Here is a 55376-nt window from a genome sequence, read left to right as displayed (position 1 = left end):
GCCGCAGATGGCCGACGGGCTCGATGTGACCGTCCCTCAGATCGGTTACCTGATCACCGTGTTCGCCGTCGCCATGGCGGTCGGCGGGCCGTTCCTCGCGCTGGCCGTGATGCGGCTGCGGCCGAAGCAGGCGCTGTCGATCCTGTTCGCGGTCTTCCTCGTCGGCAACGTCCTGGCCGCCACGGCGCCGACGTACGGCGTGATGGTGGCGGCGCGGGTCGTCACCGGGATCGCCTCGCAGGCGTTCTTCGGCGTCGCCGTGTCCGTGTGCTCGGCGCTCACGCGGGAGGAGGTGCGGGGCCGGGCCATCGCCGTGGCCATGAACGGGCTGATGCTCGGCACGCTGCTCGGCCTGCCGATCGCGACGTTCGTCGGCGGTCACCTGGGCTGGCGTGCGGCGTTCTGGGCGATCACCGGGCTGACCGTCGTCGCAGCGGCCGTCACGCTGCTCGCCGTGCCGCAGATCGAGCGGCCGGCCACCGGGGCGGGCGGCGGGTTCCGCGGTGAGATCGCGGTGTTCCGCAAGCCGCGGCTGTGGCTGGTGCTGTCGACGAGCACGCTCATCATCGGCGCGACGTTCGCCGCGTTCAGCTACTTCAACCCGATCCTCACCCGGGTCAGCGGCTTCGACGCGGGCACCGTTCCCGTCCTGCTCGTCGCGTACGGCGCCGCCACCGTCGTCGGCAACACCGTCGTCGGGCGGCTCGCGGACGGGTGGGCCGTCGGGGTGCAGGTCGCCGGGCTCGCCCTCAACTCCCTTTTCCTGACGGGCTTCGCGCTGCTCGCCGACCTCCCCGCGGCGGCCGTCGTCCTCATGCTCGGCATCGGCCTGGTCGGCGTCACGATGAACCCGGCGATGGCCACACGCGTGCAGCGCACCGGCAACGCGGGGCCGCTGGTGAACACCGTGCACACCTCGTTCATCACCCTCGGCGTGATCGTCGGCTCGTCCGTCGGCGGGCTGCTCATCGGGGCGTACGGGCTGCGCTCCCCGCTGTGGCTCGGCGCCGGGCTCGCCCTGCTCGGCCTGCTCTCCCTCCTCCCCGAGCTGTGGTGGCGCCGCCGCACCCCGCCACCCGCCCGCGCCTCGGTCGTGGCCGCCGGTTCCGCCCCGGCTTCCGGTGCCGGGTCGCCGTACGCTGACTCCGGTACGCGCTGAGCCGCGCGGCCCGCGTACGGACGCGAGAAAGGTCGGCCGGAAGTGGGCGAGGTGTCGGGGCAGGACGGGCAGGAGCTTCAGGGCGTGCTGGCGGAGCTGGCCGCGCTCGACGATCCGAAGGTGCGCGCGGTCAACGAGCGGCACGGCGACGACCACGGCGTGAACCTCGGCAAGCTGCGGGCGCTCGCCAAGCGGCTGAAGACGCGGCAGGACCTGGCGCGCGAGCTGTGGGCCACCGACGACACCGCGGCCAAGCTGCTCGCCCTGCTGATCTGCCGCCCGAAGGCGTTCGGCCGGGACGAGCTGGACGCGATGGTCCGCGCGGCCCGGACGCCCAAGGTGCACGACTGGCTCGTGAGCTACGTCGTCAAGAAGAGCCCGTACGCCGAGGAGCTGCGGGTGGCGTGGACGGCCGACCCGGACCCGGCGGTCGCGAGCGCCGGGTGGGCGCTGACCGCCGAGCGGGTGGTGAAGCGGCCGGAGGGCCTCGACCTTGCGGGGCTCCTCGACGTGGTCGAAGCGGAGATGAAGGACGCGCCGGAACGGCTGCAGTGGGCGATGAACGCGTGCCTCGCGCAGATCGGCATCGAGCACCCGGACCTCCGCGCCCGCGCGCTGGACATCGGTGAGCGGTTGGAGGTCCTCAAGGACTACCCGACGTCGCCGGGCTGCACGTCGCCGTACGCGCCGGAGTGGATCGGCGAGATGGTGCGGCGCAAGAGTCTCGCGTAGGGCTCGGCCGGGATCCCCGCGGGCGGGAGCAGGCGCTCGCGGGGCCGTCCCGTTCTCCGCCGGTGCTTCCGTCGCGTGCTCCGCCGGTACTGTTTCAGGGCACCCCCGAATCGTCCCGCCGTGCCTTCCCGGTACGTACGCCTGCGGAAGGCCGCCCATGGATCAGCACCCCGAAACCCGTACGCCCTCCTCGCCCCGTTCCGGCTTCGCCGGGCTCGGGTTGCCCGGGGCGGTGCTGCGGGTCCTCGGCGAGCGCGGTGTGCGCGAGCCGTTCCCGATCCAGGCGGCCACCATCCCGGACGCGCTCGACGGGCGGGACGTGCTGGGGCGCGGACGCACCGGCTCCGGCAAGACGCTCGCGTACGGGCTGCCGCTGCTGGCCCGCACCGCCGGGCGGCGGGCCGAGCCGAAGCAGCCGCTCGCGCTGGTGCTCGCGCCGACGCGGGAGCTGGCCCAGCAGGTCGGCGAGGCGCTCACGCCGTACGCGGAGGCGCTGGGGCTGCGGCTCGCGACCGTCGTCGGCGGGCTGCCCATCGCCCGCCAGATCGCGGAGCTGCGCGGCGGCGCCGAGGTGGTCGTGGCCACGCCCGGCCGGCTGCACGACCTGGTCGCACGCAAGGCGCTGCGGCTCGGGCGGGTGCGGACCACCGTGCTCGACGAGGCGGACCAGATGTGCGACCTGGGCTTTCTGCCGCAGGTCAGCGAGGCGCTCGACCAGGTGGCGGCGGACGGCCAGCGGCTGCTGTTCTCGGCGACCCTGGACGGGGACGTCGACCGGCTGGTGCGCACGTATCTGCACGAGCCGGTCGTGCACTCCGTCGACCCGGCGGCGGGCGCGGTGGCGACGCTCGACCATCACGTCCTGGTGGTGCAGGGGCCCGAGCGGTACGAGGTCGCGACGGAGATCGCCGCCCGCGACGGCCGGGTGCTGCTGTTCCTGGAGACCCGGCACTCCGTCGACCTGCTCACCCGGCGGCTGCGGGCGGGCGGGGTGCACGCCGCCGCGCTGCACAGCGGGAAGTCCCAGCCGCAGCGCGAGCAGACCCTCGCGCGGTTCCGGAACGGCGAGGTCACGGCGCTCGTCGCGACCGGCGTCGCGGCGCGCGGGCTGCACGTCGACGACCTGGGCCTGGTCGTGAACGTCGACCCGCCCACCGACCCGAAGGACTACCTGCACCGGGCCGGGCGCACCGCACGCGCCGGGGAGTCGGGGCGCGTCGTCACGCTCGTACTGTCGGGCGGGCGGCGGGAGTTGAGCGAGGTGACGGCCGCCGCGGGCGTCCGGCCGGAGGTCGCGAAGGTGCGTCCGGGGGACGCCGAGCTGCGCCGGATCACCGGGGCGCGACGGCCCTCGGGGAAGCCGCTCGACGAGGACGCGGCAGCCGGTTCCGGCCGTGCCAAGAACACCCATCAGCCGTTCCGCGGGCTCGGCAGCAGCAAGAGCGCCGGGCAGGGCGGGCGCGGACAGGGCGGCAGCGGGCAGGGCGGCAGCGGCGGCCGCTCGGCGCGCAAGTCGGCCGAGGCGCGGAAGCTGGCGGAGGCCCGGAAGGCGGCGCGGGTACGGCGGGGGCGCTGAGGCCGCGTACGCCGCAGGGGCCCGGGCCCGGGGTCTCGGGGAAGCGCGTCACCGTGAGCTGATCCGCAGCTGCACCTCCCGCTCCTGGTCGCCCGAGACCGTGCCCTCGTCGTGGAACTCGAAGGCGTCCTCCAGGGCGGTGTGCACGGAGGCCACGTCCAGCGGTGTGCCCTGCAGCGTGACCTCGACCGGGCCGTGCACGCCCACCGGCCTGCGCGGCACGCTCGCCGGGGACGGCGGGGTCGTCACGTCCAGGGTCGCCGACCAGACGGTGGGGTGGTGCTGGTGCGTGTCGGGGGCGACGGGGCCGCAGTCCTCGTACGGGAAGAGGCTGCTCAGGTAGTCGAGGACCGCGTGCGCCTCGTCCTCCTTGCAGTCGCTCAGCGTCACGGTGACGCAGCGGCTGCTCGTGGCGCGGCCGGCCTCCGGTCCCGGGTCCTTGCTCTTGGTGCTCTGGTCGTTCATGGGGCTGCGTCCTTCGGGCGAGGCGTGCTTCGGTGGGGGCGTGCTCGGCCGGGGCGTCCTCGTCGGTTCGTGGGCGTGCTTCGTGCTTCGTGCTTCGTACGCTGCCGACCGCCACTGTCCAGACAACCACCGCCGCCGCACGGGCGCGCGCGGGCGGCGTTCCGGCGGTCCCGCATCCCGGCGTTCCGGCGTTCCGGCGCTCCGCGGGCGGGTCGGGGCCCGCTCACTCCTGGCAGAGGCAGAACGGGTGCCCCGCCGGGTCCGCGTACACGCGCCAGCCGCGCTCCCCGTCCCGGTCGTCCAGGTCGAGCGGCACCGCGCCCAGGGACAGGGCCTGCGTCTCGGCGGCGCCCATGTCCCTGACGTGGAAGTCCAGGTGGAGCTGCTGCGAGTTGGCGTCCGCGCGCGGCCACTCCGGCGGGCGGTGGCCGGGGGCGCGCTGGAAGGCGATGCGGTGGCCGCCGGGGGCGTACAGGTCGTACCAGTCGTCGTCGTACTTCTTCACCTCGCCGCCGAGGAGCCCGTGGTAGAAGCCCGAGAGGGCGACCGGGTCGGGGCAGTCCACGGCCACGAGGCAGTACTCCACTCCAGGCATGTCCGTCCTCCTTCTCCGCGTCTCCGTGCCGACCGGGTGCCCCGCTGGGGCCGGGCCACACCGCACCCGGAGGGCTGAGCGGTCCGGTCCGGGGAACCCGGGCGGTCCGGGACTCGGGCGGCGCGGCGGGCGAATCCCGTTATGCGCGGCGGCGAGCCCGGTAAAGGAGGGTCCATGAAGCGTTTCGCAGGTCTGGCGTCGGCCGCGGCGGGCACGGTCGCGTTCCTCCCGCTCGCCGCCCTGGTCTCCCCGTGGTGGTGGTTCGCGGTCGGGGTGTGCGCCGCGCCGACCCTCGTGGGCGGGTACGACCTGCTGCAGCGCCGCCACACCGTGCTGCGGAACTACCCGGTCATCGGGCACCTGCGGTACGGCCTGGAGTCGGTCCGCCCGCAGCTGCAGCAGTACTTCGTGGAGCGGGACTACGACGGCCGTCCGTACGACCGCGACACCCGCACCATCGTGTACGAGCGGGCCAAGGGCGTGGACGCCGAGGACCCGTTCGGCAGCGAGCGCGACATGTACGCGCGCGGCTACGAGTACCTGGTCCCGTCCATCTCCCCCGTCGACGTGCCCGAGCGGCCCCCGCGCGTGCGGGTCGGCGGGCCCGACTGCACCCGGCCGTACGACATGGCGCTGCTCAACGTGTCCGCGATGAGCTTCGGCTCGCTGTCCTCCAACGCCCTGCTCGCCCTCAACTCCGGCGCGGCGCAAGGGGGTTTCGCGCACGACACGGGCGAGGGCGGGATCTCCGAGCACCATCTGCGGCCCGGCGGCGACCTGGTCTGGGAGATCGGCACCGGCTACTTCGGCTGCCGTACGCGGGACGGGGACTTCGACCCGGAGCAGTTCGCGGACAAGGCGGCGCTGCCCGCGGTGCGGTGCCTGTCCCTGAAGCTGTCGCAGGGGGCCAAGCCGGGCATCGGCGGCGTGCTCCCGGCGGGGAAGGTCAACGCGGAGATCGCGGCCGTACGCGGGGTGCCGGAGGGGCGGACGGTGGTGTCGCCGCCGTACCACCGGGCGTTCGCGACGCCGCGCGAGCTCGTCCGATTCCTGGCCCGCATGCGGGAGTTGGCCGACGGCAAGCCCGTGGGGTTCAAGGTGTGCCCCGGTTCGCGGGCGCAGATCCTCGCGGTGTGCAAGGCGATGCTCGCGGAGGAGGTCACGCCGGACTTCATCGTGGTCGACGGCGCGGAGGGCGGTACGGGGGCGGCGCCGCTGGAGTTCGCGGACCATCTGGGGATGCCGCTCACCGAGGGCCTGATCACCGTGCACCACGCGCTGGTCGGCACGGGCCTTCGGGACCGGGTGCGGATCGGGGCGAGCGGCAAGGTGGCCACCGGCTCGGACATCGTGAAACGCCTGGTCATGGGCGCCGACTACACCAACGCGGCGCGGGCGATGATGTTCGCCGTCGGCTGCATCCAGGCCCAGGCCTGCCACACCAACCGCTGCCCGACCGGCGTCACCACGCAGGACCCGCGCCGGGTCCGGGCGCTGCACGTCGGCGACAAGTCCGAGCGTGTCGCCCGCTACCAGCAGGCCACGGTGGAGAGCGCGCTGCAGATCATGGCCGCGATGGGCGTACGCGAACCGGCCGGGCTGACCCCGCACATGCTGCTCCGGCGCGGCGGCGACGCGGTGTTCCGCTCGTACGCCGAGCTGTACGTGCCGCCGGAGCCGGGCGAACTGTGCGCTCAGCCGCCGGAGGCGTGGGCGGCGGACTGGGAGCGGGCGGACCCGGACCGGTTCACGGTCTGAGTGCGTCCGGGCACGGCGTGGGCGTCCGGAGTGCGATGAACGGGCCGTGACGTTCCGTGGCCGATGGTGTGGATGGGGCTGACACCGGGCCGAGCCCGCCCGAACAGTGGGGAGGGCGACGACGGACGACGGCACGGCGGTCGGCCTCGGGCACGCGAAGCAGCGGTGCGTCGCCGCGGTCCTCATCTGCGCGGCCGGGCGGGCGGTGCCGACGGAACGCCTCATCGACCGCGTCTGGGGCGAGCACCCGCCGCCGTCAGCGCGCAACGTGCTGTACGGGTACATCGCGCGGCTCCGGAGAGTGCTGCGGTCGGCGGCCGCCGGCAGGGACTGCGTCCGGCTCGTGCGCGGCGTGGACGGCTACCGCCTCACCCTCGGCCCCGACCAGGTGGACGTGCACCGCTTCACCCGCCTCACGTCCGCCGCGACGGCAGCGTTCCGCGCGGGCGACGACGTACACGGAGCCCAACTCCTCGGCGAGGCCCTGGAGTTGTGGCGCGGGTCGCCGCTCTCGGGGGTGTCAGGACAGTGGGCGGAGGCCCGGCGCACCCAGCTCGAACGGGACCGCCTCACCGCCCGGACCGACCTCGCGGAGGCCGAGTTGCGCCTCGGCCGGCACCGCACCGCCCTGCCCGCGCTGCGCCGCCTCGCCGCCGCGCACCCCCTCGACGAGCGCGTGGCACGCCAGCTGATGACGGCCCTCTACCGGGACGAGCAACCGGCCGAGGCGCTACGCCAGTTCGAGCAGACCCGCCGCAGCCTCGTCGAGCACCTCGGCACGGACCCCGGCCCCGAACTGGCCGCCGCGCACCGCCGCATCCTCCGCAACGACCCGGCCCTGCTCGGCGACGCCCTGCCCGAACCCCTCAACTCCCCTCCCCCACAGGCACGTTGACGCTCGGCGCGATCGGCGGCGAGGCGGCCATGCCGTACGTCCACGACGTACTCGACGAGCTGCACCTTCGGCATCCCGAGCTCACCGTCGAGGTGCGTTCGCTCGGGTTCGCCGAACAGTTCGCCGAGTTGGCCGACGGGGGCGTGCAGGCGGCGTTCCTTCGGCCGCCGCTCCCCCCGGACCTCGACTCCGTGACGCTCACCGCCGAGCCGCGCGTGGTGTGCCTGGCCGAGGACGACCCGCTGGCCGCCGCCGACCGGCTCGACCTGACCGACCTGGGCGACCGTCCCGTCGTCGACGTACCGCCCGAAGTCCCCCGGTTCTGGTGGGACTTCTGGGCGGCCAACCCGCGCCCCGACGGGCGCCCGGCACGGTTCGGGCCCGTCGTGTCCGGCGTGGAGGGGCTGCTGCTCGCCGTGGCCCGGGGCCAGGCCGTCGCCTTCCTCCCCGCCGCGGCCCGCACCCTCTTCCCCCGCCCCGGCGTCCGCTACGTCGACGTGCCCGGCCTCCCTCCGACGCGCGCCGCACTCGCCTGGCACCGCGCCCACGCGAGCCACCCGTCGACCAGCGCGGCGGCGGAGGCGGCCCGCAGGGTGCGGGCGAACCACCGGACCGCAAGGGGCGGCAACCCGCCACGCCGGTGCGCACGTAACGCGCCATCCTCGTGCGCGCGTTGACCTTGCGCTCCCCCAACTCCCGTCGCTGATCTAGGATTTGACGGGTCAGCACTTCAGGGGGCGGGGCATGCGGCCGAAGCGGCTCAACGTGAAGATCACCATTCCGTTCGTCGGCGAGATCAGCGGCGAGTGGGAGCCCGACGACACGGAGCGGCGGGCGGCCTGGGAGCTGTACGTCGAGCTCGTGACGCGGGTCTCCGTCGTACCGCTCCCGCCCGGTGAGGGCTCGGCGCGCGAGGCGCTGTCGTCGATGTACAGCCTGTTCGGCACGGTCCGCGAACTCCTCAAGCGGTACGGGCCCGACGTGGCGCCGCCCGGCGACCGGGACGAGGTGTCGCTCGGCGCGCTCGCCGTGACGGTCCTCAACAACGCGGTGCGGCCCGTCCTCACCCGGTGGCACCCGCGGCTCACCGTCCGGGAGAGCGCCCGGCCCGCCGGCCGTTCCGCGGTCGAGCACGAGAACAGCTGGGAGGAGATCGACGCGCTGCGCGCCGATCTGGAGTCGCTGCGCCGCGTCCTGGTCGAACTCGCCCAGGTCCTGGGCGCGGTGGCGGGGGCGGCCGACCTGATCCGGGTGTCCGAGAGCGTGCCCCGGCAGCACCCGGCCGACGACGGCGCGCACCGGGCGGCGGGCCGATGATCAAGGCGTTCTTCTCGTACTCGACGCAGGACGCCGCCTTCGTACGGGAGGTGGCCGCCGATGTCGGGCGGGCCTTCGCGACGATCGACTACCGCTCGTTCCAGGCGGGCGGCGACCTCCTGGCGGCGGTCGACTCGGCCGTGAAGGAGTCCGCGGCGTTCGTGCTGTTCCTCAGCAGGGCCGCGCTGGCCTCGCCGTGGGTGCGGCACGAGATCGACGAGGCGAAGTTCCACAGCGCCATGGGGCGGCTGAAGAACGTCCTCGTGGTGCGCATGGACCGGTCGATCACGACCGAGGAACTGCCGGAGTGGCTGAACCGCGCCAAGCACATCACCACCATCTCGGCGAAGCCCGCGGCCCGGAAGATCCGCACGCTCATCGACGATCTCGTACGGCAGGGGCAGAGTCCGCGCTTCGTCGGCAGGTCCACGGAGATCGCCAAGCTGCAGGACGTGTTCGCGGCGCCGGAACCGGGCGCGGAGAGCCAAGTGGCGTGTGTGGCGGGGCTCTCCGGGATCGGCCGGCGGGCCACGCTGACGAAGATGGTCCGCGAGTCCCTCGACCTGGAGGCGCTCCTCGTCGTGGACGTGGAGCCGGGCGACACCGTGCAGGCGCTCGCGGCGAAGCTGTCCGCCCTGGTCGACCCGTCGGAGACACCCGAGGAGTCGCTGCGCCGCACCAAGGAGATCACCGCACTCGGCGACGAGCGGGCGCTCGCCCGGGCGTTGGGCAAACTCCAGGAGATCTGCGACTACCACCAGATGCCCGTGCTCAACGACACGGGCGGGCTGCTCGACAACGACGGCGACATCGCGCCGTTCATCCTCGACCTGATCGAGGCCCTCGGCCAGTACCCGAACGTGGTGACCGCGCTCCTCACCCACCGGCGCCCCGCCCCCGAACGGTTCGTGGCGCGCGGGATGCGCCCGCCGTCGGTGGTGCATCTGCAGCCGCTCGACGACTCCGACATCAGCCGGCTCGTCGGCCTGATGGCGAAGGCCCGGCAGCTCACGCTGGCCCCGGCGACCGTCAAGAAGATCACCGGCGCGGTGCACGGCTACCCGCCGTCGGTGACGTACGCCCTGGAGCTGGTGCAGGCGTACGGGCCCGACCTCGGGATCCGCGGGACGATGCTGTCGGACTTCGGCGCGTCCCCGTTCATGCGCTATCTCAAGGACAACAAGTTCAGCGGCCTGGAGCAGAAGATCCTGCGGGTGATGGCGGCCAACAGCCCGCTGCCGCTGCAGGTCCTGCAGGAGGCGACCGGCACGTCGGACGAGGACGTGCAGCGCGCCCTGGTCCGCCTCATCGACCTGTCCCTGATCGTGCCGACGCCCGGCGGCTGGTACGAGGTGTCGGGCCCGGCGACGGACGCGATCCGCCGCGAGTTCGGCTCCTGCCACAAGGACGAGTACGGGGCGGTCGCGAGCCGGCTCGACGAGTTCCTGGCGATGTCCGACGACGGCACCGACTTCCTCGCCCTGCAGCGGACCCTGTTCCGCGCCATCGACATGGCCGGGCAGCGCTCCACGCCGCGCGCGTACGCCCTGGTCACGGACCGGGTGAAGCTGGCCGAGCAGTACTACCACGAGCAGGAGTACCAGCGGGCCGTCGACATGGCGACGGACGCCCTCGGCTCCGACCCGAACATCCACCAGGCCCGGATGACGCTGATCCGCGCCCATGTGAAGCTCAGCGAGTACGACGAGGCGCGCGAGCACATCGGGCATCTCAAGCAGCGCGGCCAGATCCGGGACGCGTTCTTCCTGCTCGGCTTCCTGGAGCGGCACCGGGGCGAGCACCGGGAGGCGCTGAACAACTATCAGAAGGCTTTGGACAGCGGCCGCGGCGGCATGGCCATCCACCGCGACATGGCGGACTGCTGCGTACGGCTCGGCGATCTCGTGCGCGCGGAGGAGCACATCTCGCGGGCGGAGGAGAAGCAGCCCGACAACCGGTACGTGGTCGACCTGAAGATCCAGATCGCCTGCAAGCTGGGCGACCGGCAGACCGCCCTCAACCTGCTCGTACGCCTCGCGGACATCGACCGGGCGGAGATGGTCAGCCACCGCACGTCCCGCGTCGAGTACCTGTCGGGGAACATGGAGGACGCGTACGAGTTCGCGCTGCGGGCCGTCAACATGTCGGACAAGGTGCGGTTCGAGGTGCTCGCCAACTACATCCAGTGCGCGCTGCGCACCAACCGGGTGAGCGAAGCGAGCGTCGCCCTGGAGCAGTTGGACCGCAAGTTCAGCAGGCAGCGGCGCGACATCCGCACCGGCCTGCGCGCCCGGCTCTGCATCGCGGAGCAGGACTACCTGACGGCGTACGAGCACACGCAGCGGTTCATCAGCCCCGAGCGGCTCGTGCATCTGCAGATCCGCCGGGACGCGCTGCGTGGACTGCTCACCGGCACGGCCCTCGACCCCGCCCAACGGGCCGTGCACAAGGCCGAGTTGAAGCGCTGCGAGGATCGGCTCGCCGGTATCCGCGAGGAGGACTTCGACTTGGACGCCCGGGGCGACACGGAGTAGCCCTCGCGGGGAGCGGGGCCGGGGGCCGTCCGGGCGGACCGTCAGGCGCCCTGCTGCGCCTGACGCCCCACCGCGAGGACCAGCGCCGCGCTCGCCGCGCACCGGATGCGGCCGTCGCGTACCGCCGACAGAGCCTCGTCCAGCGGTACGTGATGCACCTTCAGGTCCGCCTCGACCGGTTCCGGGGACGCCGGGTACGGGTCGGGGGCGTGGGCGGCCCAGAGGTGGACGCGGGCGGGCGTCGCGCCGGGCAGGGGGTGCAGGGCGCCGAGGCTGCTCCAGGCGCCGTCGCGGTAGCCGGTCTCCTCGGCGAGTTCGCGGCGGGCGGCCGCCTCGGGGCTCGCGTCGGCCGGGTCGACGGCGCCGCCGGGGAGTTGCCACATCACGCCGGTCAGGTAGTGGTGCTGTTCGCAGACGAGGATCGCGCCGTCGACGAGGGCGGCGATGCGCACCTGGTCGGGGACCTGCACCCAGTTGTAGGGGCCGGTGCTGCCGTCGGGGAACGTGACCTCGTCCCGGTAGGCGGTCAGGCGCGGGGTGGCGTACAGAGGTGTGCGTCGGTGGCGGGCCCAGGGGCCGAGCTCGGGGTCCTGGGAGCCGGCTTGCTGTTCGTCCATGGGTGAAGTCCTGCCCAGGACGGGGGCGTTCATGAGGGCGGGCGGCCCGGGCGGCTCACGTGACGAGGGCGCGCCCGCGGCGTCTCGCATCCCGCTTCACTCGATTGTGACCGGCATCACAGTTCCATGTCCGGTGTCCGCAGGTCATCATATGACGCGATCGCCGCACGGAATCCGGACCGGGAGCCGCACCCCGGACGCGGCAGAGCGAAACGAGGAAGTTTCATGAACGACCAGGTCAGGCAGGCCCGGCCGCGCGTGGGCGTGGTGGGCCTCGGGGCCATGGGGCTCGGGATGGCCCGCAGCCTCCGCACGGCGGGCTTCGACGTCGGCGTCCACGACCTGCGCCCCGAAGTGGCCGCCGCGTTCGCCGAGCAGGGCGGCACCGCCCACGCCTCCGCCGCCGCCCTGGCCGCCGAGGTCGACGTCCTGGTCGGTGTCGTCGTCAACTCCGCGCAGGTCGAGTCGGTGCTGTTCGGCACCGGGGACGGTACGGGCGGGGCCGCCGACGCCCTCCGGCCCGGTGCCGTCTACGTGATGTGCTCCACCGCCGACCCGGACTGGTCCGCCGGCCTGGAGAAGCGGCTCGCCGAGCGCGGCGTGCTCTACCTGGACGCCCCGATCTCCGGCGGCGCCGCCCGGGCCGCGAGCGGCGAGCTCACCATGATGACCTCGGGCTCCCCGGCCGCGTACGCGCTCGCCGACCCGGTGCTCGACGCGATGAGCAGCACCGTCTACCGCCTGGGCGAGACGGCCGGCACCGGCTCCAAGGTGAAGATCGTCAACCAGCTGCTCGCGGGCGTGCACATCGCCGCGGCCGCCGAGGCGATGGCCCTCGGCATCAAGGCGGGCGTGCCCGCCGAGGCGCTGTACGAGGTGATCACGCACAGCGCGGGCAACTCCTGGATGTTCAAGAACCGGATGGCGCACGTCCTCGCCGGGGACTACACGCCGCTGTCCGCCGTCGACATCTTCGTCAAGGACCTCGGGCTCGTGCTCGACGCGGCCCGGCCGGAGAAGTTCCCGCTGCCTCTCGCCTCAACCGCGCACCAGATGTTCCTGCAGGCGTCCGCGTCCGGCCTCGGCGGCGAGGACGACAGTGCGGTGATCAAGATCTTCCCCGGTGTCGAACTGCCCGGACAGCAGGGTGACTTCGGACAGCAGGGCGAGGCCGGGCCGAACGGCCGGACCGGACAGAAGGGCGAGCGCTGACATGACCATCCGACTCGGCTGCATCGCCGACGACTTCACCGGCGCCACCGACCTCGCCAACAACCTCGTACGCGCAGGCATGCGGGTCGTCCAGCTGATCGACGTCCCCGCGCCCGGCACCCCGCGCCCGGACGACGCGGACGCCGTCGTCATCGCCCTCAAGTCGCGCACCACGCCCGTCGCGGAGGCCGTCGACGAGTCGCTGCGGGCCCTCGCGTGGCTGCGGGGCGCGGGCGCGGAGCAGATCTACTTCAAGTACTGCTCGACCTTCGACTCGACCCCGGCCGGGAACATCGGCCCCGTCACCGAGGCCCTGATGGACGCGCTCGGCACGGACTTCACCGTGGCGACGCCCGCGTTCCCGGACAACGGGCGGACCGTGTTCAAGGGCCACCTCTTCGTCGGCGACGTGCTGTTGAGCGACAGCGGCATGCGCCACCACCCGCTCACGCCGATGACCGACTCCAACCTGGTGTCCGTCCTCCAGGCGCAGACCACCCGCCCGGTCGGCCTCGTCGACCACACCGCGGTCGCCGCCGGAGCGGACGAAGTCCGCGACCGTATCGAGGAGTTGCGCAAGGAGGGCTTCGGCGCCGCGATCGTGGACGCCGTCTCCAACGACGACCTCGTACGGCTCGGCGCCGCCGTGAAGGGCCTGCCGCTCGTCACGGCCGGCTCCGGTCTGGCGATCGGGCTGCCCGCGAACTGGGGCTTCGAGCCGACCGCCACGGCGGCCCGACTCCCGCCGCCCGGCGGCCTGCAGGCGATCGTCTCCGGCTCGGTGTCGACCGCGACCAACGGCCAGGTGCTCGACTTCCTGCGCAGCGGCCGGCCCGCGTTCAGCGTCGACCCGCTGCGGATCGCCGCCGGTGAGGACGTCGCCGGGCAGGCCCTCGCGTTCGCCGAGCGGCACCTCGCCGACGGGCCCGTGCTCGTCTACTCCACCGAGACGCCCGACGCCGTCAAGAACGTGCAGGGCAGGCTCGGCGCCGCCGAGGCCGGCGAGCTCGTCGAGCAGACCCTGGCCCGGGTCGCCAAGGGCCTGATCGGCCTGGGCGTACGGCAGTTGGCGGTCGCGGGCGGCGAGACCTCCGGGGCCGTGGTGCAGGCGCTCGGCCTCACCGGGCTCCGCATCGGACCGCAGATCGACCCGGGCGTGCCGTGGTGCGCGGCCACGCTGCCCGGCGACGGCGGAGGCAGCGGCGAGCCCCTGCACATCACCCTCAAGTCCGGCAACTTCGGCGGCCCCGGCTTCTTCACCGAGGCGTTCACCCGCCTCGCGGCCGAGCAGACCGCCGAGCAACCCGCCGGGCAGACCTCCGGACAGGCCCCCGGGGAGCACGCATGAGCACCCTCGACGAGCACGCCGTCGCCGCCGCCCGCGCCGAGATCGTCCGCGTCGGCACCAGCCTCTTCGACCGCGGATACGTGCACGCCAGCGCCGGCAACATCAGCGCCAGGCTCGACGGCGGGCACCTGATCACGCCGACCGACGCCGCCCTCGGCTTCCTCTCCCCGGAGCGGCTCGCCCTGGTCGACGCGGACGGCACGCAGGTCGGCGGCGACCGGGCCAGCAAGACCCTCACGCTGCACCGGCGGATCTACGCGGCCGACCCCACGGCCCGGTTCGTGATCCACACCCACTCCACGCATCTCGTCGGCCTCACCCTGGCCGGCGTGTGGAGCGCGGACGACGTGCTCCCGCCGATCACGCCGTACTACGTCATGAAGGTCGGGCACGTCCCGCTCGTCCCGTACCACCGGCCCGGCGATCCCGTGGTGGCCGACCTGGTCAGCGGGCACATCGAGCGGCGCGCGGCCGCCGGCACCCCGATCAGGGCCGTGCTGCTCGACCGGCTCGGCCCCGTCGTCTGGGGCCCGGACGCGGCATCCGCGCTCGCCGTCCTGGAGGAGCTGGAGGAGACCGCGCGCCTCTGGCTGCTCACCGACCGCCGCCCCGCGCCCCTGCCCGCCTCCGCGCTCGACGAGCTGAAGGCCACGTTCGGCGCCTCCTGGTGACCCACGGGGCCCACCCGCCCCGCACCCGTCGCACCGCGGCACTGCTCCACCCGTACGACCGCTCATCCCGTACGACAGCTCCCCCGTACGGCCGTTCATCTCCCTGCCCGAGAATCCCCTGAGCCGCAGATAGGATTCCGCATGTCCACGTCCACCGCGACGGCCGAGGCACCCGACCTCGCCCGCGAGAACGCCGTGTTCCGCAAGGTCGTTCTCCGCATCGTCCCCTTCCTGATCCTCTGCTACGTCTTCTCGTACCTGGACCGCGTCAACGTCGGCTTCGCCAAGCTGCAGATGTCGGACGACCTCGGTCTGAGCGAGGCGGCGTACGGCCTGGGCGCGGGGCTGTTCTTCATCGGCTACTTCCTCTTCGAGGTGCCGTCGAACCTGATGCTGCAGCGCATCGGCGCCCGCACCTGGATCGCCCGGATCATGATCACCTGGGGTCTGGTCTCCGGCTCGTTCATGTTCGTCACGAACGAGACGACGTTCTACGTGCTGCGCTTCCTGCTCGGCGCCGCCGAGGCCGGGTTCTACCCGGGCGTGATCCTGTACTGCACGTACTGGTTCCCCTCGCACCGCAGGGCCCGGGTCATCGCGATGTTCATGTTCGCGATCCCCGTCGCCGGCATCTTCGGCAACCCGCTCTCCGGCTGGATCATGGACGCCTTCCACGGGAAGAACGGCTGGCAGGGCTGGCAGTGGATGTTCCTGCTCGAAGCCGTCCCGGCGATCCTCATCGGCGTGGCCTGCCTCTTCTACCTGGACAACGGGGTGCGCGGCGCCAAGTGGCTGTCCGACGACGAGAAGGACATCGTCGAGGCCGCCCTCGCCAAGGACACCGCGCAGAAGCAGCACGGCGGAGTGTGGGACGGCTTCCGCGACCCGAAGGTGTGGCTGATGTGCCTCATCTACTTCTGCTTCGTGATGGGCCAGTACGCGCTCACCTTCTGGATGCCGACCTTCGTCGAGTCGACCGGCATCGAGGACACCCTCACCATCGGTGTGCTCAGCGCCGTGCCGTTCCTCGCCGCGCTCGTCGCGATGAACCTCTTCGGCCGCTCCGCCGACAAGCGCCGTGAGCGCCGCTGGCACCTGGTGATACCGAGCCTCATGGGCGCCGTCGGCTTCTCCCTCGCCGCGAGCTGGAGCGGGTCGACCACGCTGTCCCTGATCGCCCTGTCCTTCGCCGCCGCCGGCGTGCTGACCTGCGCCCCGCTGTTCTGGTCGCTGCCCACCGCCTTCCTCGGCGGCACCGCGGCCGCCGCCGGCCTCGCCGTGATCAACTCGGTGGGCAACCTGGCCGGCTTCGTCAGCCCGTACATGATCGGCGAGCTCAAGGACGCCACGGGTTCCGCCGAGATCCCGATGTACGTACTGGCCCTGAGCCTGGTCATCGGCGCCGCCGCGGTCCTCACCACCAAGAAGCAGGTCGTGAACCGGTGACGCGTTCCCCGGGTTCACCTCCGACCACAGGAGCCACCATGCCGAGGTTCGCCGCGAACCTGTCCATGATGTACACGGAGCACCCCTTCCTCGACCGCTTCGCCGCGGCCGCCGCGGACGGCTTCCAGGGCGTCGAGTACCTCTTCCCGTACGACCACGACCCGGCCGAGCTGCGCCGCCTGCTCGACGAACACGGCCTGCGCCAGGTGCTGTTCAACGCCCCGCCCGGCGACTGGGAGGCGGGCGAGCGGGGCCTCGCCTCGCTGCCGGGCCGCGAGGCCGAGGTGCGGGACGGGATCGACAAGGCCCTGGAGTACGCGGCCGCACTCGGCTGCCGTCAGGTGCACGTGATGGCCGGGCTCGTCCCGCAGCACGCCACCGCCGCCGAGCACGACGCGCACCAAGCCACCTACCTGGGCAACCTGGCCTGGGCCGCCGAACGCGCCGCCGCCGTGGACGTCGACCTGCTCATCGAGCCGATCAACACCCGCGACATGCCGGGCTACTTCCTCAACCGGCAGGCCGAAGCCCACGCAGTCGTACGGGAGTTGGGCGCGCCCAACCTGAAGGTGCAGCTCGACCTGTACCACTGCCAGATCGTCGAGGGCGACCTGACGGCGACGCTGCGCCGGGACCTGCCGACCGGGCGGGTCGGCCACCTGCAGATCGCGGGCGTCCCCGACCGGCACGAGCCGGACGCCGCCAACGAGCTGAACTTCCGTCACCTCCTGGGCGTCGTCGACGTGTTGGGCTTCGACGGCTGGGTCGGCTGCGAGTACCGGCCGCGCGCCGGGACGAGCGAGGGCCTCGGCTGGCTGGAGCAGTACCGAGCAGCAGACGTGAACGTGAACGTGAACCACCGAGGAGCAGAGGCATGAGGATCGTCATCACCGGCGGTTTCGGATTCCTGGGCCGCAAGGTCGCCGAGGAGCTGCTGCGGCGGCGCACCCTGGCCGGGGCCCCGATCGACCGCCTCGTGCTCGCCGACCGGTTCGTGCCCGAGGACTCCCCCGTCCTCGCCGACCCCCTGGTCACGGCCGTCCGCGGCGACCTGGTGGAGCGGCTCGACGAGCTGTTCGCGGAGCCCGTCGACGTGCTGATCCATCTGGCGTCCGCGGTGTCCGCCGAGTGCGAGGCCGACTTCGACCTCGGCATGAGCGCCAACCTGGACACCACGCGGGCCCTCCTGGAGGCCGCCCGCGCCCAGTCGGCGGCCGGCGGCCCGCTGCCGCGGATCGTGTTCTCGTCGAGCGTCGCGGTGTACGGCTCCGACGCCGCGCTGCCGCTTCCCGAGGTGGTCAGCGAGGCGACGCTGCCGACGCCGCGGTCCAGCTACGGCGTGCAGAAGCGGATCTGCGAGCAGCTGGTCGCCGAGTACACCCGCCGGGGCTTCCTCGACGGCCGGGTGGCCCGCCTCATGACCGTGTCCGTTCGGCCGGGCAAGCCGAACGCCGCCGCCTCCGGGTTCCTCTCCGGCATCGTCCGCGAGCCGCTCGCCGGGCTGCCCGCGGTGTGCCCGGTCGGCCCGGAGCTGCGGGTCGCGCTGGCCTCGCCGCGGCGCACCGTCGAGGGCATCCTGCGGATCGCGGAGGCGGAGCGCGGGGAGGGGCCCGGCCGGCTGTCCGGAGAGCTGCCGGTGAACCTTCCGGCGCTCACCGTCACCGTCGCCGAGATGCTCGACACGGTCCGCCGGGTCGCGGGCGACGCCGTCGCCGACCTGGTGACGGTCGAGCCGGACCCCGCGGTCGAGGCGATCGTCGGCTCCTGGCCGGCCGCCTTCGACAACGCCCGCGCCGCCGCCCTCGGCCTCACCCCGGACCCGGACTTCGAGTCGGTCGTACGGGCGTACGTCGAGGACCACCCGGAGGCCGTGGCCGCCTCAGTGCCGACCGGCGCCGGGGCGGCCGGGGCCTGACGGATAGACTGGCACGCATGTTCTCCAAGGTGAGTGGCCCCGTACGGCTCGCGGACCGGGTCGCGGCGATCCTCTCGGAGGAGATCGAGTCCGGCCGGCTGGCCGAGGGCGACAAGCTCCCGACCGAGGTCGAGTTGGTCAAGCAGCTCGGCGTGAGCCGCACCGTGATCCGCGAGGCCGTGTCGCGGCTGCGGAACGCCGGCCTCGTCGAACCCCGGCAGGGCCGCGGCGTGTTCGTCATGCCGCGGCGCACCCGGCCGCTCGACCTGGAGGCGGACGGCGAGGGCTCGGCCACGAAGGCCAAGGTCCTGAAGATCGTGGAGGTCCGCCGCGCCATGGAGGGCGAGGCGGCCTCCCTCGCCGCCGCCCGGGCGACCCCGGCGGACGTCGAGCGGATGCGGCAGGCCCTCACGGCGATCGACGAGGCGGTGGCGTCGGGCGGTGACGGGGTGGACGAGGACCTGGCGTTCCACCAGTCCATCGCCGAGTCCACGGGCAACGAGGTCATGGTCTCGACGGTCCGCTACCTGGGCGAGGTGCTGCGCAGCGGCATCCGCGTCACCCGCGCCAACGAGGCCCGCCGGGACGACTTCTTCGAGGCCGTCCGCGTCGAGCACCACGCGATCCTCACGGCCATCGAGTCCGGCGACCCGGACGCGGCCCGCGACGCGGTCCGCCGCCACATGACGCATGCCGCGTCGCGCCTTCAGGACGCGGACGAGGGGTTCTGGACGCGGACGGACGATGTGGACGTGGACTTGGACCGCGGCGACCGCTGAGCCGACCACCCGCGCACGACCGAGGGGGCCGGGCCTGTCGAGGCTCGGCCCCCTTGCGCGTACGGGCCCAACCGGCCGCATCCGTAGGGCAGTTGCCGTGCTCAGCGGTGGATGTCGTGGACGGGTGCGGCGGCGTCGTGGTTGCTCGCGCAGTTCCCCGCGCCCCTGAGGCATGCGGCTCCGCCGCCGCCTCCCGCGGGGAACTGCGCGACCAGCCCCCACCGGCCCGCGGCCGCCGACTAACCGGCCACCTGCTGGCTGCCCGACCTCGCCGACGTGCACACCACCGAGGCCCTCCTCAACCACCGCCTCGCCCACCTCGACCTGCGGATCACGGAGCGTGCGGTGGTCCTGCGCACCGTCAAGCACGTGGGCCGCATCCTGGACCGCAGCGGCCGCTGCCTGGGTACGGCGCCGCTCAACTACTGTGACTCGTAAGGGCCTTGGGCGGGTCGGCTCCCCGCCGGGTACGCGATCCTGACCGTGATCCGTGCGATCCTGCGCGCCGACTCCCCCGGGTCTCCCGTCGGTTGGACGATGTGGCTGACCGTGAGGCGGACGATGGTTTCGACGGCGAGGCTGCGGGAGGCCGGGTCGACGTCGGGCCAGGCCTCGGACGCGTAGGCGTCGATCATCGCCGTCGCCGTGTCGAAGACCGGCTCGGGGCGGGTGGTGAGGTAGGCGAGGAGTTCGTCGTCGCGGCCGCCGCGGGCCGCCGTGAGCACCGAGCGGATCAGCGGGTTGGCCTCGGCGCGGTGCAGCACGAAGCCGACGCCTGCGGCGGCCGCCTCCTCCAACGAGTCGCGGTGGGCGTCGAGTTGTTCCTGGATGCCGAGCAGGAACCGCTCCGCCTCGCGCTGGACGAGGGCGAGGCCGATGCTGCTCTTCGGGTCGGCGCCGAACTCGTTGTAGACGGTCTGGCGGCTGCATCCGGCGATCCGGGCGACCGGCGCGACCCGCAGCCGCGCCCAGCCCTCGTCGGTGACCAGCTGGTACGCCGCGTCCAGGATCTGTTCCCGGAGCAGGGTGCGAACAGCTTGCCGAAAGCGCGTCATGGTGGCCTCAACTCTAGCTGTCCCAGAGCCTGTTACAGCTGTTGACACTTCCCTGACGAACTGTCTAACTGCTGGACGGGAGAGGCATCGGACGTAACCCATCCACAAGGAGGGCGTCACATGGCTGGCTCGACGGGAATCCCGGAGCCCGACTGGCGGGACCCCAAGCGCTATCTCTGGCTGCTCGGCCTGATCATCCCGGCGTTCCCGTTCATCGCCTGGGGCCTGGTCGCCGCCACCGGCCTGGGCCTCTTCTGGTGGACCGGCATCGTCCTCCTGTACGTGATCTTCCCGGTGATCGACCAGCTGATCGGCAAGGACGCGGACAACCCGCCGGAGAGCGCGCTCGCCTGGCTGGAGGAGGACCGCTACTACCGCTGGTGCACGTATCTGTATCTGCCGCTGCAGTACGCGGGCCTCGTCCTCGGCTGCTGGCTGCTCACCCGCGGCGACCTGAGCCTCGCGGACCGGATCGGCCTGACGATCACGCTGGGCGGGGTGGCGGGCATCGCCATCAACACCGCGCACGAACTGGGCCACAAGAAGGAGCAGTTGGAGCGCTGGCTGTCGAAGGTGGCGCTCGCGCAGACGCTGTACGGGCACTTCTTCATCGAGCACAACCGCGGCCACCACGTCCGCGTCGCCACCCCCGAGGACCCGGCGAGCGCCCGCCTCGGCGAGAGCTTCTGGCGCTTCCTGCCGCGCACGGTGTACGGGAGCCTGCGCTCGGCCTGGGGGTTGGAGAAGCGGCGGATGGAACGCCGCGGCAAGAGCCCGTGGTCGCTGCGGAACGACGTGCTCAACGCGTGGGCGATGTCGCTCGTCCTGTTCGGCGCGCTCGTGGCGGCGTTCGGCGTGGAGGTGTTGCCGTATCTGCTCGCGCAGGCGGTGTTCGGCTTCAGTCTGCTCGAGGTCATCAACTACACCGAGCACTACGGGCTGTTGAGGGCCCGCACGGCCTCCGGGCGGTACGAGCGCTGCGCGCCCCGGCACAGCTGGAACAGCAACAACGTCGCCTCGAACGTGTTCCTCTACCACCTGCAGCGGCACAGCGACCACCACGCCAACCCGGTCCGCCGCTACCAGGCGCTGCGCCACTTCGACGAGGCGCCCGAACTGCCCACCGGCTACGCGGGGATGATCGTGCTGGCCTACTTCCCGCCGCTGTGGCGCCGCGTCATGGACCACCGGGTGCGCGCCCACTACGACGGCGACCTGTCCCGCGCCAACGTCCACCCGGGCAAGCACGCGCGGTACGGGGTGACCGCATGAGCCGGCACCGCTGCCCCGTCTGCGACTTCGTGTACGACGAGTCGGCGGGCGCCCCACGCGAGGGCTTTCCACCCGGCACGCCGTGGGCGGAGGTCCCCGAGGACTGGCCGTGCCCGGACTGCGGGGTGCGGGAGAAGTCGGACTTCGAAGAGGTGGAGGGGGCGGGGTGAGGTTCGCGGGGTGATCGAGTTCCGCGCCGTCGTGGCCGGTCTCGCAGTTCCCCGCACCCCTGGCTCGTACGCGTCTCGTATCCCAGACATTCGCCCACGACAGCCGGGCCGGACGCGCCCACCGTCGTACTCTCCCCCCATGGCCCCCGTCCCCGCCGCCGCGCAAGTGCTCGCCATCCTCCGTTACCTCGCCGGGCAGGCGGGCCCCGTGCCCGCCGCGGCGATCAGCCGGGACGTCGGCGTGCCGCGTTCCACCACGTACCACCTGCTCGACACCCTCGCCCGGGAGGGCTTCGTCGTGCATCTGCCGGAAGAGCGGCGGTACGGGCTCGGCGTCGGGGCGTTCGAGCTGGCCTCGGGGTACAGCCGGCAGGCGCCGTTCCAGCGGCTCGCGCGGGTGCCGCTCGCGAAGCTCGTCGACCGTACGGGCCACAACGCGCACCTCGCCGTGCTGCACGGCCGCGAGGTCATCTACGTCATCGAGGAACGCGCCCCGGGCCGGGCCCCGCTGGTCACCGAGGTCGGCGTGCGGCTCCCCGCGCATCTGACGGCGAGCGGGCGGGCCGTCCTCGCCGGGCTCTCGCAGGCGCAGGTGCGCGCGCTGTTCCCGGACGCGTCGGCGTTCGTGCTGCGCAACGAGGTCGGCCCGGGTTCGCTGACCGCGCTGCGGCAACTCCTCGTGGAGGCCCGGCGGCGCGGGTACGCGACCGAGGACGGCGAGGTCACGCCGGGGTTCGCCTCCGTGGCCGCCGCGGTGCTCGACCACCACGCCCACCCGGTCGCCGGGGTGGCCGTCACGTTCCCGGCCGAGGAGGTCGACGCCGACGAGCAGCGTCGGATCGCGGCCCAAGTGTCCCGTACCGCCGAGCAGTTGAGCCGCAGGATCGGCGGAGCGGGTTCCTGACCCGCCCCGCCGGTCCGCGCCGGGGTGAGCGGCGTCAGCCGAGCTCGCCCGTGACCGACTCGGCGGCGGCGAGGGCGCGGCCCTCGCGTACGTACTGCACCGCGGCCTCGATCTCCGGGGCGAGGTAGCGGTCCGTGCCGGGGCCCTCGACGTGCTCGCGCAGGCCCGCGACGACGGCGGCCGTGGCCGGGGACGGCGCCAGCGGAGCACGCAGGTCGAGCGCGCGGGCGGCGGTGAGGATCTCCACGGCGACGACGCGCGTCAGGCCGTCGATCGCGCGGCGCAGCTTGCGCGCGGCGGCCCAGCCCATGGACACGTGGTCCTCCTGCATGGCGCTGGAGGGGATGGAGTCCACGGAGGCCGGGGCGGCGAGCCGCTTGAGCTCGGAGACGATGCCGGCCTGGGTGTACTGGGCGATCATGTGGCCGGAGTCGACGCCGGGGTCGTCGGCGAGGAACGCGTTCAGCCCGTGGTTGCGGGCCACGTCCAGGAAGCGGTCCGTACGGCGCTCGCTGAGCGAGGCCAGGTCGGCGACCGAGATCGCCAGGAAGTCCAGGACGGCGGCCACGGGCGCGCCGTGGAAGTTGCCGTTGGACTCGACGCGGCCGTCGGGGGTGACGACCGGGTTGTCGATGGCGCTGGCGAGCTCGCGGTCGGCGACGGTCTCGGCGTGCGCGAGGGTGTCGCGGGCGGTGCCGTGGACCTGCGGGGTGCAGCGCAGCGAGTACGCGTCCTGGACGCGGGTGCACTCGGGGCCGCGGTGGCTGGCGACGATCGCCGAGTCGGCGAGGAGGGCCGTCAGGTTGGCGGCGCTGGTGGCCTGGCCGGGGTGCGGGCGCAGGGCCTGCAGGTCGGCGGCGAAGACCCGGTCCGTGCCGAGCTGGCCCTCGACGCTCATCGCGGCGGCGATGTCGGCGGTGCGCAGCAGCAGCCTCAAGTCGGCGGCGGCCATGACGAGTTGGCCGAGCATGCCGTCGGTGCCGTTGATGAGGGCGAGGCCCTCCTTCTCCTGCAGCGTGACCGGGGTGAGCCCGGCAGCGGCCAGCGCGTCGGCGGCGTCCATCAGCTCGCCGTCGGCGTTGCGCACCTTGCCCTCGCCCATGACGGCGAGCGCGCAGTGGGCGAGCGGGGCGAGGTCGCCGGAGCAGCCGAGGGAGCCGTACTCGTGGACGACCGGGGTGATGCCGGCGTTCAGCAGGTCGGCGTAGGCCTGCGCGGTCTCGGGGCGGACGCCGGTGCGGCCGGTGGCGAGGGTGGAGAGGCGGAGCAGCATGAGGGCCCGTACGACCTCGCGCTCGACCTCGGGGCCGGAGCCGGCCGCGTGCGAGCGGACCAGGCTGCGCTGCAGCTGGGCACGGAGTTCGACGGGGATGTGGCGGGTGGCGAGGGCGCCGAAGCCGGTGGAGACGCCGTAGTGCGGGACCACGTCGTCGGCGAGGTTCTCGATGACCTTGCGGCTCTGGGAGATCTCGCCGAGGGCGGCGTGGCTGAGGGTCAAGCGGGCCCCGTGCCGGGCGACGGACACGACATCGGCGGCGGAGAGGGGGCCGACCCCCACGGAGATTTCGTTCATGGGTCAATGAAGCCTGAGGCGGGGGGCGTTTCGGCAGGGGGGCACAAGGGGTTCCTGTCTGGGATCCCAGACGGTTGCCCTCCGGCGAACAAAGAACCGGCGGCACCGCACACGCGCGGTACCGCCGGTCTGTGTTCCCCTCCCCGCCCCTTCCCGAAATCCTGCGGAGCTTCGGGGGCTCCGCCCCCGGACCCCCGCTCCTCAATCGCCGGAGGGGCTGGGTTCGTGCCCCGATAGGGGCGCGGGGAACTGCGCGACCAGCCACGACGGCGCGGCAGATGAACGACAGCCGCTGCAAGCTTCCGGGAAGGGGCGAGGAGGGGAGAAAACTGGTCCTAGCTCCGGGCCGGAACCTCCACCGGCTCGGGAGCCTCGGCCTCGGCCGAGAGCGCCGCCGCGTCCGCCTCGCTCAGGCCCGGCCGTACGAAGAGGTAGAAGACGACGGTCATCAGCGCCAGCCACACCCCGCCGACGATCAGGGCGATGCGGCTGTCCTCGGAGAAGGCGAGGAGGACGACGACGCCGACCATGAACGCGATCGTGATGATCTGCCCGTACGGCCAGAACGGAGCCGGGTACTTGAGCTCCGCGACCTCCTCCGGGGTCATCCGGCGGCGGGCGGCGACCTGGGAGAGCAGGATCATCAGCCAGACCCAGACGGTCGCGAAGGTGGCGATCGAGGCGATGACGAGGAAGATCCGCTCGGGCATCAGGTAGTTGAGGACGACGCCGAGCAGCAGGGCGCCGATCATGATGGCGACGGTCATGGTGGGCACGCCGTTGCGGGACACCTTGCGCATGACCTTCGGGGCCTGGCCTCGCTCGGCCATGCCGTACATGATGCGGCCGGCGGCGAAGATGTCGCTGTTGATGGCGGAGAGCGCGGCGATGATCACGACGAGGTTGAGCACGCCCGCGGCGGCGGTGACGCCGAGCCCGGCGAAGATCTCGACGAACGGGCTGCCCTCGGCGCCGATGTGCTTCCACGGGTCGAGCGACATGAGGACGGCGAGCGTCAGCACGTAGAAGAGCATGATGCGGACGGGGATGGAGTTGACGGCCTGCGGGATCGTCTTCTCCGGGTTCTGCGCCTCACCGGCCGTGACGCCGATGATCTCGGTGCCGCCGAAGGCGAACATCACGACGGCGAAGGAGAGCACGAGCCCCTCGACGCCGTTCGGCAGGAAGCCGCCGTGGCTCCACAGGTTGGAGATGCTCGCGCCGTTGTCGCCGCCGATGCCGAAGACGAGGATGGCGAGGCCGCCGAGGATCATCGCGACGATGGCGGCGACCTTGGCGAAGGAGAGCCAGAACTCCAGCTCGCCGAAGACCTTCACGCTGAACAGGTTCATCACGCCGATCACGACGACGGCCGCGAGCAGCCAGATCCAGCGGGGCACGTCGGGGAACCAGAAGCCCATGTAGAGCCCGAGGGCCGTGATGTCGGCGAGACAGACGACGATCATCTCGAGGGCGTACGTCCAGCCCGTCAGGAAGCCGGGCAGCCTGCCGAGGTACTTTGTGGCGTATTCACCGAAGGATCCGGCGCACGGTCGGCTCACCGCCATCTCGCCCAGCGAGCGCAGTACGAGGAAGACGGCGGCGCCACCGATGAGATAGGCGAGCAGGACACCGGGGCCGGCCGCCTTGATGGATTCCGAGGAACCGTAGAAGAGACCGGTCCCGATGGCGGAACCCAGGGCGATGAAGCGTATGTGCCGGGACTTGAGCCCGCGCTGCAGGGACGACGAGGTGTCGGTGGTCAAGGAAGGGCCTCCTTGGAACGCCGTGTTCCGGACGAGGTGGCGGGGTTGAATCACGGGCCGGTCTACGGCTTCCGTCGGCGCATCCCGCATGACGAGGGCCTTGTATATTCCTGTATATACAGGCCCGTCAAGAGGTGGACCAATGGGTGAACGAGAGACGACGTCGAGCGCCTCGCCCGCGGTGGGGCGAGCCTTGGACATTCTCCTCCATCTCGCGGGCCGCTCCGGACCGGTCCAGGCCGCGGCCCTCGCCCGGGAGCTGGGCATCCCCCGCTCGTCGGCGTACCACATCCTCACCGTCCTCGTGGACCGCGGTTTCGTCACGTATCTGCCGAAGGAGCAGGCGTACGGGCTCGGGGTCGCGTCGTTCGAGATCGGCTCGGCCTATCTGCGGCACGAACCCCTGGAACGGCTCGCGCACCCGATCCTGCGCACCGCCTCCGCGCGGCTCGGGCAGACCGTGCACCTCGGCATCGTGCACGGCGCGGAGACGGTGTACCTGCTCAAGGAACGCCCGCCCGTCGGCCGTTCCGGCGAGGCGGACCCGGCGCTCGTCACCGACGTCGGCGTCCGGCTGCCCGCCCACCTGACCGCCAACGGCCGGGCCGTGCTCGCGCATTCCTCACCGGCCCAGCTGCGCGCCCTGTTCCCCCGCCAGTCCGACCTGATCACCCGCACCGGCAAGGGGCCGCGCTCGCTCGCCGAGCTGGTCGACCTGCTCGCCACGGACCGGGAGCGCGGCTGGTCGGAGGAGGTCGAGCTGGTGTCGGAGGGGTTCAGGTCGCTCGGCGTCGCGGCGTTCGACCACAACGAGCGGCCGGTCGCCGCGCTCAGCTCGACCTGGCAGCGGCACTACAGCAAGCACTCGCCCGACGAGGTGCGCGAGGTCCTGGAGCACGCCGCGAACCGGCTCACCGCCGCGATCTCCGGCCGCCGCCCCGCCGTCAGTGCGCGTCGAACGACCCCTCGAGGCGGTACCGCGAACCGGGGTGGACAAGCCGCGCCACACTGACGACGTCCTCCCCGGACCAGGTGCGCCGCCGGATCACCAGGCAGGGCTCGGACGGGCCGACGCCGAGGATCTCGCTCTCCTCCGCCGACGGCAGCGCCGCCTCCACGATGTGCTCGCCCCGGCCGAGCGGCGCGACCTCGGACAGGAACGAGTACGGCGTACGGGACGTGAAGTCCTGCTGCAGATAGCCGGGCGCGAAGTCGGGGTGGACGAAGCGGTCCTCCAGCTGGACCGGGGCGCCGTCCTCCAGGTGCACCACCCGGGAGCGGAACGCGCTGCGCCGCCCGTCGAGGCCGAGCTGGGCGGCGATCTCCGGGTCGGGCAGTTCCTCGCGCAGGGAAAGCACGCGGGCGGAGTGCCGGTGGCCGCGGCCCTCGATCTCGTCGGCGATGTTGTGCACCTCGACCAGCGCGGAGCTGCTCTTGCGGCGCCCCACGAACGTGCCCACACCCATCACCCGGCGCAGCAGGCCCTCGGCGCTCAGCTCGCGCAGCGCCCGGTTCACGGTCATCCGGGACAGGCCGAGCGACTCCACGAACTGGCTCTCGGAGGGCAGCGCCTCCCCCTCGCGCCAGCGGCCGCCGACGATCTCCCCCGTCACCAGGTCCTTGACCCGCTGATAGGCCGGAGCCGAGCCGGGCTCCTGCTCCGCGTAGAGCCTGGAGAGTTCTTCCGCGCTCACGACCAAGCCGTCCACCGTCCTCGTCCCCCATCGGTCCGGTCCCGCGTCCTGTCCGGACTCACCGGCAGTGTAGGCGAGGGAACTTGCCCTGGTCAGGGCAGTCGGGGCGGGGCCCGGGCGGCAGCGGGTTCTCGGATCCGAGAACTTCGGTCGCGGGCGCTGGATCGGGGGTTGCGCCGGGCCTGTCATGGAGCACAGAGCACGGCGTGCCTCCGTACCGGCGTACCGACATACCCGGTGGACCGGCCCGTGCTCGCCCACCTCCTGACCTCCGTCAGCAACCTGGAGAGAACATGACCGGCGTTTCCCCCGATGCCCGCCAGATCCGCGCACCCCGCGGCAGCGAACTCACCTGCCTCGGCTGGCAGCAGGAGGGCGCCCTGCGCATGCTCATGAACAACCTGGACCCGGAGGTCGCCGAGCACCCCGAGGACCTGGTCGTCTACGGCGGCACCGGCAAGGCAGCCCGCAACTGGGAGGCGTACGACGCGATCGTGCGCACGCTGAAGACGCTCAAGGACGACGAGACGATGCTCGTGCAGTCCGGCAAGCCGGTCGGCGTGATGCGCACCAGCGAGTGGGCGCCGCGCGTGCTCATCGCCAACTCCAACCTGGTCGGCGACTGGGCCAACTGGGAGGAGTTCCGCTCCCTTGAGGCCCGCGGCCTGACCATGTACGGCCAGATGACCGCCGGTTCGTGGATCTACATCGGCAGCCAGGGCATCCTCCAGGGCACCTACGAGACCTTCGGCGCGGTCGCCCGCAAGAAGTTCGACGGCACCCTGGCCGGCACGATCACGCTGACCGCGGGCGTCGGCGGCATGGGCGGCGCGCAGCCGCTCGCCGTGACGATGAACGACGGCGTCGCGATCTGCGTGGACGTGGACGAGACCCGCATCGACCGCCGTATCGGCACCCGCTACCTGGACGTCAAGGCCGACGACCTGGACCACGCCCTGGAGCTGGCGGTCAAGGCCCGTGACGAGCGCCGCGGCCTGTCCATCGGCGTCGTCGGCAACGCCGCGGAGATCTTCCCGGAGCTGCTGCGCCGCAAGGCCCCGATCGACATCGTCACCGACCAGACCTCCGCCCACGACCCGCTGGCCTACCTGCCCGTCGGCATCTCGGTCGAGGACTGGGACAAGGAGCGCGAGGCGGACCCGGCCGGCTTCACCGAGAAGTCCCGCCAGTCGATGCGCCTGCACGTGGAGGCCATGGTCGGCTTCCTGGACGCCGGCGCCGAGGTCTTCGACTACGGCAACTCCATCCGCGACGAGGCCCGCAAGGCCGGCTACGAGCGCGCCTTCGACTTCCCCGGCTTCGTCCCGGCGCACATCCGCCCGCTGTTCGAGGAGGGCCTCGGCCCGTTCCGCTGGGCCGCCCTGTCCGGCGACCCGAAGGACATCGAGGCCACCGACAAGGCGATCAAGGAGCTGTTCCCGGAGAACAAGCACCTGCACCGCTGGCTCGACATGGCCGGCGAGCGCGTCTCGTACGAGGGCCTGCCCGCGCGCATCTGCTGGCTCGGCTACGGCGAACGCCACCGCGCGGGCCTGAAGTTCAACGAGATGGTCGCCAACGGCGAGCTGTCCGCCCCCGTCGCGATCGGCCGCGACCACCTGGACTCCGGCTCGGTGGCGTCCCCGTACCGCGAGACCGAGGCCATGCTGGACGGCTCGGACGCGATCGCCGACTGGCCGCTGCTCAACGCCCTGGTCAACACCTCGTCCGGCGCCTCCTGGGTGTCCATCCACCACGGCGGCGGCGTCGGCATGGGCCGCTCGATCCACGCCGGGCAGGTCTGCATCGCCGACGGCACCGAGCTGGCCGCGCAGAAGCTGTCCCGCGTCCTCACCAACGACCCGGGCATGGGCGTCATCCGGCACGTCGACGCCGGGTACGACCACGCGAGCGACGTGGCGCGCGAGCGCGGCGTGCGCATCCCGATGGCCGAGGGTGACGCCAAGTGAGTGCCACTCTCTCCGTCACCGCGGACGTCGCCGCCGAGCGGTGGCACGGCCGGGACGACGGCCTGGGCGCGGAGCATCTGCGGTGGCACCACGTCGTCTCCACGGACGCGGACCGTACGGGCCCGTGGGACGCGGCGTTCGTCGGCTTCCGCAGCGACGAGGGCGTACGGCGCAACAAGGGCCGGCAGGGCGCGGCGAACGGCCCGGGCGAGCTGCGTGCCGCCCTGGCCTCGATGGCGCTCCCGGCCCCGCTGACCGCGCTCGACGCCGGTGACGTCGAAGTCGCCGACGGGGACCTGGAGTCGGGGCAACGGCGCCTCGGCTCCGCGGTCGCCGCGCTGCTCGACAGCGGCTCCCCGGTGATCGTCCTCGGCGGCGGCCACGAGGTGGCGTACGGCACGTACCTCGGGGTGCGGGAGAGCGCCCCGGTGCGTTCCGGCGGGCGGCTGGCCGTCCTCAACCTGGACGCGCACTTCGACCTCCGCGACGACGTGCGGCCCAGCTCCGGCACGCCGTTCCTGCAGATGGCGCGCGCCGAGGAGGAGCTCGGCCGGCGCCTCGACTACCGCGTCCTCGGCGTGAGCCAGCCGAGCAACACGGAGCACCTGTTCCGTACGGCGGACCGGCTCGGCGTGCGGCACCTCGCGGACACCGAGTGCGGGGTGCTGAACGTGGCGGCGGTGGACGCGTTCACGGACGCGTTCGTCGAGAGCGGCGACGTGCTGCACCTGAGCATCGACCTCGACGTGCTGCCCGCCGCGGTCGCGCCCGGGGTCAGCGCCCCGGCCGCGCACGGCGTGCCGATGGAGATCGTGGAGCGGGTCTGCGCCCGGATCGCGGCGAGCGGCAAGCCGCTGGTCGTCGACGTGGCGGAGCTCAACCCCGACCTCGACGCCGACCACCGAACCGCGCGCGCGGGCGCGCGTCTCGTCCACCGCATTCTGACGACGCGTCACGCGGTGCGCGCGGGCGCCTGACGGCGCCTCACGATCAGGTCGCCGGGCCGCGAAGCAAGGACAGCCACGGCCCGGCGACCGCATCAACCACCCTCAACCGTCCGGGTGTCCCTCACACACACGGACTACCGGGGCCGGGCGTGTGCGGCGCCCGGCCCCGGTCGTATGACCAGCGGATACGGGGCGCGGCACGGTCGGGCGCCGCCCGTTCGGCGGTCCCGATCAAGGTGCCGCCGCCGCTCGCGTCCACGTTCCATGAGAGCGCGGCGCGGTCAGGCAGCCGACGGATCCGTTTCCTCGGCCCGCGCCGGGAAGTGGGGTTCCACATGCGTCCTGCACCTCTGCTCGGCTCCCTCGTCCTCTCCTCCCTCGCCGTCGTCGGCGTCGCCGGGGCGGCCGTGGCCGGCGAGCAGCCGTCCCTGTCCATCACGCCGAGTCCGGCGCCGCCGGGCGCGTCGGTCGTGGTGTCCGTCTCCGGTGGCTGCTCGGCCTCGTCGGCCACCGCCACGTCCGACGCGTTCACCGGCAGCGTCCCGCTGTCCACCGGCTCGGCCGGGATCTACACCGGCAACGCCACCATCAAGTCCAACGCCACGCCCGGCCGGCACACCGTCGACGTCGCCTGCCCGGGCGGCGGCACGTCCACGTACTCGATCACCGTCGCCGGCTCCGCCTCCCCGTCCGCCTCCCCCGCTCCGGCACGTGGGGTGCGGGGCGGGCTCGGCGGTGCGCAGGACGGCACCACCGGCACGGACATCGCGATCGGCGCCGGGCTCGTGGCCCTCGCGGGCGCCGGCACGGTGGTGGTGCTGCGCAGGCGCGCCCGCGCCTGACCCGCCGTCCCGTCCGGGGGCTCGCAACCCCGTTGCAACGTGCCGGGCCGTTCACTGGCCCGCATGGTCGACGAGCCCCGCGTGGAGCTGACCCCCGCTGCCGCCGAACTGGTGCGGCGGCTGCGGGAGGTCCACGGTCCGCTGATGTTCCACCAGTCCGGCGGCTGCTGCGACGGCAGTGCGCCGATGTGCTACCCGGAGGGCGAGTTCCGTACCGGCGACTCGGACGTGCTGCTCGCGTCGCTGCGCGTGGCCGGGGTCGCGGAGCCCGTCGGGTTCTGGATGTCGAGGAGCCAGTACGAGGTGTGGAGCCACACGCGCCTCGTGGTGGACGTGGTGCCGGGCCGGGGCAGCGGTTTCTCCCTGGAGGCGCCGGAGGGCGTGCGTTTCCTGATCCGTTCCCGGGTGGTCGGTTCGTAGCCGTTCGGCCGGTGCGTCACTCTGGTGAACTCCGCCCGGGGCTGGGACAGTTGAGCGCTGTTGCGGCGTGATGGACGGTTCGTGGGCGGCCGCCCGGGGCGTGCCGGGGCGGCCCTTCAGTCATCAGGGGGTCTGCGGGTGCTGCGCAGGGCGCGGGTCGGACGGTTCGAACGGTACGTACGGAGAGTCTGGGGCACCGCGCTGCTGTGCGTCGCCCTGGTCGGCACGGGGCTCGCCGGGGCGGGGCCCGCGGGGGCGGCGACGTCGGGAGGGGGCGGGGGCGGGGACGCGCCGGTCGTACGGGTCGCCTCCGGCGTGGAGTACAGCTCGTTCACGGTGCCCGCGTCGCACGGTCCGGCCCGCGCGCATCTGGTCACCGTGGACCTGGCCGATCCGCGGGTGCGCCTCGACCTGCTGCACGCGGGGGCGGTGGCGGCGCGGCGGACGGTGTCGTCGATGGCCGACACGGCGGGCGCGGTGGCCGCGGTGAACGGGGACTTCTTCAACATCAGCGAGGCGCAGCACCCGGGCGTCGAGGCGACCGGCGCGCCCGTCGGCCCGGCGGTCGCGGGCGGGCGGCAGCTCAAGGCGGCGGTGCCGGACGGCCAGCGCTTCGGGCCCGCGCTGCCGCCGGGCACGCACACCACGGACGTGTTCGGCGTCGGCGCGGACGGCCGCGCCCGGATGGGCCGGCTCGACCTGGACGGGGCGGTGCACACGGCGCACGACCGGCTTCCGCTGGGCGGGCTCAACCAGTACGCCCTGCCGGTGGGTTCGGTCGGCGCGTTCACCGCGGACTGGGGTGCGGCGTCGCGGTTCCGCTCGGTCTGCGGCACGGACACGGACCGGGCCGCGCCGTGCAGCACGGACACGTACGAGGTGACGGTGCGGGCCGGGCGGGTCGTCGCCACGGCCGACGTGCCGGGGGCCGGGCCGATCGCCGCGGACGCGACGGTCCTGGTGGGCCGCGAGTCGGGGGCGCAGCAGCTGCGGAAGCTGGCGGTGGGCGATCCGGTGCACGTACGGCACCGCCTGGTCGCGGCCGAGTCGGACGCCGCGCTGCGGTTCGCGGTGGGCGGCTATCCCGTGCTGCGCGACGGGCAGCCGCTGGCGGGGCTCGACGCGTTCACGTCGGCGGTGCGCTCGGCCGTCGGCACGTCGGACTCCGGGCGGCGGCTCCATCTGCTCGCCCTGGACGGCGGGCTCGACTACCGTACGGGTCTCACCATCGCCGAAGTCGCCCAGTTGATGCGGGAGTTGGGGGCGCGGGACGCGTTCAGCCTGGACGGCGGCGGCTCCTCGACCCTCGTCTCCCGCGACCCGGGGGCGCCCGGGGTGACGGTGCGGAACAGTCCGAGCGGGGGTGTGGAGCGGCCGGTGCCGAACGGGATCGGGGTGTTCTCTCAGGGGTGAGCGCCCGCCCCGGCTCCCGCTCCCGGCGGGCTATTTCGTGAGCGGTTCCAGCGCGCCGAGCAGCGCCCCGACGCAGATCTCCCGCAACTCCTCCTGCCCGTAGGCCGGTTGCTCCTCGCTCAGCCAGTCCACGCACAGGACGCGGACGAAGACCAGCCAGCTCATGACGACCGCGCCGACCGCCTCGCGCGGGGCGTCGCCGAGAGTGCCGCCGGCGAGGAGGCGTTCGCACATGACGTCCAGCTCGTCGGCCATCATCGCCTGGACCGTCGCGTCGCCCGCGAGGACGCGGTTGGCGGCGATGACGGCGTGCCGGTTGGCGGTGAAGTAGTCGAAGTGGGCGTCGAGTCCGTCGCGGAGCTGTTGTTCGAGGCCTGCGGACGGGTCGAGCGTGACGGTCTCGACGAGGTGGTCGGTGGCCTGCCGGTAGACCGCCGTGAACAGGTCGCGTTTGTTCGGGAAGTAGCGGTAGAGCAGGGCGCGGGAGACGCCGGCGCGGGCGGCGACCTGGTCCATGCGCACCTCGTCGTAGGGCTGCTCGGCGAACAACTCGGCGCCGATCCCGAGGAGTTGGGCGCGCCGGTCGGCGGGGCTGAGTCGCTGGCGTCGGTTCGCTGTCACCCCGGCAGCTTACTTGACACATGTCTACTCGCACCCTTGACTGAGCCTTGTTGGACACGTGTCCACCAAGGGGGCGTGTCACCCGTGCCGAGAGGTAGGTCGTGGCGTCATGACGAAGGCTCAGTGGCTGAAGTGGCTCTCCCTGCTGATGGCCTACGCCTGCATGGCCATCGGGATCTACCACGTCGTGCTCGGCGTCGCGTCCGTGCCGGGCGCGGAGTCGGCGGGCGCCACGGTGGACAGCCGCGAGCGGTTCTACAACGCGATCTTCTTCGGGTACGGGCTCTGCTGGCTCTGGGTCGCCCGCCGGTCGCCGATCCCGGCTCGACCGGTGCACGCCCTCACCGCCGTGTTCCTGCTCGGCGGGATCGGGCGGCTGTTGTCGATCGCCGTGCACGGGCTGCCGCACTGGTTCCAGCTCCCGCTGACCGCACTCGAACTCGGCCTGCCGCCGCTCTACTTCTGGCTCGCGTCCGCCGACGAGCGCGCCACGGCGGCCCGTACGCCTACCCCCGAGGGCGCGCCCCGTCCCGCACCGCCGCGAGGCCGTTGAACACGCCGACGTAGGCCGTGCCGTCCGGGCCGAGCGTGATGGGCGCCCAGTTGTTGTCGTACGCCGGGCCGGTGCCGACGAGTTGCTTCCAGCGGCGCTGGCCGGTGCGGAAGTCGACGGCGGTGAGGTACCAGGCGTCGACGCCGAAGCGGTTGGGGTCCTTCTCGTAGAAGTAGAGCAGCCCGGCGGTCGTGGAGAGCTTCGGCACGGTGGACGGGGAGCGGACGTCGGACTCCCACACCGTGTCGCAGCCGCTGCCGTCCGCCCGTACGTCGATCCGGGTCGCGCCGCCGACGACGCTGCGGCCGAAGGTCAGCGAAGTGACGTTCTCGTACCCGTAGTTGTTCTCCACGACCAGACTGTTGCCCCAGCTGATCAGGGAGTTGTCGGTGGTGGACGCGCCGGAGCCGAAGACGGGGACCCGGCAGACGAGCCGCTCGGCGTCGGGCACGTCGGCGCCGCGCCGGTACACCAGCACGTTCATGCGGTCGTCGGCGTTGTCGGTGATGGCGACATAGCGCTCGCCGTGCGCGCCGAACAGGTCGGGCGTGGTGCCCGAACCCTGGTTCACGGAACCGGGTTTGGGGCCCGAGCCCCGGTCGTACGGCTGCCGCCACAGGGTGCGCGGGGTGCCGTCGGGGGCGGCGCGGAAGCTGTACAGGGCGTGGTCGCTGACGACGGACACGCCGTCCTCGGCGACGGAGAACGAGTTCTGGATCTCCTCCCCCGGCAGTCGGACCGAGCGGACCGCCCCACTGTCCGGGTCGACGGTGCCGACACGGCCCTGCCGGGTCACCCACCAGATGCGGCCGTCCCAGTCGGGCATCACGGAGGTCACCGGGTCGCAGTCACCGCGCGGGTAAGGGTCGGTCCAGGTCGCGCAGTCGTGCGGCACGTGCGCGGTCAGGTCCCAGTCGGCGTCCACCTCGAACGCCCAGGCGCCGTCGGCCTGTCGGCGGTGCGCGAGGCGTACGACGTGCTGCCGCGAGTCGGCCAGGACGAGCCGGTCGCGGTGGTCGAGGTAGGCGTAGGCGCCGCCCGAGGTGTCCTTGAAGATGCGGGAGAAGTCGAGCCGGGTGATCGCCTCGACGGTGGACGGGCGCTGCGGCAGCGCGTACTCGGCGAGCGTGTCCAGGGAGTCCGGGTCGAGGAGCTTGACGAGGAAGCCGCGGAACGTGCCGCAGACCGTGACGATCCGGCCCGCCGAGTCGAACGTGACCGTCGCGCACTCCCCGCCGACCGCGGCCATCTTCTCGCTGTCGACGACCGGCCGTTCACCGAGCGGCCCGTGCCACGGATACGTGCCGCTGCCCGCCGCGTCCGCGTGCATCCCGCTGCGGCCGTTGGGCGCGAGATACGGGTGCTGCGGCGGGGCCTCGCCGGGCAGCGGCGCCGCGTCGGCGGGCGCGCCCGCGTACGCGTCGACCAGCCGGTGGCCCGGCGCCTTGGGGATCTCCTCGGCCCCGGCCGGGATCGTCGGGGCGAGCACGAGGGCGGCGATCAGGGCCGGGAGGACGCAGGCGCTGCGGATCCGGGGCATGCGGCAGGGGCTGGGCATCCGGGGCATGCGGCAGAAGCTAGGGCGGGTGGCTTCAACTGTCCATGGAGAACTGACAGTTGTTCACGTATCCGCAACGAGCAGCCGCGATCCCGCCCGACTGTCACGGCTTGAGGTCGCTCACCAGGTTCGCCGTGGCCGACAGGCCGTTCTGGATGGTGGGTGCGAGGCTCGTGCTCGCCAGGTAGAAGCCGAGCAGCACGCACACCAGGGCGTGCGAGAACTTCAGCGCGCCGTTGCGCAGGAACACCACCGCGAGGATCAGCAGCAGCAGGAACACCGAGATCGAAATGGCCATCGTGACACCCTCCTCCGCCACGTCAACTCCGTGGCTCACGGCGGCCAGTGTGGCGGAGCGAGGGTGCCGTCCAGGCGAGTGACATGTCCCCCGAACGTGTACAGACGGGACGTGACGAACAGGCGTGCGCTCAGCGGTCGTACGCGCCGAACCACCCGCCGTGCACGCCGAATCAGCGGTCGTACGCGTCCAAGTACGCCTCGAGGCCCGCGAGGTCGTCCGTGTTGAGGTGGTCCGCGTCGGCGGCGATCAGCTCCGACCAGAGCGCGCCGCGCGCCTCCCCGGGCTGGTCGGGGGTGGCCCAGAACCGCACCCGCTGCCTGCGCGCGTGCGCGGTGGCGACGATCGTCCGCAGCTTGTCCCGCTCGGCCGCGGGCATCGGGCCGTCGCCCCGCCAGGTGAAGTGGTTGCCCCAGTTGTCGCTGATCAGCGGTATGAACGAGGCGTCCGCGGGGCCGCCCAGGTCGGCGAGCCGCCCGTCGTAGAACGCGTGCCGCACCCGCTGCGCGGCCATCGGCTCGCGCGCGGCCCGGTCCCCGGACACGACCACGGTCACCGCCCCGCGCCGCACCCGCCCGTGCTCGTACGCGGTGAGCATGGCGCGGTACGGGCGCAGCCGGGCGTGGAGTTCGAGGTACGTGGCGACGCCCTCGTTCTTGAGGTCGACGAGGAGCTGCACGGGCCGGTCGTACCCGGCGTACACCGAGCCCGCGTTGGCGCGGACGCGGGCGAGCAGCGGGTCCAGGTAGAGGGACTCCAGGGTGCGGGCCGGGTCGAGTTGGCTCGGTTCGTGCGCGACGAGCAGCCGGCCGTCGACGAGGAAGACGTCGGCCTCGACGCTGGTGAAGCGGTGGTCGAGCGCGTCGTGCAGCGGGCGGGTGTGCAGGTAGTCGTTGTGCGCGTGGGCGCGGCGCAAGGGGTTTTCGGTGCGGGCGGCGGCCCGCTGGGCGGGCAGGACCAGAGTGGCGGCCGTCGCGGCGACTGCGGTGACGGCGGCGCGGCGCGTGAGGCGTACGAGGTGGTCCACGGTAGGTCTCCCTGACGGCGTCGACAACGGCGGCGTCAGGGAGTATGCGTCCTGTACAGGCCCCAAGGGCAGTCCCCGGCGCGGGAGTTGGCGTACTGGACGTCCACGGTTCACCGGGTGAGGGAGGCCGCCCCAAGCTCGGACCACTCCACGGTCCGGTCGCACCACCGGTTCAGGAGGACCCGGTCGTGGCCCACCGCGAGGAGTCCGGCGCCGCTCTCCGCCCGGTACTCCTCGACGACGGCGACGAGCGCGGCCGTCGTGGACGCGTCGAGCATGGCCGTCATCTCGTCGCACACCAGCCAGCGCGGCCGGAGGACCAACGCGCGGGCCAGGCAGGCGCGTTGCAGCTGGCCGTCGCTGACCTCGTGCGGGCGGCGGCCGAGCAGATCGGCGCCGAGGCCGACGCGGGCCGTCAACTCCTCGACGCGCTCGGCGACTTCGGCGCCGCGGCCGTTGGCGCGCAGCGGCTCGGCGATCAGGTCGGCGAGACGCAGGCGGGGGTCGGCGGAGAGCCTGGGCTGCTGGAAGACCACGCCGAACGCGGTGCGCTGGGCGCGCGGGGCGCGGTGCCGCCAGCCGCCGGCCGGGGTGCCGTCGACGACGACGCGGCCGGAGTCGGGCCGGTGCAGCAGGGCCGCGACCCGGGCGAGCGTGGACTTGCCGCAGCCGCTGGGGCCGAGCAGGCCGACGGCCTCGCCGGGCTCGACGGTCAGGGTGAGGTCGCGGAAGACGGGCGCGCGGCGCTCGTACCCGGCGGTGATGTCCTTCAGTTCAAGCACGCCGGGCCTCCGGGGCGTGGTGGCAGGCGACGCCGTCGTCGAACTTCGGCAGCACGTCGCAGGCCGTTGTGGCGGACGGGCAGCGCGGGGCGAACGCGCACCCGGCGGGCAGGTCGCCGAGCTCGGGCGGCATGCCGGGGATCGGGGTGAACTCCCGCTCGGGCAGGGCGTTCAGGAGCCCGCGGGCGTACGGGTGGCGGGGCCCGGGCTCGCCGAAGAAGGCGCGGGCGTCGGCCTGTTCGACGATGCGGCCCGCGTACATGACGGCGATCCGGTCGGCGATGCGCTCGGCGGCGGCCAGGTCGTGGGTGATCATCAGCAGGGCGCGGGAGTCGCCCGTGTGCCGCTTCAGCTCGTCGACGGTGCGCTCCACCAGGTCCCGGTCGAGGCCGGTCGTGGGCTCGTCGGCGAGGAGCAGCGGGGCGTCGCCGATCAGGGCGAGCGCGGTGGCGGCGCGCTGGGCGAGGCCGCCGGACAGTTCGTGCGGGTGGCGGTCGAGGTGGTCGGCGGGGAACGCGGCCCGCTCGGCCGCCGCGACTGCCGCCTTGCGCACCTGCGGCTTCGGGGTGCCGGTCAACTCCCGTACGGTCTCCTCCAGTTGGGAGCGGACCGTGCGTACGGGCGTGAGGTGCGCGGCGGGTGACTGCGGGACCAGGCCGATGCGCCGCCCGCGCACGCTGCGCGCGAGGGTCCGCTCGTCGGCGCGCATCAGGTCGATGTCGCCGAGGTGGGCGCTGCCCGCGGTCTCGGCGTTGCCGGGGAGCAGCCCGAGCAGCGCGGAGGCGAGCACGGATTTGCCGCAGCCGCTCTCCCCGACGAGGGCGAGGCACTCCCCCGCGGCGAGCTCGAAGTGCGCGTCGCTGACGGCCCGTACGTGACCGCCGCCGCGCATGCGGAAGCGTACGGAGAGGCCCTGGACGGTGAGGACGGGCGCGGCGGCCGGGGTGCCGGTCGGGCGCTTGGCGGCGCTGGTGGTCGGGAGGGTCACAGCATCAGCTCCGATCGGCGGCGCGGATTGAGCCGCTCCCGCCAGGCGCCCGCGAGGCCGGCGATGGCGAGGGTGGGGATGATGATGAACAGGCCGGGGAACAGCGTCGGCCACCAGTCCCCGGCGAGCAGCGAACTGCGGGCGCTCTGCACGAGGGTGCCGAGGCTGGCCTGGTGGGTGGGCAGGCCGAGGCCGAGGAAGGACAGCGCGGACTCGTGCCAGATGGCGTGCGGCACCATCAGGACCGCGGCGAGCCCGGCCTGCGGCAGCACGCCCGGCAGCAGATGGCGCACGGCGACCCGCCACCGGGACGCGCCGCCGGAGATCGCGGCGTCGACGTACGGCCGGGAGCGCAGCGACAGCACTTCCGAGCGGACGATGCGGGCCGTGGACAGCCAGTGGGTGAGCGCCACGGACACCACCACGGGCCAGACGCCGGGGCTGAACATCGCGACGATGAAGATGCCGAGCAGCAGGTGCGGCACCGACGCGAAGAGGTCGACGAGCCGCATCACGACCCGGTCGAACCAGCCGCCCGAGGCCGCGGCGGCCGCGCCGACGGCGGTGCCGATGACGGTCGCGACGACGGCGGCGACGACGCCGACGAGCAGCGAGACGCGCAGCCCGTACACGCAGCGGAGCAGCAGGTCGCGGCCCACGTCGTCGGTGCCGAAGGGGTGCGCGAGGGACGGCGGCTGCAGCTTGGCGGCGAGGTCGACGGCCTGCTCGTCGAGCTGCGCCAGCGGCGGCACGACGAGCACGGCGAGGACGACGAGCCCGACGATCACGGCGGAGCTGCGCACCCGCCAGGCGCGCGTGGAGCGGCGCACGGAACCCACGGGTCGCCAGGTGAGCTCAGCCATCGAATCCCACCCTCGGGTCGGCGAGTCCGTACAGGAGGTCGGAGAGCAGGTTGCCGAGCAGTACCGCGATCGTGGCGAGGACGGTGAGCGCGGCGAGCAGCGGGAAGTCCACGGAGGTGGCGGCCTGCACGGTGGCGGCGGCGATGCCGGGCCAGCTGAAGACGGTCTCCACGAGGAGCGCGCCGGTGATCAGTTCGGGCACGCGGGAGCCGATCAGGGTGAGCACGGGAAGCAGCCCGGAGCGCAGCGCGTGCCCGAGGAGCACGGTCCGCGCGGCGAGCCCGCGGGCGCGCGCCCCGCGCACCGGGTCCTCTTCGAGGGCGTCGGCGACGCCTTGCCGTACGTACAGCAGGAACCAGGGCAGCTGGGAGATCGCCAGGACCGAGGCGGGCAGCACGAGATGGCTCGCGACCTGGCCGAAGCTGACGGTGGCCGAGCCGGTGTCGGTGAGTCCGCCGGCAGGCAGCACGCCCAGCTTGAGCGCGAACAGCCAGACGGCGAGCAGCCCGAGCCAGAACGGCGGGGCGGCCTCCAGGGTGTACGCGAGGGAGGTGACGCCCCGGTCGAACCAGCCGCCCTGGCGGCGGGCGGCGAGCACGCCGAGGGCGGTGCCGAGGAGCACGGCAGCGGCGAAGGCGACGGTGGCGAGGAGCACGGACCAGCCGAGCCGCTCCGTGATGACCTGCGCGACGGGCTGGCGGAGCACCGCCGAGTCGCCGAGGTCGCCGGTGACGGCGTTGCCGAGCCACTCCCACCAACGGGTGACGAGAGGCTGGTCGACGCCGAGGTTGGCACGCAGCTGGTCGAGGTTCTCCTGCGATGCGGTCAGCCCGGCGGTGCCCGCGTACGCCTTGACCGGGTCGAACGGGGAGGCCGCGGCGACGGCGAAGACGCCGAAGGTCACGGCGAGCAGGACGGGCACGGCGAACAGCGCCCGCCGTGCCGTCATACGTGCCATCGGCCCCCAAGGGAGGCCTGCTGTACGGGAGTTCACTTCAGCGGCTGCCAGCGCTCGACGTCCCACCACGGGCCGGAGGCGAGGCCGTGGTCGTGCGGCTCGACCTGCGTCGAGCGCTCACCGAAACGGCTGCTCAACACGTACAGGTGGTCGATGTGCGTGAGGAACGTGTAGCCGGGGTCCTTCACCAGCTCGCGCTGGATCGTGTCGTACGCGGCCTTCCGCTCGCCCTCGTCATCGGTCTTGCGGGCGTCTTCGAGGGCCTTGTCGACCTTGGCGTTGTCGTACCAGGCCATGTTGTTGAAGCCGTCGCCGGCGAGCTTCGAGGCGAGGAGGCTGTACTGGTCGAAATCGGGGTCGGCGGGGGCGCCGCCGCCCGCGAGCACGGCGTCCGTCTTCATCTTCGGCTCGATGACCTCCCAGGTGCCGGCCTGCACCTTGACCTCGACACCGGCCTTCTTGGCGTCGGAGGCGTAGGCGAGGGCGTGGTCCTGGCGGAGCTTGTCGCCGGTGAGGTACCAGAGCGGGAAGGAGGCGCGCACGCCGTCCTTCGCCCGGATTCCGTCCTTGCCCTTCTTCCAGCCGGCGTCGTCGAGGATCTGCTCGGCCTTCTTCAGGTCGTGCTTCCGCTCGGTGCCCTTGGTGAACCACTCGCTGTCGGTGGGGACAGGCCCGTAGGCCTCCTTGCCCGCGCCGTACAGGATCGAGTCGACCATCGCCTTGCGGTCCACGGCGACGTCGAGGGCGCGGCGGACGGCGGTGTCGCCGGTGACCTTGTTGTGCGTGGGCAGGGTGACGAGGCGATAGTCGAAACTCTTCGCGGTGTACGTCCTCATGCCGCTCTGGCCCTTGAAGCCCTTGGCCAGGTTGGGCGGCAGGATCGCGCCGTCGAGGTCGCCGGAGCGAAGGCGGGTGGCGCGGACGTCGTCGTCCTTGATGATCGCCATGGTGAACTGCTTGACCTTCGGCTCGCCTCCCCAGTAGTCGGGGTTGGCCTTGAAGGTGAGCTTCTCGCCCTTGGACCACTTGACCAGCTCGTACGGGCCGGTGCCGATGGGCTTGGTGGTGAACGGGCCGCTGTTCACGTCCTGCTTCCCGGCCACGTGCTCGGGCGCGATCGGCAGCACGGTCCGCTCGGCGAACGGCGCGTAGGGGTACTTGAGGTGGAACACCACCTCGTCGTCCCCCTTGGCCTCCACCGACTTCAGAGCGTCCAGCTCGGTCTTGTAGGCGTTGTTGGTCTTCTCGTCGAGGATCGTCTCGTACGTGAAGACGACGTCCTTCGCGGTGAACGGCTTCCCGTCGGAGAACCTCACGCCCGGGCGGAGCTTGTACGTGTACGTCCGGCCGTCGTCGGAGACCTTCGGCAGTGCGGCGGCGAGGGCGGGCTGGAGCTCCATGTTCGCGGCGTGCCTGAGCAGGCCGTCGAAGATCTTGGAGTTGCCGTCCTTGCCGTAGCCGAGGAGCGGGCTGAGGCTGTCGGGCTCGTAGGCGATGCCGACGACCGCCGACCCGGACATCGCGCCGTCCGGGGACGTCCGGGTCGGCGCCGAGCAGGCCGAGGCGGCCAGCGCCAGCGCGGTGACCGCTGCCAGCGCACCGCCCGCGGTGCGTATCGATCGGGCCGTCATGCCCACACCCCTGTTCAAGATCTGCCGTTATTGCGAACAGCTCGCAATTATGCCGTACGGGGTGCGGGGCGTCAGGGGTGGGGGCAGACCGGGGCGACGGGGGTTTGCGCTGGTGGGGGCGAGGGTGGGGGCGGATCGACGGGCCGGCTGGGAACGAGGGTCGCCTGGTGGTGGTACATGCGCCACCCCGCGCCCGCGCTGTCCCGGCGCCAGATCGAACTGTGCCGGGGTCCCCCCCCCCGGTCGCCGGAGGGGGGTGCGTACTCGGTAAGTTGATCTCTCCGTTGACGACGCATGGGGGGACGTCATGACCGACCGCGCACCGCAGGAAGGGGCTCCGAGCCCCGTCACGCGCGACCGCAATCCGCTGGAGTACTGGGCCCGGGCCGCAGTCGCCCCCGAACCGCCCCGCGCCCCGGCCCCCGCGGCGGCGCCCGCCTCCCCCGCCGCCGCGGAGGCACAGGAGCAGCTGCTCGACGCGATCACCCGGGCCACGGCCGCGGTGGACGTGGAGGAGCAGACCGCACCGGAGGCCCTGGAACGCCTGGCCCGCGCGTACGCGCTGGTCACGCAGGGGCACTCAACCGTCTGAGCCTCGGCGACGGGCCTGCGAGGGGCGCGCCCCCGCACCCCGGGTCGGCCCTCACCTCGGCCGACCCGCACTCCTCAAGGCCCCGTGAACCCGATGCTCTCGCGCCAGTTGAGTTCCTCCACGCCCTCGCCCGTCTTGCGGAAGGCGACCCGGTAGCCGCTCCAGGAGAAGCGGGTCCACTCCCAGCCGTCGATGCCGTCGATCGCCTCGACGTCCCAGTCGGTGAGGTCGCCGTCGCTCACGGCGGCGATCGCCGTCGCGGCTGCGGGACCGTGGCAGCCCTGGTCCCAGTCCGCCATGACGGCCACCGTGTCGCCGTACGCGCTGAGTTCGACCGAGCAGTCCGCGTCCCCCGGCTTCGGGTGCAGGACCCGGGGGCGTGACCAGGGGCCGCCGTCGGCGGGGCGGTGGCGCTCGACCAGGCCCCGGTCGGTGAACTCGACGAGTACGCGGCGGCCGTCGTCGAGGCGGATCGGCCCGTCCGCGGCGTGACCGTTCGCCGTGGGCGTCTCGACGGGCCACTCGGCGAGCCCCAGCCACGCCCCGCCCACGGCGAACCACGCCGCGAGGATCACCGGTGTGCGGCGCAGCCGCATGAAAGCCCCCGTCCGTCCGGCGGCGCCCGACGGCCGGGCGGCGCCGGTCCACCCTGACACAGACCGGCGTCGCCCGGTCCGGCCGGGAGTGCGCGGCGCTACGGCGCCCGGAGGTCCACCAGCTCGGCGATCGCGTCCCGGTGCCGCCCGGCCGAACCCAGCGCGATCGCGGACGACTTGGCGCGCTTCAGGTACAGGTGCACCGGGTGCTCCCACGTCATCCCGATACCGCCGTGCAGTTGCAGCGCCTCCTCGGCGGCGTGCACCGCGACCGGCCCGCAGTAGGCCTGGGCGAGGGCCGCCGCGAGCGGGATCTCGGCGCCGGCCGTGGCGAGCGCGTCCGCCGCGTTGCGGGCCGCCGCGCGGGCGTTGACCGTCTCCAGCCAGAGGTCCGCGAGCCGGTGCTTGAGCGCCTGGAAGGAGCCGACGGGCCGGTTGAACTGGTACCGGTCGCGGGTGTACGCGACGGTCTCCGTCAAACACCAGTCGGCGACGCCGAGTTGCTCGGAGGCGAGCAGCCCCGCCCCGGCGAGCAGCGCCCGACGGATCGCCGCGTCCGGGTCCTCACCGACCGGCTCGCCGCCCCGCGCCCCGTCGAGGGTGACGTCGGCGAGCGGCCGGGTCAGGTCGAGGGAGGTGCGCGGGGTGACGGTGACGCCTTCCTGGTCGGCGGCGAGCGCGTACAGGGCGTCGTCGGTCGCCACGTACAGCAGGTCCGCTGCCGCCGCGTCCGCGACCGCCGTGACCGTGCCGTGCAGCAGCCCGTCGGCGCTGCGCCGCACCCGCGGGTACGGGCCGTGCGGGGCCGTCGCGAACGGCACGGCGAGCGCTCCGACCAGCCGCCCGGACGCCAACTCCTTGAGCTGGGCGGCCACTTGGGGCTTCTCCTCCGGACAGCCGAGCAGCAGCTCGGTGGCGATCACCGCGCTGCTCAGATACGGCACCGGCGCCACGGCCCGCCCCAGCTCCTCCAGGACGACGGCCGCCTCACGGTGCGTGGCGCCCTGCCCGCCGAGCTTCTCCGGTACGAGGAGTCCGGCGAGGCCCATCTCGACGGCGAGGGTCTTCCACAGTTCGCGGTCGTGCGGCTCGCGGGTCTCGATACGGGCGACGACGGCGGCGGCCGTGCAGTGCGCGGTCAGCAAGTCCCGTACGACGGAACGGAGTTCGTCCTCGGTGTCCGAGTAGAGGAGGTCTGCGGAGGTGCTCACCTGGCCAGGTCCTTCCATGCGACGTCCTTGTCGGTGCGTGGCTCGGACGGCAGTCCCAGGACGCGTTCGGCGACGATGTTGAGGAGGACCTCGCTGGTCCCGCCCTCGATGCTGTTGCCCTTGGCGCGCAGATAGCGGTAGCCCGCGTCGCGGCCGGTGAAGTCGACGATGTCGGGCCGGCGCATCGTCCAGTCCTCGTACAACAGGCCGTCCTCGCCGAGGAGTTCGAGTTCCAGGCCGCTGATGCGCTGGTTGAGCCGGGCGAAGCCGAGCTTCATGCCGGAGCCCTCGGGGCCGGGCTGGCCCGCGACGAGCTGCTGGCGCAGCCGTTCCCCGGTGAGCCGGGCGACCTCCGCCTCGACCCACAGCTTCAGGAGTTCCTGGTGCAGGTCGTGGGTGCGCAGTTCGGGCCGCTCGCGCCAGGTCTCGGCGACGGGGCCGATCATGCCGCCCTCGCGGGGCAGCCGCATGCCGCCGATGGCGACGCGCTCGTTCATCAGCGTGGTCTGCGCGACCCGCCAGCCGTCGCCGACCTCGCCGAGCCGGTGCGCGTCGGGGATGCGCACGTCGGACAGGAACACCTCGTTGAACTCGGCCTCGCCGGTGATCTGCCGCAGCGGCCGCACCTCGACGCCGGGGTCGGTCATGTCGCACACGAAGTACGTGATGCCGCGGTGCTTCGGCTGGTCCGGGTCGGTACGGGCGATGAGGATGGCCCAGCGCGCGTTGTGCGCGTTGGACGTCCACACCTTCTGCCCGTTGACCACCCACGCGTCGCCGTCCCGCACGGCCCGCGTGCCGAGCGCCGCGAGGTCGGATCCGGCGCCCGGCTCCGAGAACAGCTGGCACCACACCTCCTCGCCCAGCCACAACGGCCTGAGCCAGCGCGCCTTCTGCTCGTCGGTGCCGTACGCGAGGACGGTGGGCGCGGCCATGCCGAGGCCGATGCCGATCTTCCGCGGGTCGTTGTCGGGGGCGCCCGCGGCCTCCAACTCGGCGTCCACGACGGTCTGTCGGGCGCGCGGCAGACCGAGCCCGCCGAGCCCTTCGGGGAAGTGCACCCAGGCGAGCCCGGCGTCGAAACGCGCCGCGAGGAACGCCTCGCGCGGGGTGCTCGCGGGCGGGTGCGCGGCGAGGAACTCCCTTACGCGGGCGCGGAGTTCGGCAGTGTCGCTCATACGGCGGCTCCCTCGGGGACGATCGCGACGCGGCCGGTGGTCACACCGTCGGCGACGCGCTGCACGGCCGCGGCACCGTCCTGCAGCGCGACCCGCTCGCTCACCAGCGGCTTGATCGCGCCCTTCGCGGCGAGTTCCGTGAGGGTGTCGTGGCAGCGGCGGACGGCCTCGGGGTCCTTGGTGTTGTAGAGGCCCCAGTGCAGGCCGACGACTGAGTAGTTCTTGACCAGGGCGTGGTTGAGCGCGGGCGTCGGGATGGCCCCGCTCGCGAATCCGACGACGAGGATGCGGCCCTCGAAGGCCACACACTTGGTGGACTTGGCGTACGCGTCGCCGCCCACCGGGTCGTAGACGACGTCGGCGCCCCGTCCGCCGGTGACCTCCTTGACGACGGAGACGAGGTCGTCGGCCCGCCGGTCGATCACCACGTCGCAGCCCAACTCCTCGGCCACGCGCGCCTTTTCTGGCCCGCCGACGACGCCGATGACCTTCGCTCCGGCGGCCTTGCCGAGCTGGACGGCGGCGGAGCCGACCCCGCCGGCGGCGGCGTGCACGAGCAGCGTCTCGCCGGGCTGCAGGGCGGCCCGCCGGTGCAGCCCGAACCAGCCGGTCTGGTAGCCGATGTGCAGCGCGGCGGCCTCGGCGTCGTCGAGCGCGTCGGGCGCGGGCAGTACGGCGGCGGCATCGGCCACCGCGTACTCGGCGAAGCCGCCGTACGGCAGGGCGGGGTTGGCGATGACGCGGCGGCCGTCCTCGGTCTCACCGCAGATCTCCACGCCGGGCGTGAACGGCAGCGGCGGCCGGACCTGGTACTGGCCGCGGCAGAGCAGCGCGTCCGGGAAGTTGATGTTGGCGGCGCGCACCTTCAGGAGCACCTGCCCCGCGCCGGGTGTGGGCGCGGCCGTCTCTTCGAGCCGCATCACCTCACCGGGCTCGCCGTTCTCGTGCACTCGCCATGCCTGCATGCGGGGCCTCCACGGAGGGTCGTGAGGGGTCGTAGAACCAAGCTCCCGCGCATACTAAGCGGTTGCTTGCCTCCTGGGAACCCGTCGAACCCGCCCCGGACGCTTCCGCGGCTACTTTCTCGAGGTGGGCTTGGCCCGTACGTGCATCCGCTCGCCCTGCGGCCCGAAGAGGCTGAGGAACTCCACGCCGCCGTCGCCGGTGGGGCCGAACCAGTGCGGCAGGCGGGTGTCGAACTCGGCGGCCTCGCCGGTGCCGAGCACCACGTCGTGGTCGGCGAGCAGCAGGCGGAGCTTGCCGGAGAGGACGTACAGCCACTCGTAGCCCTCGTGGGTGCGCTGCTCGGGGACCTCGGTGAGCTCGGGGATCACGATCTTGTACGCCTGCAGTCCGCCGGGCTGCCGGGTGAGCGGCACCATCGTCCGGCCGCGGCGCGTGATCGGCTTGGCCCGCACGCGCGGGTCGCCCACGGGCGGGGCGCCGACCAGCTCGTCGAGCGGGACCTGGTGGGCGCGGGCGATGGGCAGGAGCAGTTCGAGGCTGGGCTTGCGGTGGCCGGACTCCAGGCGCGACAGGGTGCTGACGGAGATCCCGGTCGCCTCGGACAGCCCGGCGAGCGTCGCACCCCGCTCCCTGCGGATACGGCGGAGCCGGGGCCCGACCTCGGCGAGCACTTCCTCGGTGCCCTCCGCGCCCTCGGCGGCGTCGGGGTGCGGGTGGGTGTGGGCCGTGTGCGGGTCGTGCGGCTGGTTGCGGGTCATGCGTTCATTGCAGATTCGGCAAGTGGGGTTGTCAAGACGAGGGGTACGGGGACGGGGCGGGCGGTACGTGTGCACGGGCCTGCGACGCGTACCGCCTTCTCCGCCAGGGTGGCCGCCGGGTCAGCGGCTGAAGACCTCGAAGCCGACGGCGGGGCGCCCGCCGAAGCGGTCGGCGACCATCGACGTGCCCATGTGCAGGATGGAGCGCGCGTACTCCTCCGGGTCCTCGTCCGTCAACGCCTCGATGTACGCGCGGTGTTCGAGCAGCGAGCGCACGCCGCGCTCGTAGCCGGGGCCCGCGTCCTGGGCGTGCGTCGGGGTGTCGGAGCCGGCGACGGCGACCCAGCGCACGCCGTTCCACGGCTCCAGGCCCTGCTCGGTGAGCTCCGGGAAGATCCAGCGGTTGCCCGCGTCGCCCACCGCGTCGAGGGTCGCGCGGCCCACGGCGACGTGGTCGGGCGTGTTCCAGTACGCGCCGCCCGCCCAGGTCTCACGGTGGTTGAGGGTGATGACGAGCTCGGGGCGGTGGCGGCGTACGGCGGCGGCGATGTCGCGGCGCAGGGCCGGGCCGTACTCCACGACGCCGTCCGGGTGGTCCAGGAACTCGACCTCGGTCACGCCGACGACCGCGGCGGAGGCCCGCTGCTCGCGCTCGCGAAGCGCGGAGCACTCGGTGGGGGCGACGGTGTCGATGCCGGCCTCGCCGCGGGTGGCGAGGACGTAGCGGACGTCCCGGCCGCCGTCCGTCCAGTGCGCGACGGCCGCGGCGCAGCCGTACTCCAGGTCGTCCGGGTGCGCGACGACGGCGAGGGCGCGGGTCCAGTCCTCGGGCATGGGCTTCAACTGATCGGTCATGGGGGAAGGTTAAGCGGGTCTCAGGCAGGTGGGGGGCTGTGCCCCGACAGGGGCGCGGGGCGGTGACATCAGCGGCTCCGCCGCGGGGCGCGACCGGCCACGACGGCGGGAAAGCCGAACAACGACCGGGATGGAGCCTGTCCGGCGATTGAGGACGCGAGCCCGCAGGGCAGAGCAGGCGGGCGCGCCCTCACGCCTCGTCCCGGGCCAACGTGAAGAGTCGGTCCAGGACTCTTCCCCCACCCGCCCGCACCCCGTCGTGCTCGTACTCGTCCGTGACCCACGTCCGCAGGCCGCGGATCGTGCGGGCGGTCGTCAGGGAGTGGGCCGTGTCGACGTACAGGTCGTCGTGGTAGATCGCGGCCGCCGTCGGGACCTCGTTGCGGGCGAGGCGGGCCGGGTCGTAGAGGCGGGGCCAGTCCGTGCGGGCGGCGAGGAGCTCGGCCGTCTCGCGGAGCGGGGCCAGCGACGGGTCGACGTCGAAGTGCCACGGGTGCACCGTCTCCCCGGTGAAGAGGAGCGGCTCCTCCCCCGCGACCGCCCGCCCCGCGTCGAACTGGGGGAACTCGGCCCGCACCCGCTGGGCCGACCAGTTCGTGGGCCGCTCGTCCTGCGCGTAGATCGCCTCGTGGACGAGGGCGTACAGCGGATGGGCCGCGTACGAGAGGACCGCGTGTGCCTCTTCGCGGAAGGCGTCCGCGAGTTCGTGGCCGTGCGGGGTGCGGACGAACGCGTTCTCCAGGAGGTGGTGGAGGCGGTGGCTGCCGTCGCCGGAGCCGAGGAGGATGCCGAGGGACTGGAAGGCCTCGACGGTCAGCCGGTAGCCGCCGCCGAGGGTGACCGGGCCGTGCTCGGCGAGGTGGGCGGCGATGCGGCGGGCCCGTTCGACGTCCTGCGGGTAGCGGGCGTAGTGCGCGGCGGCCTTGCGCTGCATCCGCGGGTAGGCCGCCCGGTACACGTCGTCCGCGTGCCCGTCGAGGGACGGCAGGCCGCCGGTGAGGAGAGCGGTGCGCAGGCCCTCCGGGGCGGTGGACAGGTAGTGCGTGACGCAGAAGCCGCCGAAGCTCTGGCCGAGCACTGTCCACGGGGCGCCGCCGGTGAGGCGTCGGCGGATCAGCTCGCAGTCCTTGACGATCGCGTCGGCCCTGAACTGCGCCAGGTAGTCGGCCTGTTCGCGGGGTCCGCCGCGCAGGGGCAGGGTCTGCCGGTTGGCGGGCGTGGAGCGGCCGGTGCCGCGCTGGTCGAGGAGCAGCACCCGGTACTCCTTGAGCGCCCGCCCGAGCCACGCCTGCCGTCCGACGAAGCGGCGCGCGCCGAACCCGGGCCCGCCCTCCAGGTAGAGCAGCCACGGCAGTCGGTCGTCGGCGCGGTCGCCTGCGACCACCTCGCGGGCGTACAGCTCGATCTGCTCGCCGTCGGGGCGGCCGTGGTCGAGGGGTACGGCGAAGTGGTGGTCGGTGAGGACGACGCCGGGCTGGCGGTAGCGGACCGGGGTGGCCGTCGGGTGCTGGCTGCTGGGCAACGGGGCTCCTGCTCGGGTACGGGGCGGTGATCGGCACCGTACCCGCCCGGCCGGTGCGGAGCGATCGCGTCCGCCGTCTCCCCCGCTCGGCCTCGCGCGCGTAACCTCAGACATCCGATGATCGCCGCGGAAGGAGACGCATGCGTGTCGCCCTGTTCCTGACCTGCGTCAACGACACGCTCTATCCGGACACGGGCAGGGCCGTCGTGAAACTCCTGGGCCGGCTGGGTGTGGACGTCGACTTCCCGGCGGGGCAGACCTGTTGCGGGCAGGCGCACTACAACACCGGGTACCGGCATCGCGCGGAGCCGCTCGCCCGGCATTTCTCGGAGGTCTTCGCCGGGTACGACGCGATCGTCACGCCGTCCGGCTCGTGCGGGGCGATGGTGCGGGAGCTGTATCCGCGGATGGGCGAACGGGCCCGCGCGGAGGGCCGCGGCGACTCCCTGGCCCGGGCGCTCGCGCCGGTGGTGCCGAAGACGTACGAGCTGACCGAGTTCCTCGTCGACGTGCTCGGCGTGACGGACGTCGGCGCGTACTACCCGCACAAGGTGACGTACCACCCGACGTGTCACGGGCTGCGCTCGCTCGGCCTCGGTGACCGGCCCACGCGGCTGCTCGCGCACGTGAAGGGCCTGGAACTGGTCGAGTTGCCGGGGGCCGAGGAGTGCTGCGGCTTCGGCGGGACGTTCTCGGTGAAGAACCCGGACGTGTCGGCGGCGATGGGCCTCGACAAGGTGCGGGCGGCCGAGTCGACGGGGGCCGGGGTGCTGTGCGCGGCGGACAACTCGTGCCTGATGCACATCGGCGGCACGCTGGCCCGGCTGCGCAGCGGGATGCGGCCGGTGCACATCGCGGAGATCCTGGCGAGCACGGAAGAGGAGCAACTCGCGTGAGTCACACGTTTGTTGGCATGCCCGCCTTCCCCGACGCCGCGCGCGCGGCGGTACGGGACACCACCCTGCGGGGCAACCTCCGGCACGCCACGCACACCATCCGCGGCAAACGCGCCAAGGCCGTAGCCGAGTTGGACGACTGGGCGGGGCTGCGCGAGGCGGGCCGACAGATCAAGGACCATACGCTCCGCCATCTCGACCACTACCTCGTGCAGTTGGAGGAGTCCGTCACGCGCGCGGGCGGCACCGTCCACTGGGCGGCCGACGCGGACGAGGCCAACCGGATCGTCGCGGGACTCGTACGGGCGACCGGCGAGCGCGAGGTCGTCAAGGTCAAGTCGATGGCCACACAGGAGATCGGCCTGAACGAGGCGCTCGCCGAGGAGGGCATCGCCGCGTACGAGACCGATCTCGCCGAACTGATCGTGCAGTTGGGCGACGACCGGCCCAGCCACATCCTCGTACCGGCGATCCACCGCAACCGGGGCGAGATCCGGGACATCTTCGCGCGCACCATGAGCGAGTGGGGCCGCCCCGCGCCCGACGACCTGACGGACACGCCCGCCGAACTGGCGGAGGCGGCGCGGCTGCATCTGCGGGAGAAGTTCCTGCGCGCCAAGGTGGGGATCTCCGGGGCCAACTTCATGGTCGCCGAGACCGGCACGCTCGTCGTCGTCGAGTCCGAGGGCAACGGGCGGATGTGCCTGACGCTGCCCGAGACGCTGATCTCGGTCGTCGGCATCGAGAAGCTGGTGCCGACCTGGCGGGACCTGGAGGTGTTCCTGCAGACGCTGCCCCGCTCGTCGACGGCCGAGCGGATGAACCCGTACACGTCGATGTGGACCGGGACGACGGACGGGGACGGACCGCGGAACTTCCACCTCGTGCTGCTCGACAACGGCCGCACCGACACCCTCGCCGACGAGGTCGGCCGCCAGGCGCTGCGCTGCATCCGCTGCTCGGCCTGCCTGAACGTGTGCCCGGTGTACGAGCGGGCCGGCGGGCACGCGTACGGCTCGGTGTACCCGGGGCCGATCGGGGCGATCCTCAGCCCCCAACTCCGGGGCACGGCAAGCGAGATCGACGCGTCGCTGCCGTACGCGTCGTCGCTGTGCGGGGCCTGCTACGAGGTGTGCCCGGTGGCGATCGACATCCCGGAGGTCCTCGTACATCTGCGGGAACGGGTGGTGCAGGGCGGGCCGGTGACGCGGCGCGGCGCGAAGGTCACGCTGCAGCCCGCGAAGGGGCACGCCGCCGAGCGGGCCGCGATGCGTGCGGCGGCGTTCGCGTTCACCCATCCCGGGGCGCTCGCCGCCGGCCAGCGGATCGCCGCGCGCACGCGCCGGTTCCATCCGCGGCGGCTGCCCGGGCCGGGCCGGGCGTGGAGCGACAGCCGGGAAGTGCCGAAGGTGCCGGCGGAGCCGTTCCGCGACTGGTGGCGGCGTACCCGGGGAGAGGCGGGAGGAGCCAGGTGAGCAGCAGGGACGTGATCCTGAACCGGGTCCGGCGGGCCCTCGACGGCGCGCCGGACGAGGCGCCCGGTCTCGACGCGGCCGTGGACCGTTCGTACCTCGTCGAGCACGGCGCGCGCAGCACCGAGGAGACCGTGGAGCTGCTCGCGGAGAACCTCGCCGACTACCGGGCGATCGTGCACCGCAGCGACCCGGACGGGCTCGCGGACCTCCTCATGCGGCTGCTCGCGGCCCGCGGCGCCCGCAGTGTCGTCGTACCGCCGGGTCTCGACGCGGGCTGGCTCAAGGCGGCCGATCCGGTGCGGGTGCACGACCGGGCGGAGCTGACGCCGCGGGAGCTGGACGCCGTGGACAGCGTGGTCACGGGCTGCGCGGTGGCGATCGCGGAGACCGGCACGCTCGTCCTGGACGGCTCCCCCGACCAGGGCCGCCGCCGCATCACCCTCGTGCCGGACCATCACATCTGTGTCGTACGGGTCCCGGAGCAGGTGGTGTCGTCCGTGCCGCAGGCGCTGGCGCGGCTCGACCCGGGGCGGCCGCTGACCTGGATCTCCGGGCCGTCCGCGACCAGCGACATCGAGCTGGACCGGGTGGAGGGGGTGCACGGGCCGCGCACCCTGGAGGTCGTTCTGCTGAGCGGCGGCTGAAGTGCGCGGTTAGCGTGAGGGCATGATCCGGTTCGAGCACGTCACGAAGCGCTACCCGGACGGCACCGTCGCCGTGGACGACCTGTCGTTCGAAGTGGACGAGGGCGAACTGGTCACGCTCGTCGGCCCGTCGGGCTGCGGCAAGACCACCACGATGATGATGGTGAACCGCCTGATCGAGCCGACGTCGGGCCGGATCACCGTCGCCGGCAAGGACATCTCGACGGTCGACCCGGTGCGGCTGCGCCGCCGCATCGGGTACGTCATCCAGCAGGTCGGCCTGTTCCCGCACCGCACCATCCTCGACAACACGGCGACAGTGCCCGCGCTGATCGGCTGGAAGCGGTCGAAGGCGCGGGCGCGGGCCGCGGAACTCCTCGACCTGGTCGGCCTCGACCCGAGGACGTACGGCTCGCGCTATCCGCAGCAGTTGTCCGGCGGGCAGCGGCAGCGGGTCGGCGTGGCACGGGCGCTCGCCGCGGACCCGCCGGTGCTGCTGATGGACGAGCCGTTCGGGGCGGTCGACCCGGTGGTGCGCGAGCAGTTGCAGGACGAGTTCCTGAACATGCAGGCCAGGGTGCGCAAGACGGTGCTTCTGGTGACGCACGACATCGAGGAGGCGGTCCGGCTCGGCGACCGCATCGCGGTGTACGGGCAGGGCCGCATCGAGCAGTTCGACACGCCGGGCGCGGTCCTCGGCACCCCGGCCACGCCGTACGTCGCGGAGTTCGTGGGCGCCGACCGGGGCCTGAAGCGGCTGTCCGTCACGGCCATCGAGGCGGCCGACTTGGAGCAGCCGCCGCTCGCCCGGGTCGACGAGCCGGCGGACGCGGCGGGGGCGCGGCTGCGGGAGCAGGGGGCGCGCTGGACGGTCGTCCTGGACGAGGCGGGCGAGCTGCACGGCTGGGCGGGCGCGGACGAGCTGGCCCTCGCGGGCGACGGCGGCACGGTCGGCGAGCTCGCGCACCGGATGAACTCGTGGGTCCCGGTGGGCGCCCCGCTGAAGCAGGCCTTCGGGGTGATGCTGCAGCACGACGCGGGCTGGGTCGCGGTCCTCGACGGCGCCCGCTTCCTCGGCGTCCTCACCCCCGCGAAACTCCACGAGGCCCTCCGCCGCTCGGTCGACGCGGACGCCCAGGGAGTACACCGCACGGAGGTCCCTTTCGAGTCGGTTGCTGACGCGTAGCCCTGGGGGTCCTCTTGGGGGGGGAGGCCCAAGTTGCCGTCGGCGTGGGCCCGTTGGGCAGGATGGCCCCCTGTGACGACAAAGGACCGCCTGAAGACCAAGGACCGTGTGAAGACCAAGGACCGCATCGCCCGGATCGCCCTCCCCCTCGCCCTGCTGATCGCCGGCACCGTCTGGAGCACGCTGCAGATCTCCGACTCGGTGACCGAGACGACGGTCGGCAAGGCCCCGCAGCAGGCCCAGGACAGCCGCGTCCGCCCGCTGAAGAAGGACGAGATCCTGCCCGCGGACCAGTGGCCGAACGCCTGCGTTCTCGTGACCGAGGAGGACATCCGGGCGATCCTGCCGGACGCCGAGGAGATCGAGGCGGAACCACCGAGTCAGGTGTACGCGCCCTCCGTCAAGGAGTTCGCCGCCGACCCCTCGTGGAAGGAGAGCAACAGGGCCGAGTACGGCCGGTGCGACTACGGCATGAAGCTGCCGGGCGAGCGGTACGCGGCCACCCGCGTCTGGGTCCGCGTCGACGCCGTCGCCGATCCCGCGCTGATCGCCGGGTACTACGAGGAAGTCACCCTGAGCGGCGACGACAAGCTCTTCGGTGCGGATGCCTGCGCCAACTCCGGCGGAATCGAGGAGAGTTGGACCTGCCGTAAGGGCCCGTTGATGTTCACGGTCGGCGGGCAGACCACCGCCACCTTCGAGGGGCGGTTCGACGCGGCGCCCTGGGTGTGGCGTGACGACGTGGCCCCCGAGTTCGTGCGGGCCGTGACGGCGAAGGTTCACTGAGCCCGGCGACCCCGGTCCTCCAGCGGCCCCCTCCCCTACAGCAGCCCCTTCCCCTTCAAGTACGTCTCCGCCACGTCCTCCGGGAGGCGGCGCCAGCTGTCGACCTGTTGGTTGAGGGAGGCCAAGTCCCCTGTCGTGAGGACCGAGTTGAGTTTGCCGAGGGCCTTCGCCACGCGGGGGCCGCCTGCTCGGGTGCGGTTGACGACGGGGACGATGTGGTCGGCGTTCTGCAGCTTCTTGTCGTCCGCGAGGAGGACCAGGCCGAACTCGTCGAGGGTCGCGTCCGTGGTGGTCGTCAGGACCAGCTGGTCCTGACCGTTCTGCACGGCCTGCTTGGCCTGGGTCGTGCCGACGCCCTTGGGGTCGACGGCGGTGACCCTGATGCCG

Annotated in this window: 56 protein-coding genes (2 of these 56 only partly in view); 32 read left to right on the top strand and 24 right to left on the bottom strand. The window is 72.9% G+C overall.

Annotation, left to right across the window (positions count from 1 at the left end):
- The 3 genes from ACIDOF_RS18455 to ACIDOF_RS18445 form a co-directional block, all read left to right on the top strand.
- Nucleotides 1-1159, top strand: the 3' portion of a protein-coding gene (locus ACIDOF_RS18455) for an MFS transporter (protein WP_409006993.1). The gene continues 77 nt to the left of window position 1, outside the view; the window shows 1159 of its 1236 coding nt (coding positions 78-1236); the start codon falls outside the window, past its left edge; it ends in the stop codon at nt 1157-1159.
- A gap of 51 nt (nt 1160-1210) precedes the next feature.
- Nucleotides 1211-1891, top strand: a complete 681-nt coding sequence (locus ACIDOF_RS18450; RefSeq protein WP_409007073.1) for a DNA alkylation repair protein — start codon at nt 1211-1213, stop codon at nt 1889-1891.
- Nucleotides 1892-2048: 157 nt separating this feature from the next.
- Complete coding sequence (locus tag ACIDOF_RS18445) at nt 2049-3467, top strand: DEAD/DEAH box helicase (RefSeq protein WP_409006992.1); 1419 nt, start codon at nt 2049-2051, stop codon at nt 3465-3467.
- A gap of 48 nt (nt 3468-3515) precedes the next feature.
- Here the strand turns inward: ACIDOF_RS18445 and ACIDOF_RS18440 are convergent, their stop codons facing one another.
- Together ACIDOF_RS18440 and ACIDOF_RS18435 are read right to left on the bottom strand one after the other, a co-directional pair.
- On the bottom strand, nt 3516-3932 hold the full coding sequence (locus ACIDOF_RS18440) for a hypothetical protein (RefSeq protein ID WP_409006991.1): 417 nt from the start codon (nt 3930-3932) through the stop codon (nt 3516-3518).
- A gap of 223 nt (nt 3933-4155) precedes the next feature.
- On the bottom strand, nt 4156-4527 hold the full coding sequence (locus tag ACIDOF_RS18435) for a VOC family protein (protein ID WP_409006990.1): 372 nt from the start codon (nt 4525-4527) through the stop codon (nt 4156-4158).
- A 174-nt stretch (nt 4528-4701) separates the two neighbouring features.
- Between ACIDOF_RS18435 and ACIDOF_RS18430 the strand changes: the two genes are divergently transcribed.
- The 5 genes from ACIDOF_RS18430 (at nt 4702) to ACIDOF_RS18410 (ending at nt 11031) form a co-directional block, all read left to right on the top strand.
- A complete protein-coding gene (locus tag ACIDOF_RS18430) occupies nt 4702-6285 on the top strand; it encodes an FMN-binding glutamate synthase family protein (RefSeq protein ID WP_409006989.1) in 1584 nt (527 codons plus the stop codon).
- Nucleotides 6286-6391: 106 nt separating this feature from the next.
- Nucleotides 6392-7180, top strand: coding sequence for a BTAD domain-containing putative transcriptional regulator (locus tag ACIDOF_RS18425; RefSeq protein WP_409006988.1), 789 nt, complete (start codon nt 6392-6394; stop codon nt 7178-7180).
- Nucleotides 7177-7857 (top strand): LysR family substrate-binding domain-containing protein, encoded by a 681-nt coding sequence (locus ACIDOF_RS18420; protein WP_409006987.1) that lies wholly within the window; start codon nt 7177-7179, stop codon nt 7855-7857. The genes ACIDOF_RS18425 and ACIDOF_RS18420 overlap by 4 nt, the downstream gene beginning before the upstream one ends.
- A 67-nt stretch (nt 7858-7924) precedes the next feature.
- The gene (locus tag ACIDOF_RS18415) at nt 7925-8497 is read left to right on the top strand and encodes a hypothetical protein (RefSeq protein WP_409006986.1); all 573 of its coding nucleotides are present in this window, start codon (nt 7925-7927) and stop codon (nt 8495-8497) included.
- Nucleotides 8494-11031 (top strand): tetratricopeptide repeat protein, encoded by a 2538-nt coding sequence (locus ACIDOF_RS18410; protein WP_409006985.1) that lies wholly within the window; start codon nt 8494-8496, stop codon nt 11029-11031. Before ACIDOF_RS18415 ends, ACIDOF_RS18410 begins: the two co-directional genes overlap by 4 nt.
- A gap of 41 nt (nt 11032-11072) precedes the next feature.
- Here the strand turns inward: ACIDOF_RS18410 and ACIDOF_RS18405 are convergent, their stop codons facing one another.
- Nucleotides 11073-11648 carry an NUDIX domain-containing protein gene (locus tag ACIDOF_RS18405; protein WP_409006984.1) on the bottom strand — a complete coding sequence of 192 codons (576 nt, stop codon included), beginning with the start codon at nt 11646-11648 and terminating at the stop codon, nt 11073-11075.
- Nucleotides 11649-11873: 225 nt separating this feature from the next.
- On the opposite strand from ACIDOF_RS18405, the gene ltnD reads away from it, so the two are divergent.
- The 8 genes from ltnD to ACIDOF_RS18365 all read left to right on the top strand — a co-directional run bounded on the left by ltnD (nt 11874) and on the right by ACIDOF_RS18365 (nt 19457).
- Nucleotides 11874-12860: an L-threonate dehydrogenase gene (ltnD, locus tag ACIDOF_RS18400; protein ID WP_409006983.1), complete on the top strand. Its 987-nt coding sequence runs from the start codon at nt 11874-11876 to the stop codon at nt 12858-12860.
- 1 nt (nt 12861) lies between these two features.
- The gene (otnK, locus tag ACIDOF_RS18395) at nt 12862-14208 is read left to right on the top strand and encodes a 3-oxo-tetronate kinase (protein ID WP_409006982.1); all 1347 of its coding nucleotides are present in this window, start codon (nt 12862-12864) and stop codon (nt 14206-14208) included.
- On the top strand, nt 14205-14879 hold the full coding sequence (locus ACIDOF_RS18390; RefSeq protein ID WP_409006981.1) for an aldolase: 675 nt from the start codon (nt 14205-14207) through the stop codon (nt 14877-14879). The genes otnK and ACIDOF_RS18390 overlap by 4 nt, the downstream gene beginning before the upstream one ends.
- Before the next feature lie 141 nt (nt 14880-15020).
- A complete protein-coding gene (locus ACIDOF_RS18385) occupies nt 15021-16325 on the top strand; it encodes an MFS transporter (protein ID WP_409006980.1) in 1305 nt (434 codons plus the stop codon).
- A gap of 38 nt (nt 16326-16363) precedes the next feature.
- Nucleotides 16364-17203, top strand: a complete 840-nt coding sequence (gene otnI, locus ACIDOF_RS18380; protein WP_409006979.1) for a 2-oxo-tetronate isomerase — start codon at nt 16364-16366, stop codon at nt 17201-17203.
- Entirely contained in the window at nt 17200-18240 is a 1041-nt protein-coding gene (denD, locus tag ACIDOF_RS18375) for a D-erythronate dehydrogenase (RefSeq protein WP_409006978.1), read from the top strand. Before otnI ends, denD begins: the two co-directional genes overlap by 4 nt.
- Before the next feature lie 17 nt (nt 18241-18257).
- Nucleotides 18258-19019 carry a FadR/GntR family transcriptional regulator gene (locus ACIDOF_RS18370; RefSeq protein WP_409006977.1) on the top strand — a complete coding sequence of 254 codons (762 nt, stop codon included), beginning with the start codon at nt 18258-18260 and terminating at the stop codon, nt 19017-19019.
- A gap of 276 nt (nt 19020-19295) precedes the next feature.
- Nucleotides 19296-19457 carry a hypothetical protein gene (locus tag ACIDOF_RS18365; RefSeq protein WP_409006976.1) on the top strand — a complete coding sequence of 54 codons (162 nt, stop codon included), beginning with the start codon at nt 19296-19298 and terminating at the stop codon, nt 19455-19457.
- Here the strand turns inward: ACIDOF_RS18365 and ACIDOF_RS18360 are convergent.
- Nucleotides 19442-20074 carry a TetR/AcrR family transcriptional regulator gene (locus tag ACIDOF_RS18360; RefSeq protein ID WP_409006975.1) on the bottom strand — a complete coding sequence of 211 codons (633 nt, stop codon included), beginning with the start codon at nt 20072-20074 and terminating at the stop codon, nt 19442-19444. The genes ACIDOF_RS18365 and ACIDOF_RS18360 overlap by 16 nt on opposite strands.
- Nucleotides 20075-20194: 120 nt before the next feature.
- Between ACIDOF_RS18360 and ACIDOF_RS18355 the strand changes: the two genes are divergently transcribed.
- The 3 genes from ACIDOF_RS18355 to ACIDOF_RS18345 all read left to right on the top strand — a co-directional run bounded on the left by ACIDOF_RS18355 (nt 20195) and on the right by ACIDOF_RS18345 (nt 22420).
- Entirely contained in the window at nt 20195-21346 is a 1152-nt protein-coding gene (locus ACIDOF_RS18355) for an alkane 1-monooxygenase (RefSeq protein ID WP_409006974.1), read from the top strand.
- Complete coding sequence (locus ACIDOF_RS18350; protein ID WP_409006973.1) at nt 21343-21516, top strand: rubredoxin; 174 nt, start codon at nt 21343-21345, stop codon at nt 21514-21516. The genes ACIDOF_RS18355 and ACIDOF_RS18350 overlap by 4 nt, the downstream gene beginning before the upstream one ends.
- Nucleotides 21517-21655: 139 nt before the next feature.
- The gene (locus ACIDOF_RS18345) at nt 21656-22420 is read left to right on the top strand and encodes an IclR family transcriptional regulator (protein WP_409006972.1); all 765 of its coding nucleotides are present in this window, start codon (nt 21656-21658) and stop codon (nt 22418-22420) included.
- Between the two features lie 34 nt (nt 22421-22454).
- Here ACIDOF_RS18345 and hutH read toward each other — a convergent pair whose 3' ends face one another.
- Both hutH and ACIDOF_RS18335 read right to left on the bottom strand, forming a co-directional pair.
- Complete coding sequence (hutH, locus tag ACIDOF_RS18340) at nt 22455-23993, bottom strand: histidine ammonia-lyase (protein WP_409006971.1); 1539 nt, start codon at nt 23991-23993, stop codon at nt 22455-22457.
- Between the two features lie 335 nt (nt 23994-24328).
- Nucleotides 24329-25759 carry an amino acid permease gene (locus tag ACIDOF_RS18335; protein WP_409006970.1) on the bottom strand — a complete coding sequence of 477 codons (1431 nt, stop codon included), beginning with the start codon at nt 25757-25759 and terminating at the stop codon, nt 24329-24331.
- Between the two features lie 142 nt (nt 25760-25901).
- Between ACIDOF_RS18335 and ACIDOF_RS18330 the strand changes: the two genes are divergently transcribed.
- On the top strand, nt 25902-26771 hold the full coding sequence (locus tag ACIDOF_RS18330; RefSeq protein ID WP_409006969.1) for an IclR family transcriptional regulator: 870 nt from the start codon (nt 25902-25904) through the stop codon (nt 26769-26771).
- On the opposite strand, the gene hutC is transcribed toward ACIDOF_RS18330, so the two are convergent.
- Nucleotides 26704-27453 carry a histidine utilization repressor gene (hutC, locus tag ACIDOF_RS18325; RefSeq protein WP_409006968.1) on the bottom strand — a complete coding sequence of 250 codons (750 nt, stop codon included), beginning with the start codon at nt 27451-27453 and terminating at the stop codon, nt 26704-26706. The two genes, ACIDOF_RS18330 and hutC, sit on opposite strands and share 68 nt — an antisense overlap.
- A 293-nt stretch (nt 27454-27746) precedes the next feature.
- Here hutC and hutU point away from each other — a divergent pair, with 293 nt between their 5' ends.
- From hutU to ACIDOF_RS18300, 5 genes are all read left to right on the top strand, one after another.
- Nucleotides 27747-29423 carry a urocanate hydratase gene (gene hutU, locus ACIDOF_RS18320; RefSeq protein WP_409006967.1) on the top strand — a complete coding sequence of 559 codons (1677 nt, stop codon included), beginning with the start codon at nt 27747-27749 and terminating at the stop codon, nt 29421-29423.
- On the top strand, nt 29420-30400 hold the full coding sequence (gene hutG / locus ACIDOF_RS18315) for a formimidoylglutamase (protein WP_409006966.1): 981 nt from the start codon (nt 29420-29422) through the stop codon (nt 30398-30400). Before hutU ends, hutG begins: the two co-directional genes overlap by 4 nt.
- A gap of 305 nt (nt 30401-30705) precedes the next feature.
- A complete protein-coding gene (locus tag ACIDOF_RS18310; RefSeq protein ID WP_409006965.1) occupies nt 30706-31212 on the top strand; it encodes a hypothetical protein in 507 nt (168 codons plus the stop codon).
- A gap of 63 nt (nt 31213-31275) precedes the next feature.
- Nucleotides 31276-31632 (top strand): DUF779 domain-containing protein, encoded by a 357-nt coding sequence (locus ACIDOF_RS18305; protein ID WP_409006964.1) that lies wholly within the window; start codon nt 31276-31278, stop codon nt 31630-31632.
- A 201-nt stretch (nt 31633-31833) separates the two neighbouring features.
- Entirely contained in the window at nt 31834-33045 is a 1212-nt protein-coding gene (locus ACIDOF_RS18300) for a phosphodiester glycosidase family protein (protein ID WP_409007072.1), read from the top strand.
- A 30-nt stretch (nt 33046-33075) separates the two neighbouring features.
- On the opposite strand, the gene ACIDOF_RS18295 is transcribed toward ACIDOF_RS18300, so the two are convergent.
- Nucleotides 33076-33666 (bottom strand): TetR/AcrR family transcriptional regulator, encoded by a 591-nt coding sequence (locus ACIDOF_RS18295; RefSeq protein WP_409006963.1) that lies wholly within the window; start codon nt 33664-33666, stop codon nt 33076-33078.
- Nucleotides 33667-33775: 109 nt separating this feature from the next.
- On the opposite strand from ACIDOF_RS18295, the gene ACIDOF_RS18290 reads away from it, so the two are divergent.
- Entirely contained in the window at nt 33776-34219 is a 444-nt protein-coding gene (locus ACIDOF_RS18290) for a DUF4345 domain-containing protein (RefSeq protein ID WP_409006962.1), read from the top strand.
- On the opposite strand, the gene ACIDOF_RS18285 is transcribed toward ACIDOF_RS18290, so the two are convergent.
- The 8 genes from ACIDOF_RS18285 to ACIDOF_RS18250 form a co-directional block, all read right to left on the bottom strand.
- Nucleotides 34173-35759: a hypothetical protein gene (locus ACIDOF_RS18285; protein ID WP_409007071.1), complete on the bottom strand. Its 1587-nt coding sequence runs from the start codon at nt 35757-35759 to the stop codon at nt 34173-34175. The genes ACIDOF_RS18290 and ACIDOF_RS18285 overlap by 47 nt on opposite strands.
- A 121-nt stretch (nt 35760-35880) precedes the next feature.
- Nucleotides 35881-36075, bottom strand: a complete 195-nt coding sequence (locus tag ACIDOF_RS18280) for a hypothetical protein (RefSeq protein WP_409007070.1) — start codon at nt 36073-36075, stop codon at nt 35881-35883.
- Nucleotides 36076-36247: 172 nt separating this feature from the next.
- Nucleotides 36248-37102, bottom strand: a complete 855-nt coding sequence (locus ACIDOF_RS18275) for a phosphatidylinositol-specific phospholipase C/glycerophosphodiester phosphodiesterase family protein (protein ID WP_409006961.1) — start codon at nt 37100-37102, stop codon at nt 36248-36250.
- 110 nt (nt 37103-37212) lie between these two features.
- Nucleotides 37213-37884: an ABC transporter ATP-binding protein gene (locus ACIDOF_RS18270; RefSeq protein ID WP_409006960.1), complete on the bottom strand. Its 672-nt coding sequence runs from the start codon at nt 37882-37884 to the stop codon at nt 37213-37215.
- Nucleotides 37877-38776 carry an ABC transporter ATP-binding protein gene (locus tag ACIDOF_RS18265; RefSeq protein WP_409007069.1) on the bottom strand — a complete coding sequence of 300 codons (900 nt, stop codon included), beginning with the start codon at nt 38774-38776 and terminating at the stop codon, nt 37877-37879. The genes ACIDOF_RS18270 and ACIDOF_RS18265 overlap by 8 nt, the downstream gene beginning before the upstream one ends.
- A gap of 92 nt (nt 38777-38868) precedes the next feature.
- Nucleotides 38869-39735, bottom strand: coding sequence for an ABC transporter permease (locus ACIDOF_RS18260; protein ID WP_409006959.1), 867 nt, complete (start codon nt 39733-39735; stop codon nt 38869-38871).
- Complete coding sequence (locus ACIDOF_RS18255; protein WP_409006958.1) at nt 39728-40693, bottom strand: ABC transporter permease; 966 nt, start codon at nt 40691-40693, stop codon at nt 39728-39730. Before ACIDOF_RS18255 ends, ACIDOF_RS18260 begins: the two co-directional genes overlap by 8 nt.
- 32 nt (nt 40694-40725) lie before the next feature.
- Nucleotides 40726-42324, bottom strand: a complete 1599-nt coding sequence (locus ACIDOF_RS18250) for an ABC transporter substrate-binding protein (protein WP_409006957.1) — start codon at nt 42322-42324, stop codon at nt 40726-40728.
- 307 nt (nt 42325-42631) lie between these two features.
- Between ACIDOF_RS18250 and ACIDOF_RS18245 the strand changes: the two genes are divergently transcribed.
- The gene (locus ACIDOF_RS18245; protein WP_409006956.1) at nt 42632-42916 is read left to right on the top strand and encodes a hypothetical protein; all 285 of its coding nucleotides are present in this window, start codon (nt 42632-42634) and stop codon (nt 42914-42916) included.
- A gap of 74 nt (nt 42917-42990) precedes the next feature.
- Here the strand turns inward: ACIDOF_RS18245 and ACIDOF_RS18240 are convergent, their stop codons facing one another.
- The 7 genes from ACIDOF_RS18240 to ACIDOF_RS18210 form a co-directional block, all read right to left on the bottom strand.
- Nucleotides 42991-43512, bottom strand: a complete 522-nt coding sequence (locus ACIDOF_RS18240) for a hypothetical protein (RefSeq protein WP_409006955.1) — start codon at nt 43510-43512, stop codon at nt 42991-42993.
- Nucleotides 43513-43610: 98 nt separating this feature from the next.
- The gene (locus tag ACIDOF_RS18235) at nt 43611-44723 is read right to left on the bottom strand and encodes an acyl-CoA dehydrogenase family protein (protein WP_409006954.1); all 1113 of its coding nucleotides are present in this window, start codon (nt 44721-44723) and stop codon (nt 43611-43613) included.
- Nucleotides 44720-45901 carry an acyl-CoA dehydrogenase family protein gene (locus ACIDOF_RS18230; RefSeq protein ID WP_409006953.1) on the bottom strand — a complete coding sequence of 394 codons (1182 nt, stop codon included), beginning with the start codon at nt 45899-45901 and terminating at the stop codon, nt 44720-44722. The genes ACIDOF_RS18235 and ACIDOF_RS18230 overlap by 4 nt, the downstream gene beginning before the upstream one ends.
- Complete coding sequence (locus ACIDOF_RS18225; protein WP_409006952.1) at nt 45898-46866, bottom strand: NADPH:quinone oxidoreductase family protein; 969 nt, start codon at nt 46864-46866, stop codon at nt 45898-45900. Before ACIDOF_RS18225 ends, ACIDOF_RS18230 begins: the two co-directional genes overlap by 4 nt.
- Nucleotides 46867-46977: 111 nt before the next feature.
- Entirely contained in the window at nt 46978-47625 is a 648-nt protein-coding gene (locus ACIDOF_RS18220) for a helix-turn-helix domain-containing protein (RefSeq protein WP_409006951.1), read from the bottom strand.
- A gap of 120 nt (nt 47626-47745) precedes the next feature.
- Nucleotides 47746-48480, bottom strand: a complete 735-nt coding sequence (locus ACIDOF_RS18215) for a PIG-L deacetylase family protein (protein ID WP_409006950.1) — start codon at nt 48478-48480, stop codon at nt 47746-47748.
- 190 nt (nt 48481-48670) lie between these two features.
- Nucleotides 48671-50002, bottom strand: a complete 1332-nt coding sequence (locus ACIDOF_RS18210; RefSeq protein WP_409006949.1) for an alpha/beta fold hydrolase — start codon at nt 50000-50002, stop codon at nt 48671-48673.
- 140 nt (nt 50003-50142) lie between these two features.
- On the opposite strand from ACIDOF_RS18210, the gene ACIDOF_RS18205 reads away from it, so the two are divergent.
- From ACIDOF_RS18205 to ACIDOF_RS18185, 5 genes are all read left to right on the top strand, one after another.
- Nucleotides 50143-50898: a (Fe-S)-binding protein gene (locus ACIDOF_RS18205; protein ID WP_409006948.1), complete on the top strand. Its 756-nt coding sequence runs from the start codon at nt 50143-50145 to the stop codon at nt 50896-50898.
- The gene (locus ACIDOF_RS18200) at nt 50895-52373 is read left to right on the top strand and encodes a lactate utilization protein B (protein ID WP_409006947.1); all 1479 of its coding nucleotides are present in this window, start codon (nt 50895-50897) and stop codon (nt 52371-52373) included. The genes ACIDOF_RS18205 and ACIDOF_RS18200 overlap by 4 nt, the downstream gene beginning before the upstream one ends.
- Nucleotides 52370-53017: a lactate utilization protein C gene (locus ACIDOF_RS18195; protein ID WP_409006946.1), complete on the top strand. Its 648-nt coding sequence runs from the start codon at nt 52370-52372 to the stop codon at nt 53015-53017. The genes ACIDOF_RS18200 and ACIDOF_RS18195 overlap by 4 nt, the downstream gene beginning before the upstream one ends.
- Nucleotides 53018-53039: 22 nt before the next feature.
- Entirely contained in the window at nt 53040-54203 is a 1164-nt protein-coding gene (locus ACIDOF_RS18190; RefSeq protein WP_409006945.1) for an ABC transporter ATP-binding protein, read from the top strand.
- A 72-nt stretch (nt 54204-54275) separates the two neighbouring features.
- On the top strand, nt 54276-54989 hold the full coding sequence (locus tag ACIDOF_RS18185) for a hypothetical protein (RefSeq protein WP_409006944.1): 714 nt from the start codon (nt 54276-54278) through the stop codon (nt 54987-54989).
- 35 nt (nt 54990-55024) lie between these two features.
- Here the strand turns inward: ACIDOF_RS18185 and ACIDOF_RS18180 are convergent, their stop codons facing one another.
- Nucleotides 55025-55376, bottom strand: the 3' end of a protein-coding gene (locus ACIDOF_RS18180) for an ABC transporter substrate-binding protein (protein WP_409006943.1). Its footprint extends 608 nt past the window's final position; 352 of the gene's 960 nt are visible here — the last part of the coding sequence; its start codon lies off the right edge, out of view — the gene reads right to left on this strand; it ends in the stop codon at nt 55025-55027.

The organism is Streptomyces sp. Da 82-17 (assembly GCF_046098215.1).
GTDB lineage: Bacteria > Actinomycetota > Actinomycetes > Streptomycetales > Streptomycetaceae > Streptomyces.
Note: the sequence above shows the minus strand (reverse complement) of the source record. Positions and strands in the feature narration are given on the sequence as shown.

Bases quoted from the DNA above. Each gene is read 5' to 3' on its own strand.
- ACIDOF_RS18250 (WP_409006957.1), bottom strand. From the start codon at position 42,324: ATGACGGCCCGATCGATACGCACCGCGGGCGGTGCGCTGGCAGCGGTC.
- ltnD (WP_409006983.1), top strand. From the start codon at position 11,874: ATGAACGACCAGGTCAGGCAGGCCCGGCCGCGCGTGGGCGTGGTGGGC.
- ACIDOF_RS18225 (WP_409006952.1), bottom strand. From the start codon at position 46,866: ATGCAGGCATGGCGAGTGCACGAGAACGGCGAGCCCGGTGAGGTGATG.
- ACIDOF_RS18405 (WP_409006984.1), bottom strand. From the start codon at position 11,648: ATGGACGAACAGCAAGCCGGCTCCCAGGACCCCGAGCTCGGCCCCTGG.
- ACIDOF_RS18415 (WP_409006986.1), top strand. From the start codon at position 7,925: ATGCGGCCGAAGCGGCTCAACGTGAAGATCACCATTCCGTTCGTCGGC.
- ACIDOF_RS18230 (WP_409006953.1), bottom strand. From the start codon at position 45,901: ATGAGCGACACTGCCGAACTCCGCGCCCGCGTAAGGGAGTTCCTCGCC.
- ACIDOF_RS18330 (WP_409006969.1), top strand. From the start codon at position 25,902: ATGGGTGAACGAGAGACGACGTCGAGCGCCTCGCCCGCGGTGGGGCGA.
- ACIDOF_RS18440 (WP_409006991.1), bottom strand. From the start codon at position 3,932: ATGAACGACCAGAGCACCAAGAGCAAGGACCCGGGACCGGAGGCCGGC.
- ACIDOF_RS18410 (WP_409006985.1), top strand. From the start codon at position 8,494: ATGATCAAGGCGTTCTTCTCGTACTCGACGCAGGACGCCGCCTTCGTA.
- ACIDOF_RS18390 (WP_409006981.1), top strand. From the start codon at position 14,205: ATGAGCACCCTCGACGAGCACGCCGTCGCCGCCGCCCGCGCCGAGATC.
- hutU (WP_409006967.1), top strand. From the start codon at position 27,747: ATGACCGGCGTTTCCCCCGATGCCCGCCAGATCCGCGCACCCCGCGGC.
- ACIDOF_RS18435 (WP_409006990.1), bottom strand. From the start codon at position 4,527: ATGCCTGGAGTGGAGTACTGCCTCGTGGCCGTGGACTGCCCCGACCCG.
- ACIDOF_RS18285 (WP_409007071.1), bottom strand. From the start codon at position 35,759: ATGCCCCGGATCCGCAGCGCCTGCGTCCTCCCGGCCCTGATCGCCGCC.
- ACIDOF_RS18345 (WP_409006972.1), top strand. From the start codon at position 21,656: ATGGCCCCCGTCCCCGCCGCCGCGCAAGTGCTCGCCATCCTCCGTTAC.
- ACIDOF_RS18190 (WP_409006945.1), top strand. From the start codon at position 53,040: ATGATCCGGTTCGAGCACGTCACGAAGCGCTACCCGGACGGCACCGTC.
- ACIDOF_RS18385 (WP_409006980.1), top strand. From the start codon at position 15,021: ATGTCCACGTCCACCGCGACGGCCGAGGCACCCGACCTCGCCCGCGAG.
- ACIDOF_RS18260 (WP_409006959.1), bottom strand. From the start codon at position 39,735: ATGGCTGAGCTCACCTGGCGACCCGTGGGTTCCGTGCGCCGCTCCACG.
- otnI (WP_409006979.1), top strand. From the start codon at position 16,364: ATGCCGAGGTTCGCCGCGAACCTGTCCATGATGTACACGGAGCACCCC.
- denD (WP_409006978.1), top strand. From the start codon at position 17,200: ATGAGGATCGTCATCACCGGCGGTTTCGGATTCCTGGGCCGCAAGGTC.
- ACIDOF_RS18355 (WP_409006974.1), top strand. From the start codon at position 20,195: ATGGCTGGCTCGACGGGAATCCCGGAGCCCGACTGGCGGGACCCCAAG.
- ACIDOF_RS18445 (WP_409006992.1), top strand. From the start codon at position 2,049: ATGGATCAGCACCCCGAAACCCGTACGCCCTCCTCGCCCCGTTCCGGC.
- ACIDOF_RS18290 (WP_409006962.1), top strand. From the start codon at position 33,776: ATGACGAAGGCTCAGTGGCTGAAGTGGCTCTCCCTGCTGATGGCCTAC.
- ACIDOF_RS18370 (WP_409006977.1), top strand. From the start codon at position 18,258: ATGTTCTCCAAGGTGAGTGGCCCCGTACGGCTCGCGGACCGGGTCGCG.
- ACIDOF_RS18350 (WP_409006973.1), top strand. From the start codon at position 21,343: ATGAGCCGGCACCGCTGCCCCGTCTGCGACTTCGTGTACGACGAGTCG.
- ACIDOF_RS18215 (WP_409006950.1), bottom strand. From the start codon at position 48,480: ATGACCGATCAGTTGAAGCCCATGCCCGAGGACTGGACCCGCGCCCTC.
- ACIDOF_RS18240 (WP_409006955.1), bottom strand. From the start codon at position 43,512: ATGCGGCTGCGCCGCACACCGGTGATCCTCGCGGCGTGGTTCGCCGTG.
- otnK (WP_409006982.1), top strand. From the start codon at position 12,862: ATGACCATCCGACTCGGCTGCATCGCCGACGACTTCACCGGCGCCACC.
- ACIDOF_RS18255 (WP_409006958.1), bottom strand. From the start codon at position 40,693: ATGGCACGTATGACGGCACGGCGGGCGCTGTTCGCCGTGCCCGTCCTG.
- ACIDOF_RS18360 (WP_409006975.1), bottom strand. From the start codon at position 20,074: ATGACGCGCTTTCGGCAAGCTGTTCGCACCCTGCTCCGGGAACAGATC.
- ACIDOF_RS18280 (WP_409007070.1), bottom strand. From the start codon at position 36,075: ATGGCCATTTCGATCTCGGTGTTCCTGCTGCTGCTGATCCTCGCGGTG.
- ACIDOF_RS18310 (WP_409006965.1), top strand. From the start codon at position 30,706: ATGCGTCCTGCACCTCTGCTCGGCTCCCTCGTCCTCTCCTCCCTCGCC.
- ACIDOF_RS18305 (WP_409006964.1), top strand. From the start codon at position 31,276: ATGGTCGACGAGCCCCGCGTGGAGCTGACCCCCGCTGCCGCCGAACTG.
- ACIDOF_RS18430 (WP_409006989.1), top strand. From the start codon at position 4,702: ATGAAGCGTTTCGCAGGTCTGGCGTCGGCCGCGGCGGGCACGGTCGCG.
- ACIDOF_RS18265 (WP_409007069.1), bottom strand. From the start codon at position 38,776: ATGCGCGGCGGCGGTCACGTACGGGCCGTCAGCGACGCGCACTTCGAG.
- ACIDOF_RS18205 (WP_409006948.1), top strand. From the start codon at position 50,143: ATGCGTGTCGCCCTGTTCCTGACCTGCGTCAACGACACGCTCTATCCG.
- ACIDOF_RS18220 (WP_409006951.1), bottom strand. From the start codon at position 47,625: ATGACCCGCAACCAGCCGCACGACCCGCACACGGCCCACACCCACCCG.
- hutH (WP_409006971.1), bottom strand. From the start codon at position 23,993: ATGAACGAAATCTCCGTGGGGGTCGGCCCCCTCTCCGCCGCCGATGTC.
- ACIDOF_RS18245 (WP_409006956.1), top strand. From the start codon at position 42,632: ATGACCGACCGCGCACCGCAGGAAGGGGCTCCGAGCCCCGTCACGCGC.